Source organism: Allobosea vaviloviae (assembly GCF_001298265.1).
In the GTDB taxonomy this organism is placed as follows: domain Bacteria; phylum Pseudomonadota; class Alphaproteobacteria; order Rhizobiales; family Beijerinckiaceae; genus Allobosea; species Allobosea vaviloviae_B.
The window spans coordinates 114,888-171,122 of the sequence record NZ_LGSZ01000025.1; the positions used below are offsets into that span (position 1 = coordinate 114,888).

At 66.8% G+C, this 56,235-nt stretch carries 54 protein-coding genes, 1 tRNA gene and 1 pseudogene (2 of these 56 running past the window's edge); 33 read left to right on the forward strand and 23 right to left on the reverse strand.

The window, feature by feature from the left end:
• On the reverse strand, positions 1-218 hold the 5' portion of the coding sequence (locus AE618_RS05955) for a cytochrome b (RefSeq protein WP_054208126.1). Its footprint begins 397 nt before the window's first position; only the first 218 of its 615 coding nucleotides appear in the window; its start codon is at positions 216-218; its stop codon lies beyond the left edge, outside the window.
• Positions 215-778: a YceI family protein gene (locus AE618_RS05960; protein WP_054208127.1), complete on the reverse strand. Its 564-nt coding sequence runs from the start codon at positions 776-778 to the stop codon at positions 215-217. The genes AE618_RS05955 and AE618_RS05960 overlap by 4 nt, the downstream gene beginning before the upstream one ends.
• A 328-nt stretch (positions 779-1,106) precedes the next feature.
• On the opposite strand from AE618_RS05960, the gene AE618_RS05965 reads away from it, so the two are divergent.
• The gene (locus tag AE618_RS05965) at positions 1,107-1,613 is read left to right on the forward strand and encodes a hypothetical protein (protein ID WP_156330127.1); all 507 of its coding nucleotides are present in this window, start codon (positions 1,107-1,109) and stop codon (positions 1,611-1,613) included.
• Between the two features lie 20 nt (positions 1,614-1,633).
• Here AE618_RS05965 and tal read toward each other — a convergent pair whose 3' ends face one another.
• The gene (tal, locus tag AE618_RS05970; protein ID WP_054208129.1) at positions 1,634-2,590 is read right to left on the reverse strand and encodes a transaldolase; all 957 of its coding nucleotides are present in this window, start codon (positions 2,588-2,590) and stop codon (positions 1,634-1,636) included.
• A 234-nt stretch (positions 2,591-2,824) separates the two neighbouring features.
• On the opposite strand from tal, the pseudogene AE618_RS05975 reads away from it, so the two are divergent.
• From AE618_RS05975 to AE618_RS05985, 3 genes and pseudogenes are all read left to right on the forward strand, one after another.
• A pseudogene (locus AE618_RS05975) lies at positions 2,825-3,816 on the forward strand (ABC transporter substrate-binding protein).
• The gene (locus tag AE618_RS05980; RefSeq protein ID WP_248310769.1) at positions 3,813-5,558 is read left to right on the forward strand and encodes an ABC transporter permease; all 1,746 of its coding nucleotides are present in this window, start codon (positions 3,813-3,815) and stop codon (positions 5,556-5,558) included. Before AE618_RS05975 ends, AE618_RS05980 begins: the two are co-directional and overlap by 4 nt.
• Positions 5,559-5,715: 157 nt before the next feature.
• Complete coding sequence (locus tag AE618_RS05985; protein WP_054208130.1) at positions 5,716-7,014, forward strand: GGDEF domain-containing response regulator; 1,299 nt, start codon at positions 5,716-5,718, stop codon at positions 7,012-7,014.
• An 11-nt stretch (positions 7,015-7,025) separates the two neighbouring features.
• Here AE618_RS05985 and AE618_RS05990 read toward each other — a convergent pair whose 3' ends face one another.
• Positions 7,026-7,934 carry a LysR family transcriptional regulator gene (locus AE618_RS05990; protein WP_082365030.1) on the reverse strand — a complete coding sequence of 303 codons (909 nt, stop codon included), beginning with the start codon at positions 7,932-7,934 and terminating at the stop codon, positions 7,026-7,028.
• A 125-nt stretch (positions 7,935-8,059) separates the two neighbouring features.
• Between AE618_RS05990 and AE618_RS05995 the strand changes: the two genes are divergently transcribed.
• The 5 genes from AE618_RS05995 (at position 8,060) to nudC (ending at position 13,334) form a co-directional block, all read left to right on the forward strand.
• Complete coding sequence (locus tag AE618_RS05995) at positions 8,060-9,556, forward strand: CoA-acylating methylmalonate-semialdehyde dehydrogenase (RefSeq protein WP_054208132.1); 1,497 nt, start codon at positions 8,060-8,062, stop codon at positions 9,554-9,556.
• Positions 9,557-9,594: 38 nt separating this feature from the next.
• Positions 9,595-10,134: a hypothetical protein gene (locus AE618_RS06000; RefSeq protein ID WP_156330128.1), complete on the forward strand. Its 540-nt coding sequence runs from the start codon at positions 9,595-9,597 to the stop codon at positions 10,132-10,134.
• A 19-nt stretch (positions 10,135-10,153) separates the two neighbouring features.
• Positions 10,154-11,302, forward strand: a complete 1,149-nt coding sequence (locus AE618_RS06005) for an isobutyryl-CoA dehydrogenase (protein WP_432704491.1) — start codon at positions 10,154-10,156, stop codon at positions 11,300-11,302.
• A gap of 109 nt (positions 11,303-11,411) precedes the next feature.
• The gene (mmsB, locus tag AE618_RS06010) at positions 11,412-12,299 is read left to right on the forward strand and encodes a 3-hydroxyisobutyrate dehydrogenase (RefSeq protein ID WP_054208134.1); all 888 of its coding nucleotides are present in this window, start codon (positions 11,412-11,414) and stop codon (positions 12,297-12,299) included.
• Positions 12,300-12,377: 78 nt separating this feature from the next.
• The gene (gene nudC, locus AE618_RS06015) at positions 12,378-13,334 is read left to right on the forward strand and encodes an NAD(+) diphosphatase (RefSeq protein ID WP_054208135.1); all 957 of its coding nucleotides are present in this window, start codon (positions 12,378-12,380) and stop codon (positions 13,332-13,334) included.
• Here the strand turns inward: nudC and AE618_RS06020 are convergent.
• The 3 genes from AE618_RS06020 to AE618_RS06030 are packed head-to-tail and all read right to left on the reverse strand — an operon-like array spanning position 13,331 to position 15,640.
• Entirely contained in the window at positions 13,331-14,008 is a 678-nt protein-coding gene (locus tag AE618_RS06020; protein ID WP_248310770.1) for a VOC family protein, read from the reverse strand. The two genes, nudC and AE618_RS06020, sit on opposite strands and share 4 nt — an antisense overlap.
• A 15-nt stretch (positions 14,009-14,023) precedes the next feature.
• A complete protein-coding gene (locus AE618_RS06025; RefSeq protein ID WP_054208136.1) occupies positions 14,024-14,878 on the reverse strand; it encodes a prephenate dehydratase in 855 nt (284 codons plus the stop codon).
• A gap of 24 nt (positions 14,879-14,902) precedes the next feature.
• The gene (locus tag AE618_RS06030; protein WP_054208137.1) at positions 14,903-15,640 is read right to left on the reverse strand and encodes a 3-deoxy-manno-octulosonate cytidylyltransferase; all 738 of its coding nucleotides are present in this window, start codon (positions 15,638-15,640) and stop codon (positions 14,903-14,905) included.
• Between the two features lie 221 nt (positions 15,641-15,861).
• On the opposite strand from AE618_RS06030, the gene AE618_RS06035 reads away from it, so the two are divergent.
• From AE618_RS06035 to AE618_RS06075, 9 genes are all read left to right on the forward strand, one after another.
• Positions 15,862-16,401 carry a c-type cytochrome gene (locus AE618_RS06035; RefSeq protein ID WP_054208221.1) on the forward strand — a complete coding sequence of 180 codons (540 nt, stop codon included), beginning with the start codon at positions 15,862-15,864 and terminating at the stop codon, positions 16,399-16,401.
• Between the two features lie 214 nt (positions 16,402-16,615).
• Positions 16,616-18,484, forward strand: coding sequence for an extracellular solute-binding protein (locus tag AE618_RS06040; RefSeq protein ID WP_054208138.1), 1,869 nt, complete (start codon positions 16,616-16,618; stop codon positions 18,482-18,484).
• Positions 18,484-18,888, forward strand: coding sequence for a DUF4260 domain-containing protein (locus tag AE618_RS06045; protein WP_054208139.1), 405 nt, complete (start codon positions 18,484-18,486; stop codon positions 18,886-18,888). The genes AE618_RS06040 and AE618_RS06045 overlap by 1 nt, the downstream gene beginning before the upstream one ends.
• Positions 18,889-18,892: 4 nt before the next feature.
• Positions 18,893-19,978 (forward strand): microcin C ABC transporter permease YejB, encoded by a 1,086-nt coding sequence (locus tag AE618_RS06050; protein ID WP_054208140.1) that lies wholly within the window; start codon positions 18,893-18,895, stop codon positions 19,976-19,978.
• Between the two features lies 1 nt (position 19,979).
• Positions 19,980-21,155 carry an ABC transporter permease gene (locus tag AE618_RS06055; RefSeq protein ID WP_054208141.1) on the forward strand — a complete coding sequence of 392 codons (1,176 nt, stop codon included), beginning with the start codon at positions 19,980-19,982 and terminating at the stop codon, positions 21,153-21,155.
• 37 nt (positions 21,156-21,192) lie between these two features.
• Positions 21,193-21,432, forward strand: a complete 240-nt coding sequence (locus AE618_RS06060; protein ID WP_156330129.1) for a hypothetical protein — start codon at positions 21,193-21,195, stop codon at positions 21,430-21,432.
• Positions 21,420-21,959: a type II toxin-antitoxin system VapC family toxin gene (locus tag AE618_RS06065; RefSeq protein ID WP_054208143.1), complete on the forward strand. Its 540-nt coding sequence runs from the start codon at positions 21,420-21,422 to the stop codon at positions 21,957-21,959. Before AE618_RS06060 ends, AE618_RS06065 begins: the two co-directional genes overlap by 13 nt.
• Entirely contained in the window at positions 21,956-23,587 is a 1,632-nt protein-coding gene (locus AE618_RS06070; protein ID WP_054208144.1) for an ABC transporter ATP-binding protein, read from the forward strand. The genes AE618_RS06065 and AE618_RS06070 overlap by 4 nt, the downstream gene beginning before the upstream one ends.
• 2 nt (positions 23,588-23,589) lie before the next feature.
• Complete coding sequence (locus AE618_RS06075; RefSeq protein ID WP_054208145.1) at positions 23,590-24,807, forward strand: phosphopentomutase; 1,218 nt, start codon at positions 23,590-23,592, stop codon at positions 24,805-24,807.
• A 21-nt stretch (positions 24,808-24,828) separates the two neighbouring features.
• Here the strand turns inward: AE618_RS06075 and AE618_RS06080 are convergent, their stop codons facing one another.
• From AE618_RS06080 to AE618_RS28415, 8 genes are all read right to left on the reverse strand, one after another.
• Complete coding sequence (locus AE618_RS06080; protein WP_054208146.1) at positions 24,829-26,286, reverse strand: methyl-accepting chemotaxis protein; 1,458 nt, start codon at positions 26,284-26,286, stop codon at positions 24,829-24,831.
• Positions 26,283-26,705: a hypothetical protein gene (locus AE618_RS06085; protein ID WP_156330130.1), complete on the reverse strand. Its 423-nt coding sequence runs from the start codon at positions 26,703-26,705 to the stop codon at positions 26,283-26,285. Before AE618_RS06085 ends, AE618_RS06080 begins: the two co-directional genes overlap by 4 nt.
• Before the next feature lie 335 nt (positions 26,706-27,040).
• On the reverse strand, positions 27,041-27,445 hold the full coding sequence (locus tag AE618_RS06090) for a low molecular weight phosphatase family protein (protein WP_054208222.1): 405 nt from the start codon (positions 27,443-27,445) through the stop codon (positions 27,041-27,043).
• Between the two features lie 49 nt (positions 27,446-27,494).
• Positions 27,495-27,983, reverse strand: coding sequence for a UPF0262 family protein (locus AE618_RS06095; protein ID WP_054208148.1), 489 nt, complete (start codon positions 27,981-27,983; stop codon positions 27,495-27,497).
• Positions 27,984-28,038: 55 nt separating this feature from the next.
• Positions 28,039-29,328, reverse strand: coding sequence for a histidinol dehydrogenase (gene hisD / locus AE618_RS06100; RefSeq protein WP_054208149.1), 1,290 nt, complete (start codon positions 29,326-29,328; stop codon positions 28,039-28,041).
• A gap of 37 nt (positions 29,329-29,365) precedes the next feature.
• Positions 29,366-29,812 carry a DUF2948 family protein gene (locus tag AE618_RS06105; protein WP_054208150.1) on the reverse strand — a complete coding sequence of 149 codons (447 nt, stop codon included), beginning with the start codon at positions 29,810-29,812 and terminating at the stop codon, positions 29,366-29,368.
• Positions 29,813-29,844: 32 nt separating this feature from the next.
• A complete protein-coding gene (gene murA, locus AE618_RS06110) occupies positions 29,845-31,134 on the reverse strand; it encodes a UDP-N-acetylglucosamine 1-carboxyvinyltransferase (RefSeq protein WP_054208151.1) in 1,290 nt (429 codons plus the stop codon).
• Between the two features lie 55 nt (positions 31,135-31,189).
• Positions 31,190-31,354: a hypothetical protein gene (locus AE618_RS28415; RefSeq protein WP_197280684.1), complete on the reverse strand. Its 165-nt coding sequence runs from the start codon at positions 31,352-31,354 to the stop codon at positions 31,190-31,192.
• Between the two features lie 341 nt (positions 31,355-31,695).
• Here AE618_RS28415 and AE618_RS06115 point away from each other — a divergent pair, with 341 nt between their 5' ends.
• The 4 genes from AE618_RS06115 (at position 31,696) to AE618_RS06130 (ending at position 38,308) form a co-directional block, all read left to right on the forward strand.
• Complete coding sequence (locus tag AE618_RS06115) at positions 31,696-32,652, forward strand: enoyl-CoA hydratase-related protein (RefSeq protein ID WP_054208152.1); 957 nt, start codon at positions 31,696-31,698, stop codon at positions 32,650-32,652.
• A 136-nt stretch (positions 32,653-32,788) separates the two neighbouring features.
• Positions 32,789-35,116, forward strand: coding sequence for a putative bifunctional diguanylate cyclase/phosphodiesterase (locus tag AE618_RS06120; protein ID WP_054208153.1), 2,328 nt, complete (start codon positions 32,789-32,791; stop codon positions 35,114-35,116).
• A gap of 259 nt (positions 35,117-35,375) precedes the next feature.
• Complete coding sequence (locus tag AE618_RS06125) at positions 35,376-36,836, forward strand: dihydrolipoyl dehydrogenase family protein (protein ID WP_248310771.1); 1,461 nt, start codon at positions 35,376-35,378, stop codon at positions 36,834-36,836.
• An 11-nt stretch (positions 36,837-36,847) separates the two neighbouring features.
• Positions 36,848-38,308 carry a sensor histidine kinase gene (locus AE618_RS06130; protein WP_054208155.1) on the forward strand — a complete coding sequence of 487 codons (1,461 nt, stop codon included), beginning with the start codon at positions 36,848-36,850 and terminating at the stop codon, positions 38,306-38,308.
• Positions 38,309-38,314: 6 nt separating this feature from the next.
• Here the strand turns inward: AE618_RS06130 and AE618_RS06135 are convergent, their stop codons facing one another.
• Complete coding sequence (locus AE618_RS06135; protein ID WP_054208223.1) at positions 38,315-38,944, reverse strand: S24 family peptidase; 630 nt, start codon at positions 38,942-38,944, stop codon at positions 38,315-38,317.
• Positions 38,945-39,109: 165 nt separating this feature from the next.
• Between AE618_RS06135 and AE618_RS06140 the strand changes: the two genes are divergently transcribed.
• From AE618_RS06140 to AE618_RS06155, 4 genes are all read left to right on the forward strand, one after another.
• A complete protein-coding gene (locus AE618_RS06140; protein WP_054208156.1) occupies positions 39,110-39,454 on the forward strand; it encodes a DUF952 domain-containing protein in 345 nt (114 codons plus the stop codon).
• The gene (locus AE618_RS06145; RefSeq protein WP_054208157.1) at positions 39,451-40,539 is read left to right on the forward strand and encodes a quinone-dependent dihydroorotate dehydrogenase; all 1,089 of its coding nucleotides are present in this window, start codon (positions 39,451-39,453) and stop codon (positions 40,537-40,539) included. Before AE618_RS06140 ends, AE618_RS06145 begins: the two co-directional genes overlap by 4 nt.
• Before the next feature lie 147 nt (positions 40,540-40,686).
• The gene (locus AE618_RS06150) at positions 40,687-41,691 is read left to right on the forward strand and encodes a cache domain-containing protein (protein ID WP_054208158.1); all 1,005 of its coding nucleotides are present in this window, start codon (positions 40,687-40,689) and stop codon (positions 41,689-41,691) included.
• Positions 41,691-42,758, forward strand: coding sequence for a neurotransmitter-gated ion-channel ligand-binding protein (locus tag AE618_RS06155; protein WP_054208159.1), 1,068 nt, complete (start codon positions 41,691-41,693; stop codon positions 42,756-42,758). Before AE618_RS06150 ends, AE618_RS06155 begins: the two co-directional genes overlap by 1 nt.
• Before the next feature lie 31 nt (positions 42,759-42,789).
• Here AE618_RS06155 and AE618_RS06160 read toward each other — a convergent pair whose 3' ends face one another.
• The 3 genes from AE618_RS06160 to AE618_RS06170 all read right to left on the reverse strand — a co-directional run bounded on the left by AE618_RS06160 (position 42,790) and on the right by AE618_RS06170 (position 45,633).
• Entirely contained in the window at positions 42,790-43,062 is a 273-nt protein-coding gene (locus tag AE618_RS06160) for a DUF6460 domain-containing protein (RefSeq protein ID WP_054208160.1), read from the reverse strand.
• Positions 43,063-43,150: 88 nt separating this feature from the next.
• A complete protein-coding gene (locus AE618_RS06165) occupies positions 43,151-43,831 on the reverse strand; it encodes a response regulator (RefSeq protein ID WP_054208161.1) in 681 nt (226 codons plus the stop codon).
• 164 nt (positions 43,832-43,995) lie between these two features.
• A complete protein-coding gene (locus AE618_RS06170; protein WP_054208162.1) occupies positions 43,996-45,633 on the reverse strand; it encodes a cisplatin damage response ATP-dependent DNA ligase in 1,638 nt (545 codons plus the stop codon).
• A gap of 122 nt (positions 45,634-45,755) precedes the next feature.
• Between AE618_RS06170 and AE618_RS06175 the strand changes: the two genes are divergently transcribed.
• Positions 45,756-46,523: an SGNH/GDSL hydrolase family protein gene (locus AE618_RS06175; protein ID WP_156330132.1), complete on the forward strand. Its 768-nt coding sequence runs from the start codon at positions 45,756-45,758 to the stop codon at positions 46,521-46,523.
• 7 nt (positions 46,524-46,530) lie between these two features.
• On the opposite strand, the gene AE618_RS06180 is transcribed toward AE618_RS06175, so the two are convergent.
• Positions 46,531-47,622, reverse strand: coding sequence for a ligase-associated DNA damage response exonuclease (locus tag AE618_RS06180; RefSeq protein WP_248310772.1), 1,092 nt, complete (start codon positions 47,620-47,622; stop codon positions 46,531-46,533).
• 23 nt (positions 47,623-47,645) lie between these two features.
• On the opposite strand from AE618_RS06180, the gene AE618_RS06185 reads away from it, so the two are divergent.
• The 6 genes from AE618_RS06185 to AE618_RS06210 all read left to right on the forward strand — a co-directional run bounded on the left by AE618_RS06185 (position 47,646) and on the right by AE618_RS06210 (position 53,565).
• Positions 47,646-48,605, forward strand: coding sequence for a class I SAM-dependent DNA methyltransferase (locus tag AE618_RS06185; RefSeq protein ID WP_054208165.1), 960 nt, complete (start codon positions 47,646-47,648; stop codon positions 48,603-48,605).
• 218 nt (positions 48,606-48,823) lie between these two features.
• Entirely contained in the window at positions 48,824-49,357 is a 534-nt protein-coding gene (locus AE618_RS06190; protein WP_054208224.1) for a hypothetical protein, read from the forward strand.
• Entirely contained in the window at positions 49,338-49,973 is a 636-nt protein-coding gene (locus AE618_RS06195) for a ferric reductase-like transmembrane domain-containing protein (protein ID WP_054208166.1), read from the forward strand. The genes AE618_RS06190 and AE618_RS06195 overlap by 20 nt, the downstream gene beginning before the upstream one ends.
• A 122-nt stretch (positions 49,974-50,095) precedes the next feature.
• Positions 50,096-52,594 (forward strand): ligase-associated DNA damage response DEXH box helicase, encoded by a 2,499-nt coding sequence (locus tag AE618_RS06200; protein ID WP_054208167.1) that lies wholly within the window; start codon positions 50,096-50,098, stop codon positions 52,592-52,594.
• 5 nt (positions 52,595-52,599) lie between these two features.
• The gene (pdeM, locus tag AE618_RS06205; protein ID WP_054208225.1) at positions 52,600-53,301 is read left to right on the forward strand and encodes a ligase-associated DNA damage response endonuclease PdeM; all 702 of its coding nucleotides are present in this window, start codon (positions 52,600-52,602) and stop codon (positions 53,299-53,301) included.
• 189 nt (positions 53,302-53,490) lie between these two features.
• Positions 53,491-53,565 (forward strand) — tRNA-Thr (locus tag AE618_RS06210).
• A gap of 340 nt (positions 53,566-53,905) precedes the next feature.
• Here AE618_RS06210 and AE618_RS06215 read toward each other — a convergent pair.
• The 3 genes in view from AE618_RS06215 to AE618_RS06225 are tightly spaced (at most 57 nt apart) and all read right to left on the reverse strand, a layout consistent with a single transcriptional unit that may run on beyond the window.
• Complete coding sequence (locus tag AE618_RS06215) at positions 53,906-54,691, reverse strand: ABC transporter ATP-binding protein (RefSeq protein ID WP_054208168.1); 786 nt, start codon at positions 54,689-54,691, stop codon at positions 53,906-53,908.
• A 7-nt stretch (positions 54,692-54,698) separates the two neighbouring features.
• A complete protein-coding gene (locus AE618_RS06220; RefSeq protein ID WP_197280685.1) occupies positions 54,699-55,691 on the reverse strand; it encodes an ABC transporter substrate-binding protein in 993 nt (330 codons plus the stop codon).
• A 57-nt stretch (positions 55,692-55,748) separates the two neighbouring features.
• Positions 55,749-56,235, reverse strand: the 3' portion of a protein-coding gene (locus tag AE618_RS06225; protein WP_054208170.1) for an ABC transporter permease. Its footprint extends 338 nt past the window's final position; the window shows 487 of its 825 coding nt (coding positions 339-825); its start codon lies off the right edge, out of view — the gene reads right to left on this strand; its stop codon occupies positions 55,749-55,751.

Genomic DNA, 56,235 nt, shown 5'->3' on the forward strand with positions numbered 1-56,235 from the left:
ACCAGGCGCAGGACGAGGCGCAACACGACAAATGCCGCGATCGTCAGGCCGACCGATTTGTGCAGTTGATAGAGTTCGAAACGCGTAAGTAGATCGCGCGTTTCATCGGTCATTGGCCAAGCGACCCAGAACTGGAACAGAATAAGCAGCAGCGTCATCCAGTGCAGGACAACGCTGGCTGGATGCCAGCGCACCCGTCGGCCAGCGCCCTTGCTCATCGCGACAGCCGTCCCTTGATCACGACCTCGACCTGATCGTCGACGATGTTGACGTCGCGGCCGATCTCGAAAGCCGGCCGAAGGAACGAGCCGCTCGCATGGAAGGGGAGCGCCTCGCCGCGCCGGGCCTTGTCGATGTCGCCGTCCACGACAGCCGTTACCGTGAACGGCTGCGAGATCGAACGGATGGTTAGGCGGCCGCGAACTTCCAGGCTCCGCTCGCCGGTGCGCGTGACACTTTCCGAGGCGAAGCTCGCTGTTGGGTAGCGGGCCGAGTCCAGCATGGTCGCGCCGGTGATGAAACCGTCCATGAGCGAGGAGCCGGCCTTGATCGAACCTGTGTCGAGGGTGACCTTGATACGGCTCTTCGCCGGATCATCGAAATCGAGTGCAAGCGTGCCCTCATAACGCTCGAAACGCCCGGTTGCGACGACAGCTCCGAACCGATGGCTGACAAAGCTGATGTCGGTCGCCCCGCGATCAAATCGCCAGCTCGTCTGGGCAATAGCAGGCCAATTAAAAAACAGCGCGGCGACGACAAGGGCGGGCAGCTTGGCCATGGCGGTGTCCGGGAAGGCTTGCGGGGCCCACAGTCTATGGCGCCGTTCGGGGAAAGAGCGTGGCAAGCAGCGCCTGAACACGCAAAGGTGAAGCTGAGCGCGAAGGCCAGCTCAGGCTCGAGACGGTCATCCATTTCCTGCTCGCCCTGAAGGCGATCAGGCTGGTGACATCGTCTGGACGAGCCACGTGGAGGTATGCTCACACAGGTAAAGTTGCTTCTATGAATCGCATAAAAAATCTTAACCGCGTCGGTGAACCTGTGCTGAACCTTTTGCGACCATCAGTCGTTGAGCTGACGGCAAGTCGGTGAGCAGGGGATGGACGGCAATGGCTGCGCGGCGCGTAATGATGTTCGGGATGATCACCGTCATGGCGGTCGCCAGTGCGCCCGGAGCCCAGGCCGCCAACCTGTTCGAGGAACTGGGGCGCGCCATCTTCGGCGGCGGGCCCCGCCTGCGGGCAACGCCGATCTACGAATATGATGAGCCGATCCAGCAGCGTGCGCCCCGTCCGCGCGCGCCCGAGGCGTCGAGCAAGCCGAAGCCCCCTGTCGTCCAGCTCGATCCAGCCACCGATCCGAGCTGGTATCTGAAGGATCCGACCTTGCGGCGCGGCGACATCGTCGTCACCGCCACCGGCGTCATGGTCTATCAGGGGAATCGTGGCAGCGACGACAACCGCCGCTCCGATTTCGCGTCCCTTGGCGGCAAAGACACCAAGGGCTGGAAGAGCCAGCTGGAGACGGCTGCTGCCGGAGGGCGCAGCTTCTTCGATCCGGCTTCGGCCCCGCCGAAGCCCACCGTCACCGTGCAGGCCGAAGCGGCCAAGCCCTGACGGGCGGCTCCGCGCTCGCGTCAGACGAGCTTCGCCGCCACGAGCTTGCGCAGGCCGCGCAGGTCCTTGACGAAGCCGCGAATGCCCTCGGCGAGCTTTTCGGTGCCCATGGCATCCTCGTTCATCGCGAAGCGGAAGGCCTTCTCGTCGAGCGTCAGCTTCGCGGGCGCCTCGCCCGGCGCATCGGGCGACAGCTTGCGCGGCAGGTCGCCGGTCGCGGCGGCGAGCTCGTCGAGCAAAGCGGGCCCGATGGTCAGCCGGTCGCAGCCAGCCAGAGCCTCGATCTCGCCGGTGTTGCGGAAGGAGGCGCCCATCACCACCGTCTTGATGCCGAACGCCTTGTAGTAGGCATAGATGCTCTTCACAGAGACGACGCCCGGATCGGTCTCGGCGGTGTAGGGGCCGCCTCCGGCCTTGACGTGCCAGTCGAGGATCCGACCGACGAAGGGCGAGATCAGGAAGGCGCCCGCATCGGCGCAGGCGACGGCCTGCGGCAGGGAAAACAGCAGCGTCAGGTTGCAGTCGATGCCTTCGCCCTGCAGCACCTTGGCGGCCTGGATGCCCTCCCAGGTCGAGGCGATCTTGACCAGGATGCGGTCCTTCTCGATGCCCCGCTCCTTGTAGGCCGCGATGATCGCGCGCGCCTTGTCGATCGTCGCCTGCGTATCGAAAGAGAGATCGGCATCGACTTCGGTCGAGACCCGGCCGGGCACGATCTTGGTCAGTTCGGCGCCGAAGGTGACGGCGAGCCGGTCGCAGATCGCATGCACGGCCTTGTCGCCGCCGCCCGCCTTCTTGCCCCAGGCGACAGCCTCATCGACGAGCGCGGCATAGGCCGGGTTCTCGACGGCTTTCAGAATCAGCGTCGGGTTGGTGGTGCAGTCGACGGGCTTGAGCCGGCGGACCGCTTCGATGTCGCCGGTATCGGCGACGACCGTGGTCATCTTGCGGAGCTGGTCGAGCTTGGAGGCGGTCATGGCTGTCCTGTCGCAACGGATGCATGGATTCGAGCGGAACGTGGGGCGCGCGCCCGGCAGGGTCAAGCCGTCGGGCAGCTGGGCCGTCCTGCGTCAATGCCTCAACGTCCCGCCATTTTCATGGCAGCCGAACCTCTTCAGCCTCATGACGCCGCCTTCATGGATATGTCATATGCGGGGACTACCGCCAGCGCCAAGCCCGCTCGGGCACGCGCACAGGAGAGTTTCATGCCGATCAAGACGTCGATCGCCATCATCACGGCGGCTGTTGTCGCCGGTACGCTGGCCGCCCCGCAGGCATGGGCCCAGGCCGTCGAAGGCAAGCTGGTGCTCTACACCAGCCAGCCCAACACCGACGCCCAGCAGACCATCGACGCCTTCAAGGCGAAATATCCCAAGGTCGACATCAGCTTCGTGCGCGATGGCACACCACGGGTCATGGCCAAGCTGCGCGCCGAGATCGAGGCCGGTGCGCCGCAGGCGGACCTGCTGCTGATCGCCGACGCTGTGACGATGGAAGGGCTGAAGAAGGAAGACCGGCTGCTGGCGCATGCCAAGGCCGACATCTCCGCCTATCCCGCCGGCGTCCACGACCCCGCCAAGTTCTGGTTCGCGACCAAGCTGATCACCACCGGCATCGTCTACAACACCAAGGCGCCGATGAAGCCGACGAGCTGGCTCGATCTCACCAAGCCGGAAGCCAAGAACCTGCTGGCGATGCCGAGCCCGCTCAATTCCGGCGCGGCGATGATCCACACCATCACCCTGACCAGCAACCTGCCGACGGGCTGGAGCTTCTACGAGGCGCTGCAGAAAAACGGCGCACTCGCGGCCGGCGCCAATGGCGACATCCTGCGCCAGGTCGCCACCGGCGAGAAGCTCTACGGCATGATCGTGGACTTCATGCCGATCCGCGAGAAGGCCAAGGGCGCGCCGGTCGAGTTCGTCTTCCCGAGCGAGGGTGTTTCGGCCGTCAGCGAACCCGTCGCCATCCTCAAGAGCAGCAAGAACCCGGAAGCCGCCAAGGCCTTCGTCGACTTCCTGATCTCGAAGGACGGCCAGGCGCTGGCACTCAAGCAGGGCTATGTCGCAGCCCATCCCGACGTCGCCCTGCCGGCCGGCTCTATCCCGACCGCGCCGCGATCAAGCTGATGCCGTTCGACGCCGCCAAGGCGCTGGCCGACGAGGCGGCTTCGCGCAAGCGCTTCAGCGCGATCTTCGAGTGACGCTGGCTGCCCATACGGGCTGGCAGGAAACCAGGCCTCGCCCATCCTGGCGGGGTCTGAGCCTGCCGACAGGCTTCGGCCTGCCGGTTCTGGTCACCGCCTGCGCGATCGTGCTGGGCGGCCTGCCCTTCCTGCGGCTGGCGGCGGCGGCCTTCGCGCCCGGCTGGCAGTTTTCGCCGGATGCGGCGCTGGCCGAAATCGGCAGCCGCGCCGCCATCACCGCGACGCTGCACACTCTCGAGACCGCCGGCCTCTCGGCCCTCGGCGCGCTTTTGATCGGCGGCACGGCTGCGATCATGCTCGGCGTCACCGATGTCCGCGGCAAGCGGCCGATCGCGTTTGCGCTGGTCTTCTCGATGATGATCGCGCCGCAGGTTGCGGCGCTGGCCTTCCTGAGCCTGTTCGCGCCGCATTCGCCGATCCTGTCATTGTTCGGCCTGTCGCCGGAGCCCGGCACGCCGAACCCGCTGCTGGGGCGCGGCGGCATCGCGCTGGTGATGGCGCTGCATCATGCGCCGCTGGTCGCGATCACGCTGTGGACCGGCCTGCGCAGCGTGCCGCAATCCCTGATCGAGGCCGCGCAAATGGAAGGCGCCGGTCCCGGCACCATCGCCGCGCGCATCCTGCTGCCGGTGCTGCGGCCGCAGATCATCGCCGCAGCGTTGCTCGCCTTCGTCGCGGGCATCGGCAATTTCGGCATTCCGGCGCTGCTCGGCCTGCCGGTGAACTACCTGACGCTGCCGACACTGATCTACCGGCGCCTGTCGAGCTTCGGCCCGGCCGGCCTGCCCGATGCCGCCGCGCTATCGGTGCTGGTGGCGCTGGTGGCGGGGCTCGGCATCATCGCCGGCATGCTGGCGACGCGGCGCGGCGGCGGCAAGGTCGAGATCGAGAGGCCGCTGCAGCCGTTCTGGCAGCTCGGCCGGGCGCGCCCCCTCGTCACAGGCGGGCTGTGGATGCTGCTGGCGATCAAGCTCGGGCTGCCCTTCCTCGCTTTGCTCGGCGAGGCGCTGACACCGGCGCTCGGCGTCGCGCTGACCTGGCAGAATCTGACGCTCGACAAATTCGCCGAGGTGCTGCTGCGGCAGGACGTGACGGTGCGGGCCTTCCGCAACTCCTTCCTGTTCGCCGGCAGCGCCGCTCTGATCCTGGCCCTGGTCTCGATCGCCTTCGCCTATGCGCTCGAGCGGCGCATGGGCAAGCTGCGGCGCGTCGTCGAGGTCGTCATCGAATTGCCCTATGCCCTGCCCGGCGTGGTGCTGGCCATCGCCTGCATCCTGATGTTCCTGAAGCCGCTGCCAGTCGTCGGCGTCAGCATCTACGCCACCCCCTTCATCATCCTCTTCGCTTATCTCGCGCGCTTTCTGCCGCTGGCGCTGAAAGCGCCGGTGGCGGCGATGGCGCAGATCGAGGCGCATCACGAGGAGGCGGCGCGGCTCGACGGCGTGACCCTCTGGCAGATGCTGCGCTTCATCGTGGCGCCGATCCTGGCGCCGGCCGCGACCGTCAGCGCGCTGATGGTCTTCCTCGTCGCCTTCAACGAGCTGACGGTCTCGGCACTGCTCTGGTCCTCGGGCACCGAGACGCTCGGCGTCGTACTGTTCTCGCTCAAGGAAGCCGGGCTTGCGGGCGAGGCGGCGGCCGTCGCCATCAGCGCATCGGCCGTCATCCTCTGCGCCATGCTGACGCTCGACCTGCTGGCCAAGCGCTTGCCGCAGAACGTGCTGCCCTGGCGGATCTGACGAGCCGCAAATGCTCACATGGCGGCGCGGTCCGCCGCGTTCCACAAGATACCATTAACGCCTCGTGGGTAGATCGATGTGATGCGACGGACTGGCGGGGTGCCTACGCGCCGGCTGAAGCGTCTTTTGGCGCGGACGCGCCTTTCAGGACGGACCCATGACCCAACGTTCAGCGGAATATCAGCCGCTCTTCCGTCCGCAGGATAAACGCCGCGTTCTCGTCGTCGAGGATTCCAAGACCTTTTCGATCGCGCTGCGCCAGATGATCGAGGCCGAAACCGGCCTCAAGGTCACGAGTTGCGGCTGCCTGAAGGACCTCAGCACGGCGATCCTGCGAGACCAGGAAGGCTATGCGATCGCCGTCGTCGATCTCAACCTGCCTGATGCGCCCAATGGCGAGGCGCTGGACTGGACCGTCAGTCACGGCATCCCGACCATCGTCTTCACCGGCACCTTCGATGCGGCGACGCGCACACGCATCATGGAGCGCGAGGTCTTCGATTACGTCCTGAAAGATTCCGAATTTGCGCTCGGCAACCTGGTCGGCTCCGTCAAGCGGGCTCTGACCAACAAGGAAACCCGCATCCTTGTCGTCGACGACATGACCACGACCCGCCGGCTGCTCGGCCAGATGCTGACAAGCCAGCAATACAGCGTGGTCGAAGTCGGTTCCGGCGCCGATGCGCTGATGATGCTGGAACAGGATCAGGAAATCCGGCTCGTCGTTTCCGACTACAACATGCCTGACATGGACGGCTACGAGCTCGCTCGCCGCATCCGCCGCCGCTACCCAGCCGAGCAGGTGCGCGTCATCGGCATCTCCTCATCGACAGACCGCACGACCTCCGCAGGCTTCTTAAAGGCAGGCGCGCACGACTTCATCTCGCGCCCTTTCGTGCTGGAGGAGCTGCAATGCCGTATCGCCTCGAATGCCGAGACTCTGCTGCGCATGCGTCTGCTGAACGATCTCGCCTGGCGCGACTACCTGACCGGCCTGTTCAACAGACGCTATTTCTTCGAACGCGGCCCAAAAATGGTCGCCGAGGCGCGGCGGGCCAGCCAGCCGACCTGCGTCGCCATCCTCGACATCGATCATTTCAAGCTTTTGAACGACGAGCATGGGCATGATGTCGGCGATGATGCGCTGCGCATCTTCGCCGACCATCTCGGCACGTCGTTTGAGGGGCACCCCCATCTCCTCGCACGGCTCGGGGGCGAGGAATTCGCGCTGCTGCTGCCGGGCATGAGCGAGAGCGCGGCTGCTATGCTGATCGAAGAGGTTCGGATCGGGATTGCCGGCCTCGGCATGCCGGTCCGCCACGTGAATCTGGGCCTGACAGTGTCGATCGGCCTGGCCGTGATGTCGGCGACCGACAGCCTCGACCTGGCACTTCGCAAGGCCGACCGCGCGCTCTACGCAGCCAAGCAGGCCGGCCGCAACCGCCTCAACGCTTGAGCCAGGCTTCGCTATGCTGCGCCCTCGCCCATCAGCAGGGCACGGCTCGCCTTGGCCTCGCGCACGACGAAATCGACGATGGCGCGGACGCGGGCGACATCCTTCAGGTCGGCATGCACCAGTAGCCAGAACGAGCGTGTGATCGAGACCGTATCGGGCAGGACCGGCACGAGGCGCGGTTCGCCCTGCGCCATGAAATGGTGGATCACGCCAATGCCGGCGCCGCCGACGACGGCATTCATCTGTGCCAGCACGCTCGAACTCTGCACTTGCGCGCGCAGACCCTTGGCGACCTCGTCGAGATAATCGAGCTCGGGCGTGAAGATCAGGTCGTCGATATAGCCGACGATGCGGTGTGAGAAGAGGTCTTCAGGCTTCGTCACCTCAGGCATCGAATCGAGATACGCCTGCGTCGCATAGAGGCCGAGACGGTAGTCGGAGAGCTTGCGCGCGACGACCTTGCCCTCCTTGGGTGGGGCGAGCGTGATCGCGACATCGGCCTCGCGCTTCGACAATGAGAGCAGGCGCGGCATGGCGATGAGCTGGATTTCGAGCCCGGGAAAGGCGCTCGCCAATCCGGCAAGACGCGGCGCGAGGAAGATGGCGCCGAAACCGTCCGGCGCTCCGATCCTGACCGTGCCGGCCAGAGCCATGTCGGCACCGCCGATGTCGCTCTGGATCGCCAGAGCGTCGGTCTCCATGCTTTCCGCCCGGGCAAGCAGCCGCTCGCCATGGGCCGTCAACGTATAGCCCTGCGGGCGGCGCTCGAAGAGCTTGGCCTTGAGCGCTTCCTCCAGCGACGTGATGCGGCGCGAGACGGTGGCATGGTCGGCACCGAGGCGGCGTGCGGCCGCCGTCAGCCGGCCCGAGCGGGCGACCGCCAGGAAGAAGCGTAGATCATCCCAGTCGAACCGCTCCACCGCCGCCCTCCCCGATATATGTTTTTTCGCACGACAATGGATCCAAGGTCGCTATAGCCGTGCGCAAACGAGAATGGTAGGGGTGGTTCAGTTTCGGGACATCACAATTCGTAGGGGAGGACGCGATGCGTCAGGTTGGGCATTTCATCGGCGGCAAGCATGTCGCGGGAACCTCGGGCCGCACCGCCGACATCTACCAGCCGATGGACGGCACGATCATCGGCAAGGTCGCGCTGGCCTCTCCGGCTGAGTTGCGCGCCGCCGTCGAGAACGCCGCCGAGGCCCAGCTGAAATGGGCCGCCGTCAATCCGCAGCGCCGCGCCCGCGTGCTGATGAAGTTCCTCGATCTGATCGCGCAGAACAATGACGAGCTGGCTGAGCTGCTCGCCCGCGAGCACGGTAAGACGATTCCCGACGCAAAGGGCGACATCCAGCGCGGCGTCGAGGTCGTCGAATTCTCGCTCGGCGTTCCCAACCTGATGAAGGGCGAGTTCACCGACGGCGCCGGCCCCGGCATCGACATCTATTCGCTGCGCCAGCCGCTCGGCGTCGTCGCCGGCATCACCCCGTTCAACTTCCCGGCGATGATCCCGCTCTGGAAGCTCGGCCCCGCGATCGCCTGCGGCAACGCCTTCATCCTGAAGCCCTCCGAGCGCGACCCGGGCGTGCCGATGCGCCTCGCCGAGCTCTTCATCGAGGCGGGCGGCCCTCCCGGCATCCTCAACGTCGTCAACGGCGACAAGGAGGCTGTCGACGCGATCCTCGACGATCCCGACATCAAGGCGATCGGCTTCGTCGGTTCGACGCCGATCGCGGAGTACATCTACGCGCGCGGTTGCGCCAATGGTAAACGCGTGCAGTGCTTCGGCGGCGCCAAGAACCACATGGTGATCATGCCCGACGCCGACATAGACCAGGCCGTCGATGCGCTGATCGGCGCCGGCTACGGCTCGGCCGGCGAGCGCTGCATGGCGATCTCGGTCGCGGTTCCCGTCGGCAAGGCCACCGCCGACGAACTGGTGAAGCGCCTGATCCCGCGCGTCGAGGCTCTGAAGATCGGCCCCTCGACCGACATGGCCGCCGATTACGGCCCGGTCGTCACCAAGGCGGCTGAGGAGAAGATTCGCGCCTATATCGATATCGGCCTCGCCGAGGGCGCGACGCTCGCGGTCGACGGGCGCGACTTCAAGATGCAGGGCTACGAGAACGGCTTTTATGTCGGCGGCTGCCTGTTCGACAACGTCACCAAGGACATGCGCATCTACAAGGAGGAGATCTTCGGGCCGGTCCTCTCCGTCGTTCGTGCCGAGTCCTATGACGAGGCGCTGAAGCTGACCAACGACCATGAATACGGCAACGGCACCGCGATCTTCACCCGCGATGGCGATGCGGCGCGCGACTTCGCCTCGAAGGTCCAGGTCGGCATGGTCGGCATCAACGTGCCGATCCCCGTGCCGCTGGCCTACTACACCTTCGGCGGCTGGAAGCGCTCCTCCTTCGGTGTCCTCAACCAGCACGGGCCGGACTCGATCCGCTTCTACACCAAGACCAAGACGGTGACGGCACGCTGGCCGAGCGGTATCAAGGATGGCGCGAGCTTTGTCATCCCGACGATGAACTGAGGTCCGCCACATCGGGGCCTGGATCGGCGGAGGAGAGCATGGGGCGACGATTGCGCATCATCGCATCCTTGCTCGTGCTCTTCTGCGGCGCGGCCCAGGCGGCCGCGCTGGAGCCGGCCGCGCCTCAGCAAGCCGTGTCTGTCGGCGACGCGCTCTGCGAGGCCGAACCGGCAGAAGGCACGGTGCTGGACGAAGACCAGCAGCGCCAATGCCGGGCACTTCGGCAGGCCAGGATCGAGGAGACACGCCGGCGCAATCGGGAGCGGGTCCGGCAGGTGATCGAGGAGAACCGGCAACGGCGCGCGCTCGAGGCAAGCCTGCCGCCGCCGCCACCTCCGCCGGTGACCGTCGAGACCTTCATGGAAGCCGGCAGCCTCTTCTATGGCGACGTGGTGGTGACGGATCGCGGACCAAGGGTCTTCATCGGGAAGCCACTCGAGGCCGCCACGCTGGAAGATTTCGTCGCGATCGATTCGCCGCGCTCACCGCACAGGGCACGCGCGACGCAATTCGACGGGGCTTTCCCCGAACGCAAGACGGCGCGGCCGCCCCCGCCGCGCCAACAGCGTCAACCTTGAAAGGGCGCCAGTCTTGAGTCTGTTTTCCCTGAGCGAGGACCAGATCGCGATCCGCGACATGGCCCAGGATTTCGCCGCCGAGACGCTCGCGCCCAACGCCATGCGCTGGGATGAGGAGAAGCATTTCCCTGTCGAGGAAATGCGCGCGGCCGCAGCGCTGGGCATGGGCGGCATCTACATCGCCGAGGACGTCGGCGGCTCCGGCCTGAGCCGGCTCGATGCGGCTGTCATCTTCGAGGCGCTCTCGACCGGTTGCCCGACGGTGGCGGCCTATATCTCGATCCACAACATGTGCGCCTGGATGATCGACCGCTATGGCGACGAGGCGCAGCGTCAGGCCTTCCTGCCGAAGCTCTGCACCATGGAGCATCTGGCGAGCTACTGCCTGACCGAGCCCGGCGCCGGCTCGGACGCCGCCGCCCTCAAGACGAAGGCTGTGCGCGACGGCGACCATTATGTCCTCGACGGGCAGAAGCAGTTCATCTCGGGTGCCGGCGTCTCCGACGTCTATGTCGTGATGGTGCGCACCGGCGAGCCCGGGCCTGCGGGGATTTCGACCCTCGTCGTCGAGAAGGGCACGCCCGGCCTGTCGTTCGGCGCCAACGAGAAGAAGATGGGCTGGAACGCCCAGCCGACGGCGGCGGTGATCTTCGAGAATTGCCGCGTGCCTGTCGCCAACCGGCTGGGACCCGAGGGCATCGGCTTCAAGATCGCCATGGCCGGGCTCGATGGCGGGCGGCTCAACATCGGCGCCTGCTCGCTCGGCGGGGCGCAGGGCGCGCTCGACAAATCGATCGCCTATGCCGGGGAGCGCAAGGCCTTCGGCGCGCGGATCGCGGATTTCCAGGCGCTGCAGTTCAAGCTGGCGGACATGGCCACCGAGCTGGAGGCGGCGCGCAGCCTGTTGTGGCGCGCGGCGGCGTCGCTTGATGCCAAGACGCCCGATGCGACGAAGCTCTGCGCCATGGCCAAGCGCGTCGCGACCGACACCGGATTCGCGGTCGCCAACGACGCACTCCAGATCCATGGCGGTTATGGCTATCTCGCCGATTACGGCATCGAGAAGATCGTCCGCGATCTCCGCGTCCACCAGATCCTCGAGGGGACCAACGAGGTGATGCGGATGATCGTGGCGCGCGGGCTGGTCGGCCGGGCGAAGGGAAACTGAGATTCGGCGTCATTCTCGGGCGGAGCGAAGCGCAGACCCGAGAATCTCTGGCAGGAGATGGTCGGCTCAAGGCCGACCATGACGTCGCAACCAACAGGAGGACAGGACCATGACCACAATCGCCTTTATCGGCCTCGGCAATATGGGCGGCCCGATGGCCGGCAACCTCGTCAAGGCGGGACATGAGGTCCGCGCTTTCGATCTCGTGCAGGCCTCCAAGGATGCGGCGGCCGAGCTCGGCGTCGGCATCGCCGGCTCGGGCAAGGAGGCCGTGGCGGATGCCGATATCATCGTGACCATGCTGCCGGCCGGCAAGCATGTGCTCTCGGTCTGGGCTGACATTCTGCCTGCGGTGAAAAAGGGTGCGCTGCTGATCGATTCCTCGACCATCGACGTCGAGAGCGCGCGCAAGGCGCATGCGCTGGCCGGGCAGCATGGGTGCCTGTCGCTCGACGCGCCCGTCTCCGGCGGCACCGGCGGGGCCAAGGGCGGCACGCTGACCTTCATGGTCGGCGGCTCCGACGAGGCCTTCGCGCTCGGCGAACCGGTGCTCAAGGCGATGGGCCGGCGCATCGTGCATTGCGGCGCGGCTGGAAACGGCCAGGCGGCCAAGATCTGCAACAACATGATCCTGGGCATCTCGATGATCGGCGTGTCGGAGGCCTTCGTACTGGCCGAGAAACTCGGCTTGTCGCACCAGGCGCTGTTCGACGTCGCCTCGACATCGTCGGGGCAGTGCTGGTCGCTGACGACCTATTGCCCGGTGCCGGGCCCGGTGCCGACATCGCCTGCCAATAACGAGTACAAGCCGGGCTTCGCCTCGGCGCTGATGCTGAAGGATCTGAAGCTCTCGCAGGAGGCGGCGCAGACCGCCGGCGCCTCGACGCCGCTTGGCGCGGCCGCGACGCAGCTCTATGGGCTCCACAATGCCTGGGGCGAGGGTGGCGCTGACTTCTCGGCCATCGTCCATCTGCTCCGCGGGCGCGATGCTTCGTAGGCGCCTCGCCCCGTGAAGCGGAGCTGCCTCGCGAAGTGCGCTTGCATGACGGCGCAAAGCGGGTTTAGGACGGTTGCCATGAACGACGCCTCCCGCCCTCGCGAACGCTCGGCCCTCACGGGCTTTTCCGTCAACAGGCTCGACCGCCGCGAGGATCTGCGCAACAAGCCGGATGCGGTCTCGGCGCTGCGTCATCGGTCGGATACGCGGGTCGCGGTGGTCGCTGGGGAAACGCCGATCCTGAAGCGGCTCGACGGCGAGGCGTTGTCGGTCTGGTTCAGCCATGGCGAGACCCAGCTTCTCGGCGACGGGCTGGAGGAGGTCTTCCTCGGCCTTGCTCCCGACGGCGCCCCGCGCTTTGCCCGGCTGCTCGACCGCGCGCAGATCGAGCCCTTGCGGGAGCGGCCGGAATTGTTCGTCACCGATCTGCGCTCGGTGGCCCTGAAGCGCCTCGTGCCGGAAGACGAACTCGGGCCGCTCGGCCAGGGCAAGGCGCTGCTCGACTGGCACGCGCGCCATCGCTTTTGCGCCCAATGCGGCGCTCCGACCACGTCCGGCGCCGCAGGCACGAAGCGCGAATGCAGCGCCTGCGGCGCCCAGCATTTCCCGCGCACCGACCCGGTCGTGATCATGCTGGTGACGCGCGGCGAGACCTGCCTGCTGGCGCGGCAGGCCCGTTTCGCGCCCGGCATGTATTCCTGCATCGCCGGCTTCATCGAGCCCGGCGAGACCTTCGAGGATGCGGTGCGCCGCGAGAGCTGGGAGGAGGCCGGCCTGCGCGTCGGCACCGTTCGCTACATCGCCTCGCAGCCCTGGCCGTTTCCCTCCTCGCTGATGATCGGCTGCATCGCGGAAGCGCTGAACGACGAGATCGTGCTCGACATGACCGAGCTCGAGGCCGGGCGCTGGTTCACCCGCGACGAAGCGCTGGCGATGCTCGAAGGCACCCATCCCGAGGGCTTCACCAGCCCGCAGCATCTTGCGATCGCCAACACGCTGCTCAAGGCCTGGGCGGTCGAGGGCGAGCGGGTCTAGCTCAACTCTTTCATGCCTGCCGGCGTTTCGATCCGCGCCAGATAGCGCGTGTTTGCGCCCGGCAAGATCTCGGGCGGGCGATCGATGGACAGTTCATCGTAGAGCTTCGCGATCCTGTCCGGCTCCGGATGGGCGAGGACCAGCGACAGCAATCTCGCGCCGAGGTCGGCCATCGTCGCCATCGCGCGCGGCTTACCGCGCCGGTCGATGAGCGAGGGCATCGCCCCGCTGAGAGGCAGCGAACCGTCTTCGGGGATCGCGAAATCGAAGGACGAGTCGATCGGCGGCAGCGCGACCTTGCAGCCGAAGATGGCTTCGCGGCCGGCCAGCACCGCATCGATGCCGTCGACCCGCGCGACCGAGCCGCGCAGGCGGCGCCCATCGTCCCAGGCCCGCCTGACGCCCGCCTGATCGTCCAGGCCGAACCAGCGCGCACGGCCAGGGTGGCGACCATCGGGGTCGAGTGCGACGATCTCCAGATAGACGGAGCCACCGAGCTGCAGCAGGTGGTTGTGGGTGCCCATGTAGCCGTGGCGCTGCCCGAAGGGGACATCGAGGTCCAGGCAGGCCCGGACATGCGCGACGCCCTCGGCCAGCGAGGGCGCGATCACCGTGAGATGGTCGAGCCTCAGCCAGGGCCGCTTCGGCACGAAGGCAGGGATCGCCTCGGCCACGACCGCTGCCCTGCCTTACTCCGCCGCCTCGGCGAAGCTGTCGCGGAACGGATTGGCGGGATAGACGCCGAGGATCCTGACCTCCTTCGAGAAGAAGGCGAGTTCGTCGAGCGCGCGGCGCAGCGCCGGATCGTCAGGGTGCCCCTCGACATCGGCGTAGAACATCGTCGCCGAGAAATGCCCGTCGACCATGTAGCTTTCGAGCTTGGTCATGTTGACGCCGTTGGTGGCGAAGCCGCCCATCGCCTTGTAGAGCGCCGCCGGCAGGTTGCGGACCTGGAAGATCAGCGTCGTCACCGTCTTGGAGGCTCCCTGGCGAACGAATTCCGGGTATTTCGACAGGATCACGAAGCGCGTGGTGTTGTGCTTCTCGTCCTCGATGTCCTCCATCAGGATGTCGAGCCCGTAGACCTCGGCTGCGATGCGGGGCGCGATCGCGGCGCGGCTGAGATCGGCGGCCTCGGAGACCTGCCGCGCGGAGCCTGCGGTATCGGCGGCGACCTCGGCCTTCAGCCCGAGCTTGCGGATGATCTTGCGGCATTGGCCGAGCGCATGGATGTGGCTCTGCACGGTCTTCACCGTCGCCAGCGTCGCGCCCTTCACCGCCATCAGATGGAAGCGGATCGGCAGGAAATGCTCGCCGATGATGTGCAGCCCTGAGCGCGGCAGCAGATGGTGGATGTCGGCGACGCGGCCGGCGATCGAGTTGTCGATCGGGATCATGCCGTAGCGGGCCGTGCCGTCCGAGACCGCGGCCAGCGCATCCTCGAAGGTGGCGCAGGGCAGGAGCTCGCAATCGGGGAAAACCGCGAGAGCGGCCTGCGACGAGAAGGCGCCGGGCTCGCCCTGATAGGACACGATGACGGACATGAGGCTTCAGGCTCCGGCGCGGGCTTACTGGCGAGCTTGGAGGATCGCGCGGGCGCGATCCAGATCGGGCGGCGTATCGACGCCACGGGGGACATGATCGATGATCATCGCGTCGATGCGCATGCCGTCCTCGATCGCCCGCAACTGCTCGAGGCTCTCGCGCTTCTCCAGAGGCGACTGCGGCAGGCTGACGAAACGGTTCAGCGCGGCGCGGCGGTAGGCGTAGATTCCGACATGGTGGTAGAGCGGCCCATCCCCATAGGGGGCGGTCGCGCGCGTGAAATAGAGCGCGCGCAGCCGGGCCGGGGTGACATGGCTGCCGACGAGCTTGACCACGCTCGGCGCGGCCTTCTCTTCCTCGTCCGTGATCAGGCCCACCAGCGTCGCGATCGAGACCTCCGAATCGGCGAGCGGGATCATCGAGGCCGCGATGGCGGCGGGCTCCAGCGTCGGAAAATCACCCTGAACGTTGACGATGACGTCGTGCCGACCCTGCGGGTCGAGGATGTCGGCGGCCTCCTTGATGCGGTCGGAGCCGGAAGGGTGATCGTCGCGCGTCATCACCGCCCGCCCACCCACGGCCTCGATGGCGGCACAGATGTCGGGCGAATCCGTCGCCACCGCGACAGGCCCGATATCGGCCGCGACCGCGCGCCGCCAGACCCGCACGATCATCGGCTCGCCATGGATGTCGGCAAGCGGTTTGCCGGGCAGGCGCGTCGCCTTCAGGCGCGCCGGAATCAGGATCATCGGGTCGGACATCGGAATCGGCGAACTCTTTGGTCGGTGCAGGCAGCGGGGGGCCTGCGCAGGTTGCCGCTGCAAGCGTCAAAAGGTCTCAAAGCGGAGGGTGCTTATACGAGTTGCAATGAAGCGCGCAAAGCGGTTAAGCAACGCTCGGGTGTCGGTGCTTCCAGGCTCCGGCCAATGCGATGTCTTGCCTCCTGCGCCATGGGCGCATGACGGCCGAGGGTTCGGATACGATGGATATCGAAACCAACAAGATCGCCGGCGCGGCTCTCTCCACGCTGCTCGTGGTGATGGGCCTCAACATGGTCGCCGGCATCGCCTTCGCCCCGCACAAGCCGGCGGTTCCGGGCTTCGATCTGCCGAGCGCCGAGCCGGCCTCAGCCGCAGGCGCGGCGGCTCCCGCGGCCGACGAGCCGATCGTGGTGCGTCTCGCCAAGGCCGACCCGGCCAAGGGCGAAAAGGCCGTCGGCGCCTGCAAGGCCTGCCACACCTTCGAGAAGGGCGGCGCCAACAAGATCGGCCCGCATCTCTACGACGTCTACGCCCGCCCGAAGGCCAGCGTCGACGGCTTCGCCTATTCCGCGGCCCTCAAGGGCAAGGCGGGCGAGAAATGGGAGGCCGAACAGCTCGACGGCTTCCTGAAGAACCCGAAGGCCTATCTGCCGGGCACGATCATGGCGTTCGCGGGCATCAGCCGCCCCGACACGCGGGCCGACGTCGTCGCCTATCTCAATACGCTGGCCGAGGCGCCCAAGCCCCTGCCGAAGCCCTGAGCGGGCCCTCCCGTCAGCGCAGACGCATTCGAAGCCGGGCCCTTTCGCCCGGCTTTTGCTTTGCCGAGGGCTGCCGTTCATCGCCGTTTCGCTTGCACCTGCCATGGTGTTGCCGCCACGATGTCGTCGAGTGGCATGGTTGCGCGCGTCGATCCGGCGGGCGACATGACACGAGGCGATTCGCCTGAACCGGCCGACCAGGAGACGCGACACGATGACGACCCGCCTCACCCGCCGCAGAGTTCTGGAAGCTGCCGCGCTGGCGGCTGCGGGAGCGGCGCTGCCGGGCATGGGCGGACGCGCCTTCGCGCAGGCCGCGGAGGCTCACGGCCTCTCGACCTTTGGCGAGCTCGGTCTGCCCCAGGATTTTCCGCATTTTCCCTATGTCAACCCGAAGGCCCCCAAGGGCGGCACGCTGACCGTGCAAATCAAGCAGGCGAGCGGCAACCAGAGCTTCGACACCTTCAATACGCTCAACACCTTCGTCCTGCAGGGCGACGGCGCTGCCGGCATGGACGCCTGCTTCGACAGCCTGATGGCCGGGTCGGGCGACGAGCCGGGCACCGTCTATGGATTGCTGGCCAAGAGCGTCGCGGTGTCGCCGGACAAGCTGACCTATCGTTTCCGGCTGCGGCCCGAGGCGCGCTTCCATGACGGCAGCCGGGTGACGGCTGCCGACGTCGCCTTCAGCATGAACCTGCTCAAGAGCAAGGGCCACCCGTCCTACCGCCTGATCCTCGGCGAATTGGTCTCCGCCACGGCAGAGGGGCGGGACATCCTCGTCGCGCAACTATCACCCAAGCGCAGCCGCGACCTGCACCTCGTCGTCGCCGGCCTGCCGGTGTTCTCGGAGGCGTACTGGTCCACCCGGAATTTCGAGGCCTCGACGCTGGAACCGCCCCTGGGCTCGGGAGCCTACAAGGTCGGCCGCTTCGAGCAGGGGCGCTTCATCGAATTCGAGCGCGTCGCGAACTACTGGGCCAAGGATCTGCCGGTGAACATCGGCGTCAACAATTTCGACCGCGTGCGCTGGGAGTATTTCCGCGACCGTCAGGTCGCGTTCGAGGCGTTCAAGAGCGGCGTCGTCACCTTCCAGCAGGAGTTCACTTCGCGCATCTGGGCGACCGGCTACGACTTCCCGGCGATCCACGACGGAAAGGTCAAGAAGGAGTCGTTGCCGAAGACCGACCCGGTCGGCTCGCAGGGGTGGGTCTACAATCTGCGGCGGGAGAAATTCGCTGATCCACGCATTCGCGAGGCTCTCGGGCTCTGCTTCGACTTCGAGTGGACGCGCAAGACCATCATGTTCGGCTTCTACGAGCGGATGACCTCCTATTTCGAGAACTCGGATTCCAAGGCCGTCGGCAAGCCATCGCCAGAGGAACTCGCCCTGCTCGAGCCTTTCCGCGGCAAGGTGCCCGACGAGGTGTTCGGCGAGCCCTTCCTGCCGCCGGTCTCCGACGGTTCGGGCAGCGATCGCGCCCTGCTGCGCCGCGCCGACGAGATGCTGCGCGCCGCCGGCTGCAAGCGGGACGGCAACATCCTGAGGCTGCCGAGCGGCCAGCCCTTCGAGATCGAGTTCCTGGACTCGCAGGGCGCGTTGCAGCCCCACACCCAGCCCTTCCAGGCCAATCTGAAGCGGCTGGGCATCAACGCCACCTCGCGCATCGTCGACGGCGCCCAGTACCAGCGCAGGCTCGACGAGTTCGACTTCGACATCATCAGCCGCGCGCTCGGCGGCAGCGCCATCCCCAGCGATTCGCTGCGCATCGTCTACGGGTCGCAGGCTGCGAAGACGCGCGGCTCGCGCAATGTGGGCGGCATCAGCGATCCCGCCATCGACGCGATGATCGAGGCCATCGGCCAGGCCGACAGCTACGCCAAGGTGGTCGTCGCCGCGAAATGCCTCGACCGGCTGTTGCGCGCCGGACGCTACTGGATTCCGATGTGGTGGAACGACGAGGAATGGATCGCGCATTGGGACATGTTCGACCGGCCACAGACGAAGCCCAAATTCGGCTCGGGCGCGCCCTCGATCTGGTGGTACGACGCCGCTAAGGCGAAGCGGATCGGGAAGGCGTGATGACCGCACCCTTGTCCGTCGGTTCCGTTCAAGGCGCGCCGCGCCTGCTGCTGCGGGTGGAGGCGCTCATGCTGGGTCTGCTCAGCATCTGGCTGTTCCACAGGTCGGGGGCTTCGTGGTGGCTCTTCGGCAGCTTGATTCTGGCGCCTGACCTAACGATGCTGGGCTATCTCGCCGGTCCACGTTTCGGCGCAGCATGCTACAACGCCGGCCATACGCTGCTATGGTCCGGCCTTCTCGTGATCATCGGCTGGGGCACTCAAGCCCCCCTTGCCGTCGCCCTCGCCTTGATCTGGGCCGCTCATATCGGCATCGACAGGGCGATTGGCTATGGCCTGAAATATCCTGGCGCGTTCAATCACACGCATCTGGGATCGATCGGCCGGCCCGGAAAGGTCCAGTGAGCGCATGCTGAGCTATATCGCGCGGCGCCTCGCGCTCATGGTTCCGACGCTGTTCGGCATCCTGCTGATCTCCTTCGTCATCGTGCAGTTCGCGCCCGGCGGGCCGGTCGAGCGCGTGATCTCGCAGCTGCAGAACCCCAACAGCGGCGCGTCCGACCGGGTCGGCGGCGGCTCCGGCGGCGATGCCGGCACGCAATCCGCCGATTCCTCCTATCGCGGTGCGCAAGGTCTCGACCCCGCCTTCATCAAGGAGCTCGAAAAGCAGTTCGGTTTCGACAAGCCGGCGCCTGAGCGCTTCTGGAAGATGCTGGGCGACTATGTCCGCTTCGACTTCGGGCGCAGCTATTTCCGCGATGCGCCGGTTCTGCAGCTGATCAAGGAGAAGCTGCCGGTCTCGATCTCGCTGGGCCTGTGGATGACGCTGCTGTCCTACGCGATCTCGATACCGCTCGGCATCCGCAAGGCGGTGAAGGACGGCTCGCGCTTCGACACCTGGACCAGCGCGGTCGTCATCGTCGGCTACGCGATCCCGGGCTTCCTCTTCGCGATCCTGCTGATCGTGCTGTTCGCCGGCGGCTCGTTCTGGCAGGTCTTCCCGCTGCGGGGGCTCTATTCCGATAATTTCTCGGAGCTCTCCTTCTTCGGAAAGATCGCCGATTATCTCTGGCACATCGCCCTGCCGGTCACCGCGATGGCGCTGGGAGCGTTTGCGACCTCGACGCTGCTGACCAAAAACTCGTTCCTCGACGAGATCAGGAAGCAATATGTCCTGACCGCGCGGATGAAGGGCCTGTCCGAGCGCGGCGTGCTCTATGGGCACGTCTTTCGCAACGCGATGCTGATCGTGATCGCAGGCTTCCCCGGCGCCTTCGTGCATGCGCTCTTCGCAGGCTCGCTTCTGATCGAGACGATCTTCTCGCTCGACGGGCTCGGGCTGTTGTCCTTCGAGGCGATCGTCAACCGCGACTACCCGGTCGTCTTCGCCAATCTCTACATCTTCTCGCTGATCGGCCTCGTCGTGCACCTCATCACCGACCTCACCTATACCTGGGTCGATCCCCGCATCGATTTCGAGACGCGGGAGACCTGAGATGAGCGACACGCTGATCGACGCGCCACCGCACGCCCTGCGCGGCGAGACGCCCCTGGCCCCACCCGAGGTGAACCAGGGCTGGCTCAAGCTCTCGCCGATCAACCGGCGGCGCCTGAACAACTTCAAGGCCAACAGGCGGGGCTGGTGGTCGCTCTGGATCTTCCTGATCCTGTTCGTGCTCTCGCTCTTTGCGGAGTTCCTGGCGAACGACCGGCCTCTCCTCGTGCGCTACAAGGGGGAGTGGCTGTTTCCGGTCGCGGTGAACTATCCGGAAGAGAAGTTCGGCGGCTTCCTCGCCACGACCGATTATCGCGACCCGGTCATCGCCAAGGAGATCGGCGCCAACGGCTTCGCGATCTGGCCGCCGATCCGCTACAGCTTCCGCACCCACAACCTCGACCTGCCGGTGCCGGCGCCCGCCCCGCCGACCTGGATGCTGCGGGACGAGCAGTGCAAGGGCATCGCCGAGCGGACCGGCGGCTCGGGCTGCCGCGACCTCGAATGGAACTGGCTCGGCACCGACGACCAGGGCCGCGACGTGGTCGCGCGGCTGATCTACGGTTTCCGCATCTCTATCCTGTTCGGGCTGATCCTGTGCGGGATATCCTCGGTGATCGGCATCGCGGCCGGGGCGATCCAGGGCTATTTCGGCGGCTGGACCGACCTGATCTTCCAGCGCGTCATCGAGATCTGGACCTCGATCCCGGCGCTCTACCTGCTGATCATCGTCGCGGCGATCATCACGCCGAGCTTCTTCGTACTGCTCGGCATCCTCCTGCTGTTCTCCTGGGTCGCGCTGGTGGGCGTGGTGCGGGCGGAGTTCCTGCGGGCGCGCAACTTCGAATATGTCCGCGCCGCGCGCGCGCTCGGGCTTTCCAACCGCGCGATCATGATCAAGCACCTGCTGCCCAACGCGATGGTGGCGACGCTGACCTTCCTGCCCTTCATCCTGAACGGCTCGATCACCACCCTGACCTCGCTCGACTTTCTCGGCTTCGGCCTGCCACCCGGCTCGCCCTCGCTGGGAGAGCTTCTGGCGCAGGGCAAGTCGAACCTGCAGGCGCCCTGGCTCGGCCTGTCGGGCTTCATCGTGATCGCACTGATGCTGTCGCTGCTGATCTTCATCGGCGAGGCGGTCCGCGACGCGTTCGACCCGCGGAAGACGTTCGCGTGAGGGATGTGGTATGATCGGGGCAGTCAGGAGCGAGGCGATGAACAAGATCGTGAGGGAGCACTATCCAGTCGAGAAGCTGCCAGAGGATTTGCGCGCGGAGCTTGGGCTGACTCAGACAGTCACAGTCACGATCGAACCGGAGATTCGCTCACGTCAGAACGATCTGTTGGTGCGGCAAGCCATTGAGCAACTCAGAGCTCATCGAGCCCGATTGCCGGTTGCGCCCTCAGATTCAGTTGAACGCGTGAGCAGGCTGCGGGACGAATGGGACAGGTGAAGGCCCGCCATCTCATTTACCTCGATGCATGTGCAATCATCGAAATTCTTGAAAAACGGACAGCCGAAGCCAGCGCGCTCAATGCCTTGCTAAGCGTTGCTGCCGGAAATCCAACCCATCTGCTGACCAGCGAACTCACTCTTACCGAAGTGCTGGTCGAACCGATACGGGGACTTATGGACGTTACGCCGTGGCAAGAGGGTGCCCCGTTCAGCCGCGATCATCACGATTGGTATCTCTCCAACCTGACCGAAGACAGCGTCCTGATCCGGACGGTACCCGTTGTTAGGTCCGTCTTGACGAGAGCCGCTCTCATGAGAGCCCGCGTAAAATCTCTGCGCGCGCCCGATGCCATTCACACCGCCACAGCTTACGAATCCGGCTGCACTCATTTCGTTACCGGCGACGAGCGTTTGGTAAAGTCCATTGAAAGAGACCCTGCCTGGCAACAAGCTCTCAACAAGTTTGATTTCGTGCCGCTTGAGGCAACTGCGATAGAAGCTCTAATACGGCAGTTCGACTCTTGACCCGCTCCCCCCTTCTCTCCGTCCAGGATCTCTCCGTCGCCTTCCACCAGGGCGGACGCGAGACGCTGGCCGTCGACCGTGTCTCCTTCGACCTCGCTAAGGGCGAGACGCTCGCCATCGTCGGCGAGTCGGGCTCGGGCAAGTCGGTCTCGGCGCTGTCGATCCTCAAGCTCTTGAACTATCCGTCCGCCTCGCACCCGTCCGGCAAGGTGCTGTTCAACGGGCAGGATCTGATCGCCGCCGACGAGGACGCGATGCGCAAGGTGCGCGGCAACGACATCACCATGGTGTTCCAGGAGCCGATGACCTCGCTCAACCCGCTGCACACGATCGCGCGGCAGATCGGCGAGATCCTCGAACTGCACAAGGGCTTGCGGGGCGAGGCTGCGCGGGCACGCACGCTCGAACTGCTGGCGCTGGTCGGCATCCGTGACGCGGAGAGCCGGCTCGATGCCTATCCGCACCAGCTCTCCGGTGGCCAGCGCCAGCGCGTGATGATCGCGATGGCACTCGCCAACGAGCCGGACTTGCTGATCGCCGACGAGCCGACCACGGCGCTCGACGTCACCGTGCAGGCGCAGATCCTCGCGCTGCTGAAGGAGTTGCAGGGCCGGCTCGGCATGGCGATGCTGTTCATCACCCATGATCTCGGCATCGTCAGGCGCATCGCCGACCGGGTCTGCGTGATGCTGAAGGGCAAGATCGTCGAGCAAGGGCCGGTAGCCGAGATCTTCGGCCATCCGCAGCACGAATATACCAGGCGCCTGCTCGCCGCCGAGCCGAAAGGCCGCCCCGCGCCCATCGCGGCGGATGCCGCGACCCTGCTCGAGGCCGGGCCGATCAAGGTCTGGTTCCCGATCAAGACGGGCTTCCTGCGCAAGACGACCGGTCATGTGAAGGCGGTCGACGGCATCGCGGTGACCGTTCGGGAGGGCGAGACGCTCGGCGTCGTCGGGGAATCCGGCTCGGGCAAGACGACGCTGGGTCTCGCCATCCTCAGGCTGATCTCGTCGGAGGGGCCGATCGCCTTTCTCGGCGACCGTATCGATGGGCTGACGAGTTCGCAGGTCCGGCCGAAGCGAAAAGACCTCCAGGTCGTGTTCCAAGACCCCTACGGCTCACTGTCGCCGCGCATGTCGGTGGCTGAGATCGTCGCGGAAGGTCTGACGGTCCAGGCGAAGCAACAGAGCTACGCGCAACGCCGCGAGGTGGTGGCGCAGGCGTTGAGCGACGTCGGGCTCGATCCGTCCGCCATGGACCGCTATCCGCACGAATTCTCAGGCGGCCAGCGCCAGCGCATCGCCATCGCGCGCGCCATGGCGCTCGATCCGAAGTTCATCGTGCTGGACGAGCCGACCTCGGCGCTGGACATGTCGGTTCAGGTCCAGATCGTCGAATTGCTGCGCGATCTGCAGGCGCGTCGCAGGCTCGGCTATCTCTTCATCAGCCACGACCTCAAGGTCGTCAGGGCGATGGCGCATCGCGTGCTGGTGATGCAGAACGGCAAAGTCGTCGAGGAGGGGCCGGCCGAGACGATCTTCTCGCAGCCGCGCGAGCCCTACACGCAGGCGCTGCTAGCGGCGGCCCTCAACCTCGAGCCGGCAGGAAGCGCCGCCGTGAGGGATTGAGCATGGCGCGCGCAATCCTGATCGTGCTCGATTCCGTCGGCTGCGGCGGGGCGCAAGACGCGCATCTCTATGGCGACACCGGCTCCGACACGCTCGGCCATATCGCGCAGGCCTGTTTCGAGGGCCGCGGCGACCGCCCGGGCCTGCGCATCGGGCCCCTAGCCCTGCCGAACCTCGTCCGGCTCGGACTCGCCCACGCCTACGAGGCTTCGACGGGCCGGCCGCTGGCAGGCGCCGTGAAGCCCGCCGCGCCCGGGGGACGGGCGGGCTACGGCGTCGAGATCAGCCAGGGCAAGGATACGCCGTCCGGCCATTGGGAGATCGCGGGCTGCCCCGTGCCGTTCAAATGGGGTTACTTTACCGCGTTGGAGAATTCCTTCCCGCCGGACCTCGTCGCCGGGATCATCCGCGAAGGCGCCCTGCCCGGCATCCTCGGCAACAGGCACGCCTCGGGTACCGCGATCATCGACGATCTTGCCGAGGAGCATATCCGCACCGGCAAGCCGATCTGCTACACCTCGGTCGATTCCGTTCTGCAGATCGCCGCGCATGAGGAGCATTTCGGGCTCGAGCGGCTGTATGCGCTCTGCCGCAAGGTGCGGGTTCTGGTCGATCCCTTGAGGATCGGGCGCGTCATCGCGCGGCCCTTCGTCGGAACGGCCGAGACCGGCTTTACCCGCACTGGCAACCGCAAGGATTTCGCTATCCCGCCGCCCGACGAGACGATCCTGGACCGGCTCCCCGCGCGCGGACGCACGGTGATCACCGTCGGCAAGATCGGCGACATCTTCGCTCATCGCTCGACTGGCGACGAGATCAAGCCCTTCGGCAATGCGGCGATGTTCGACGCGGCGCTCGCGGCCTGGGAACGCCTGCCCGATGGCGGCTTCTGCTTCGTCAACCTCGTCGATTTCGACACGGAGTACGGACATCGCCGCGACGTGCCCGGCTATGCGGCGGCGCTGGAAGCGTTCGATGCGATGCTGCCGCGCCTGGAGGCCGCACTGCGGCCGGGCGATCTCGCGGTGATCACCGCCGACCACGGCAACGATCCGACCTGGCCCGGCACCGACCATACCCGCGAGCATGTGCCGATCCTGGCCTTCGGCCCAGGCATTGCGCCCGCGCCGCTCGGCCGGCGCGAGAGCTTCGCCGACATCGCAGCCACGCTCGGCGACTGGCTCGGCGTCGGCAAGGTCGGGCCGGGCAAGGCCTGGTAAGCAAGGCCGCCAGCCAGCCGTTCAGGCTGCCGCGACGCGCTCGCAGAAGGCCGCGACCTCCTCACGGATGCCCCGGGCCTGGGCAGCGAGGGCATTGGCGGAGTCCTGGACGTTGCGGGCGGCATCGTGGGCGCCTTGGGTCATGGCCTCGAAGCTCTCGACGATGTCGGCGCTGCGCCTGGCCCCCTCGAAGGACATCCGGACCTGATGGGCGATCTCCGAGGTCGCCTGCTCCTGCTGCTGGACCGAGAGCGAGATCGAATCGGCGACGCGCTCGACATCGCCGATCGCCACAACGATATCGCGGATCGCCTTCAGCGAGCGCTGGGATGCGTCCTGCATGGCCCCGATCTGGATCGAGACCTCGTCGGTCGCCTTCGCCGTCTCGGCCGACAGAATCTTGACCTCGCTCGCCACGACGGCGAAGCCGCGACCCATCTCGCCAGCGCGTGCCGCCTCAATCGTCGCGTTGAGTGCGAGCAGGCTGGTCTGTGCAGCGATGCCACGGATCAACTCGACCACCGCCCCAACATTTTCGCTGTTGCGGGCCAGATGCTCGATCTCCTCGCTGGCCTTGCGCGCCAGTTCAGACGCTTCCGTCGAGCCTGCGGCCGACCGTGACATGCTGCGGCCAATCTCACCGATCGACACGGCCAGTTCATCGCTGGCGGCCGAGAGGTGATCGATTCCGAGCATCGTTTCGGATGTGGCATCCGAAACGAGCACAGTCTGTTGCCGGGCCTGGTCGGAGGTGCCGATCAGGGCAACGGCACCGCCCTGCATGGTGTCGGCAGATCGGTCGAGAACGGCCATCTCCTGCTCCATCCGGCCCCGGAACGCGGCGACGAGTTCGCGCAAGGACTCAGCGCGCCGACCGATCTCCTCGCCGAGGCGTTTTTCGCTCTCGCCCGCAAGACGTTCCCGCTCGGCAATCTCGCGCGCCAAGGCGAGGCTTTCCTGGTTCAGCAGGAACATGCGTTCCATGATCACGGCGATGGTGGCGAGGAAGGCCGTCTCCATCACGACGATGACGGCATGCAGCATGACACGCATCAGGCTGCCGCCCTGATAGAAGACGGCCGAAGGCAGGACATATTGCAGGACGAGATGGTGGGCAGCCGTCAGGGCCGCACCCAGCACGATTGGCCGCCAGTCGCAGAAGCCGGCGAGCAGCGCCAACACTGCGAAATAATACATGTGCATGTCCGGCTGCCAGGGGTGACCGGCCAGACTGAACACCATGATCGAGACCTGGCCGATCAGCGCAAGCGCCATGAACAGACGGGTGATCGGAGCCGCGCCGCGGCTGCTGTAGAACAGGAGAGCAGCGGCAGCCAGGACGAACGCCAATGCGACCGACAGGGCTCCGTTCTCGTCGCGCAGCCAGAAGACCAGAGCCAGCACCGGAACATGCAGGAAAGCCAGACCCAGCAGGACGCAGGCGACGCGCTGCCGAATGATGTCGAGGGTCCAGGTCATGCTGCCGGATCCGTCACGCGCGCGTCGAGGCAGCCGTCCAGACCAGCGAGCGCCACGACCAGGATAGCGCCGTCCGGTCTATGGGTCGGAGCAGCCTGCCCATCGGTCGCCACGATGACGATGAAGCCTGAACGGCCGGAGCGCAGCACCAGATGACCGGCGGCGATGCTGCGGCCCACAGCCTCATCACCGCTGATCCAAGGTGGGAAGACGATGGCGGCAGGCGTACGCCGACCCGACGACGCACCAGGCAGAGCCGCCACCGCGACAAAGATGCTGGCGACGAACAGGATGCACACCGCCGCGCGTTCGCGGGCGGACAGTGCCTGATCCCGGCAAATGGGGATCACGGTTCTCGATGTCATTGGGTGTCCGAAGGTTGAACGACCGCCCGCAAGCCCCCCAGCAGACGAACCCAACTGCATGGCTCCGGGTTAACGCTTTCCTTAACGTGAACCGTCGCGCTCGATGGCGGCCGATATCTTGAGCCTGCGCGCGCAGGTCGCATCTGCCGTCGAGCAACCCTGGATTGCGCGTCGGCGACGCAGGCGAGAATGATGCCTGTCGATCTGCCCCCGGCGAAAGTCGCGGCTGGCGAAACAATGGCGAGTGGCGCCAGGGTCGTCGGCCGGGGCTTATCTGCATCTTGGATGCCTGCCGCCTCAACCATCACTTGCAGGGCGGTAGAGCCTGGTTCCAGGCGAATTGTGCCGCGACATTCCGTCGCACAGCTTCCGGTTCTCGGATGAGCTCCTCAGGAGGCGAGCCTGTCCTTGATGCGCCGCATCAATCCGTCTCGCACCTCGCGATAAGCCTCCATCATCTGCTCCCGCGAACCCTGGACAGCGGTGGGGTCGACGGTGGGCCAATATTCGACAGCGGCCGCGACGGTGCGGGTCAGGTCGAGCGCCTTGTGATGGGCCTCCGGCGAGAGCGAGACGATGAGGTCGAAGTTGAGCCCCTCCCACTCCTCCAGATCCTCGATCGACTTCGGCTTGTGCTTGTGGGCGTCGATGCCGATCTCGTCGAGCACGGCGAGCGCGAAGCCGTCGACCTCGCCACGCCGCGCGCCGGCCGACTGGACATAGACCGATCTGCCGAAGAAGTGCTTCGCCATGGCCTCTGCCATCGGCGAACGCACTGCGTTGTGAGCGCACATGAACAGCACGCTCTGGACCTTGCTGCGCGAGGCTGGCGGCTCCAAGCGCTCAGCCCTTCCAGTGCAGCGCGTAGATCAGGGTGAAGAGTCGCCTGGCCGTGTCGAAATCGATCTCGACCTTGCTGGCGAGACGCTCGACGAGGATGCCGGCCGCCTCATCGTGCAGGCCGCGTCGGCCCATGTCGATCGCCTCGATCTGCGAGGGCGTCGAGGTGCGGATGGCGGCATAATAGCTCTCGCAGACCATCGCATAGTCCTTGACGATGCGTCGGAACGGCGTGAGCGACAGGTGGTGGGTGATGACAGGTTCGCCATCCGCCTCCCGGATCTCGAAGACCAGCCGGCGCTCGATCATGGCGAGGTGGGCGAGATAGGGCCCGCCCTCATGACCCGGCAGCGCAAAATGGTTGCGTTCGATCAGGTCGTAGATCGCGACCGCGCGCTCATGCTCCTGGTCGGCGGAGCCGCCGCCGAGCGAAGACGGGTCGAGCGTGACGCCGACCAGGCACTGCTTCGTGGTTTGATCGGCTTGGGGCATCACACCTCCGGTCCCGCGTCGCGGCAAAGGTGCCGCGCTCAGCCCGCGGCTGCGCTCAGTTCAACCTGATCGTCACGGATCGGCCATGCGCCTGCAAGCCCTCGGCTTGCGCGAGCCGGGTCGCGGCCGGCGCCAGCGCGCGAAGTGCGTCGGGGCTGCATTTCAGCAGGGATGTCCGCTTCATGAAATCGAGTACGCCCAGACCCGAGGAGAAGCGCGCCGAGCGCGCCGTCGGCAGGACATGGTTGGGGCCGCCGACATAATCGCCGATCGCCTCGGGCGTATGGCCGCCGATGAAGATCGCGCCGGCATTGCGGATCATCGAAGCCAGGCGGTCGGGATCGGCCGTCATGATCTCGAGATGCTCGGGCGCCAGCCGGTCGACCAGCGGTATGGCGGCCTCCAGATCGGACACCAGCAGGATCGCGCCATAATCGGCCCAGCTCTTCGCCGCGATCTCGGCACGGGGCAGCGTCTGCAACTGCGCCTGCACCGCCTTCTCGACCTCGGCGGCCAGCGCCGCATCGTTGGTCATCAGGATCGACTGCGCGGAGACGTCGTGCTCGGCCTGGGCCAGCAGGTCGGCGGCGATCCAGTCGGGATTGGCGGTGCCGTCGGCGATGACCAGCACCTCCGAGGGACCGGCGATCATGTCGATGCCGACCTGGCCGAAGACACGGCGTTTGGCGGCGGCCACGTAAGCGTTGCCGGGGCCGACGATCTTGGCCACCGGCGCGATGCTGGCGGTGCCATAGGCGAGCGCTGCCACGGCCTGCGCGCCGCCGATGCGGTAGATCTCATCGACGCCGGCTAGCCGTGCCGCCGCGAGTACGAGCGGATTGGTTTCGCCGCGCGGAGTCGGCGCGACCATCACCACGCGATCGACGCCGGCGACCTTCGCCGGCACCGCGTTCATCAGCACCGAGGAGGGGTAGCTCGCCGTGCCGCCGGGGACATAGAGCCCGACGGCTTCAATGGCGCTCCAGCGCCAGCCGCTCTCGACGCCGGCGGCGTCCATGAACCACGCGTCCTGCGGCTTCTGGCGCAGATGATAGGCCTCGATGCGCGCGCGCGCCGTCTCCAGCGCCGCGAGTTGCTCCGGCGGGCAGGCCGCCACCGCAGCGTCGATCTCGTCGGCCTGGACACGCAGCGTCTGCGGCGTCAGCGCGAGCGCGTCGAAGCGCTGCGTATAGTCGATGACGGCCGCGTCGCCACGCTCGCGCACATCGGCGATGATGTCGGCGACGACGCGATCGACCTCTTCGGAGACCTCGCGCTTGGCCGAAAGCAGGTCACGGAAGTCGCGCTCGAAAGCGGCGCTGCTGTCGTCGAGCCTGATTGGCATCGCTATCCCCGAAAATCTCTCTGTCGCAGGAAAGGGCTCAGGGGCCGTCGGGATGACCGGGCGTCGCCACGGCTTCCCAGACCGGGCCGAGATCCTTCATCTGGGCCTCGATGCATTCGATCTGGAGCACGATCGCAGCACCGTCGGAGAAATGCAGCGTGACGGCGCCGGCCGGCACCTCACCCTCGGCAAAGGTGATCGCCAGCAGGCTCAGCACCTGGTCGGGCATGGCCTTGTCGATCCTGGTGCTGCGAACGGCGAGCACGCGGTCGAAATGCAGGGCGGTCAGCCGGCGGCGGCGCTGGCCGAGAGCCTCACCCTCCCAGTCGAAGCGGCGGGCTGCGAGAGCGAAGCGCTTCTGCGCCGGCAGCCAGACGATGTCGGCCACCTTCAGAACCGCATCCTGCAGATGCGCCGACACGACCGCCAGATCATCGGTGTCCAGCGCGAGGAGCTTCAACGGGTCTGCGGCATCGTCCGACATGGGGGGTGTTCTGGCGGTGCCGCCGGGATACGTCAACCGGTGATGCGCTCGACGAGGCCGCCACAGCGCGTCAGCTTGGCTTCCAGGGCCTCGAAACCGCGGTCGAGATGGTAGACGCGGTTGATCATGGTCTCGCCTTCCGCCGCGAGGCCGCCGATGACGAGCGAGACCGAGGCACGCAGATCGGTCGCCATCACCGGCGCGCCCGTGAGCTTGGCGACACCCTCGACATGGGCGGCATCGCCTTCCAGCCTGATCTTCGCGCCGAGACGCGCCAGCTCCTGCACATGCATGAAGCGGTTCTCGAAGATGGTTTCGCGGATGCGCGAGGTGCCCTTGGCCTTCGTCATGAGCGCCATGAACTGGGCCTGGAGATCGGTCGGGAAGCCGGGGAACGGGTCGGTATCGACATCGACGGATTCGAGCCGTTGACCATTGCGGCGCACGCGGATGCCCTCATTGGTCGAGGTCACCTCGGCGCCGGCCTTGACCAGCACGTCGAGCGCCGACTGCAGCAGGTCGGCACGAGCCCCTTCCAGCAGCACGTCGCCGCCGGTCATCGCCACCGCCATGGCGTAGGTGCCGGTCTCGATGCGGTCGGGCAGGACGGTATGATGCGCGCCGCCGAGGCGGGCGACGCCGGTGACGACGATCCGGCTCGTGCCGGCGCCCTCGATCTTGGCACCCATCTTGATCAGGCAGGCGGCGAGATCGACGACCTCGGGCTCGCGCGCCGCATTCTCGATCACCGTCGTGCCCTGCGCCAGCACCGCGCCCATCAGCGCAGTATGGGTGCCGCCGACCGTCACCTTCGGGAAGACGATCTCGGCGCCCTTGAGGCCCCTGGGCGCGCGGGCGAGCGCATAGCCATTCTCGATCTCGATCTCGGCGCCGAGCTTCTCCAACGCCATCAGCAGAAGGTCGACAGGGCGCGTGCCGATGGCGCAGCCGCCGGGCAGCGAGACCTTGGCCTCGCCCATCCGGGCGAGGATCGGCGCGATCACCCAGAAGCTGGCGCGCATGGTCGAGACAAGCTCATAGGGAGCGCAGGTATCGACGATCTGGCGGGCGGTCAGGGAGATCGTCTGGCCGGTCTCGGCCGACTGGCCGATGCGCTTGCCGGCGACGGTCCTGTCGACGCCCTGGTTGGAGAGGATGCGCGAGAGCGCGCTGACATCGGAGAGGCGCGGCACATTGGCCAGCGTCAGGGTCTCGTCGGTGAGCAGGCTCGCGATCATCAGCGGCAGTGCCGCATTCTTCGCGCCCGAGATCGGAATCGCGCCATTGAGGCGCTGGCCGCCGGTGATGCGGATCTTGTCCATCGTCAGGTCCTGCTAAGCCGCCAGGCTGACAGCCGGCGGCGCATGGGAAACTCGGTCAGGACCGGTTGAGGTCGGCCTGGGTTTGCGGTGCCGGCTCCTGCGCGGGCGCCTCGTCCGCGCGGCGAGCCCGGGCCTGTGCCTTGCGGCGCTTCAGGTTTTCCCGAAGGGCGGCGGCAAGGCGCGCCCTCTTCTCGTCGTCTGCGGATGTCTGGTGGTTCACGGCATCAACTCGGTACCGGGGTTCAACGCTCGGATCGCGGCGAAATCGCGGCGCATGGTTAGCCGCATGCATTGATTTGGACAAGCACGGCGCGGCAGGCCGCCTCGATCGGCGATGTGCGGCAAGCGGATTGCGGCCTGGCGGAGGCACGCGGCTTGCGTGCGACCATGGCCTCGCGCGCCCGTCGTTCCATCGCGATACGACCAGACGATCGGCACATGACGTTAGGGAATAAAGCTTAACGAAATTAACCATTTCCACGGGATTGCGTTTACAATTTGTTAACTTCGCATACCTTGCCGACATCGCTCTCGATGCACGGCAATTTGGGGGTCTGCGGCATGTTTCATTCATTTGCTTCCGTCATGGATGTCGCGGCACCGGCGGTGCTGGACCGCTGCGACGTCATCGATGCGATCCGCCACAAGGCGGGCTTCCTGCCCGAGACGCAGCTGTCCTACGAGCCGGAGATCAAGACCCTCTGGGTGACGATCCGTCCGGAGCTGAAGCCGGTCTTCACGCTGCAGCTGCTCGACAGCCTGGTGAAAATCCAGAACGCGATCGCAGCGCTCTGGGGCGCTCCCGAACAGTATCATCGCGCGCCGGTGCGCTTCCTCGCGTTTCGGGGAACCGGCCCGTTCTTCACGCTCGGCGGCGATCTCGATTTCTATCTCGACTGCCTCGCCAAGAACGATCGCGCGGCGCTCGCCGAATATGCCCGGCTGTCCAGCGCCGGAGCGGTGATGAACGCCAGCGGCCTGAACGGGCTCGTCGTGACGCTGTCGACGATCCACGCCAAGGCGATCGGCGGCGGCATCGATGCGCCGCGCTCATGCAACGTCATGATCGCCGAGGAGCAGGCGTCGTTCGTCTATCCGGAAATCAAGTTCAACCATTTTCCGATCACGGCGGTCGCGATCCTGTCGCGCCGCATGGGTCCGCGCGCCGCCGAGGAGATGCTCCTGTCAGGCGAGGAGATGAGCGCGCAGGAATTCCTCGCGGCGGGCGGGCTCGAAGCCGTCGTGCCGACGGGGACCGGCGAGGCCTGGATCCGCAAATATGCCAGCGACTCGCTGCCCGTCCATGCAGCCAAGACCGCACTGTTCTCGGCCTTCAACCGCCGCGCGGGCGATCTGAAGGAGGAACTCGAACATCTCGGCCAGATCTGGACCGATTGCATGCTGCGGCTCAATCCCAGTGCGATCTCGAAATTGCAGCGGATCGCACAAACGCAGGACAGGATGCTCGCGCGGGTCTACCAGCGGTCCGTCCCCACCATTCAGCGGCTGGGGGCCTGAGCCGGGACGAGGCGCTTCCGACGCGAGGAAAACGCCACCAAACACGAAACATTTACCTCTGCGCCCTTAAATCCTGGAATCGACAGGACACGGGTGCGGCGAGCAGGCGCCCCGGCACCCCCTGGGGCAGGATTTCATGGCGGGCGCGCTCAAGCGACTGTGGAACGCCAGAGCGCAGGATCCGGCGGAGGGTTTCGACCTGCCCGGTTATGCGCTGCTGGTCAGTTCGCTGTTCTCGTCGCCGGCTTCGATCATTCCCGGCGGCGTGGCTGGTATCCTGACGCCGTTCCTGTGCTGGATTTCGACAGGCCTCGATCTTTTCCTGCATCTGACGCTGATGGTCACCGTCATCGTGCTCCTGCGGCTGGCGAATTTCATCGCCTATCATCGGTGCGACCATTCCAGCGAAGGCTATGCCGCGACGCGTCGCTGGGACCGGGACTATTTCCTGGGCGCGACCGCCTTCAGCGCGGTGCTCGGCTACAGCTGCTACGCCGCGCTCACGCATACGGACGATGCGGCCGCCCACATCACCTCGGTCGCCTCGACGATCGCGATCGCATCAGGCTATGTCTCGCGCAATGCCGGCCGGCCGAAATTCGTCGCGGTGCAGTTGCTGACCTTCTGCATTCCGATGGCGATCGGGCTGATCCAGGCCCACAACGTCTATTATCACTACATCGGCTATTTCGCCTTCCTGTTCGTGGCGGCCAACATCGCCATCACGAACTCGATCCATCGCAACCTTCTGGCCCTCAGCGACGCGACCAAGCAGTCGAAGGCGCTGGCGTCGGCCCTGCACTCCCAGAACCTGACGCTCGACGCCGCCCTGAACACCATGATCCATGGGCTGGCGATGTTCGACCGCGACCTCAAGCTCGCCGTCAGCAACGCACCTCACCAAGCACTTTACGGACTGCCCGAGACGCTGGCTCTGCCGGGTACGCCGATCACCGCGATCGGGCGTTTCCTGGTCGAGCGACAGGTCGTCCGTGCGGAGCAGCTGCGAGACCTCAGGGAGGCGCTGGTCGAGATCCAGAGGACCCAGCAAACCACCAGCCGCGAAATCCAGACCCAGGCCGGCCGCATTCTCGTCGTCACCTTCGCGCCCGCGGCCGAAGGCGGCGTGCTGATGTCGACGGAGGACGCCACCAGCCGCAAGGCCACGGAGGCCCGCATCGAGCAGATGGCGCGCTTCGACGAGCTGACCGGGCTCGCCAACCGATTCGAGTACAACAGCAACATCGCCGAGGCCTTCGGCCGGATGGAGCGGACCGGCGAGCCCTTCGCGCTGCTCTATGTCGATCTCGACGGCTTCAAGCAGATCAACGACAATCTCGGTCACGATCTCGGCGACCGCGTGCTGGTGGAGACGGCCAACCGCCTGCGCGGCGCCGTCCGCGGCAGCGATCTGCTCGCCCGCTTTGGCGGCGACGAGTTCCTGCTGATCCTGCCGGCGGCCAACCACGCCACCGTCACCATCATTGCGCAGCGCATGATCGACGCGATGTCCAAGGCCTTCAGGCTCGACAACAAGACGGTCTACGTCACAGCCAGCATCGGCATCGCCATGGCGCCACATGACGGCGCGATGCCGGCAGACCTGCTGCGCCATGCCGACACGGCGCTCTACAAGGCCAAGGCAGCCGGCCGCAACACGCTGATGTTCTTCAACCCGGCCATGGCCGAGGAGATGCTCGAGCGCCACGAGATCGAGGTTGATCTGCGCAAGGCCTGCGAGGACGGCACGCTGGAGCTGTACTACCAGCCGATCCTGGATCTGCGGACCGGAGAGATCGTCTCGCGCGAGGCGCTGATGCGCTGGCAGCACCCGACGCGGGGCATGGTGTCAGCCGGCCTGTTCATCCCCGTCGCGGAGCAATCCGGGCTGATCGCTGCGATCGGCGACTGGGCGATCCGCCAGGCCTGCAAGGATGCCGCCTCCTGGGAAAGTCATGTCGGCGTCTCCGTCAACGTCTCGCCGCTGCAGTTCCGCGAGCCGCGCCGTATCGTCGAGACGGTGAAGGATGCGCTGATCGCATCGGGCCTCAACTCACGCAGGCTGACGCTCGAGGTCACCGAATCGCTGCTGATCGAGGACAACAAGACGACGCTCGGCGTGATCGACGAGTTGCGGACGCTTGGCGTGACCTTCGCCCTGGACGATTTCGGCACGGGTTATTCCTCGCTGGCCTATCTTTCGACCTACCCCTTCGCGCAAGTGAAGATCGACCAGAGCTTCACCCGCACCGTCCATTCCAGCGAAGCCTCGAAAGCGATCATCGAAGCGGTCTGCCAGCTCGCGCGCCGCCTCTCGATGAATGTCGTGGTCGAGGGCATCGAGACCGAGCAGCAGCGCATCGCCGTGCAGCTCCTGGGTGCGCAACGGGCCCAGGGCTATCTCTTCGGCAGGCCGGAGCCGCTGGCGAATTTCCTGCCGCGGAAAGACCGCAACGTCGCCTGAGAGGCGGCGCGGCAGCCAAGGCCGGTCGGCCGGCGCGGAATGCTCCGCATCGAGCCAGCGCTTCCAATCCATGTTACGGCTGATACGGCCTTGATTCCGCTCATCGGGCAGCGCATCTGCGTCCTTGGAATTCCTCCGCGTCCTTGCAATCCGTCAGCAGCCTGGGAGCCAGCATGATCCTGCCCGACAGCCGGCTCCCTTGCCGGTCCGGCCCGTCGAACCTTTCGGACCTTCTCTCATGGACGCGGGGAGGAACGGCGTGAGCGAGGGCGCGGCATCAGCCGGCACGCCTCCGGCTCTGACCCCGGATCTCTGCGTGATCGGGGCCGGCACGGCGGGGCTTGCCGTCGCGACGGCTGCGGCCGCCTTCGGGGTCTCGGTCGTGATCGTCGAACGCGACCGCATGGGCGGCCATGCCGGCGGCAGCGCCGTGATGGCGCTCGCGGCTGCCGCTGCCCGGGCGCAGGCCGTTCGCGAGGCGCGACGCTTCGGCGTCGTGACAGGCGAGCCGCAGGTCAACGACGCGCAACTCCACGACCATGTCCAGCGCGTGCTCGCGGCTGCAGCGCCCAACACCTCGGCGCAACGCATGACGGCGCTGGGCGCCGTGGTGATCGCGGGCGAAGCCCGTTTCGTCAGCCGCAGCACCGTCGCGGTCGGCGCGCAGACGATCAAGGCGCGCCGCTTCGTGATCGCGACCGGCGCACGTACCGTCGCTCCGCCGATCCCGGGGCTGGAGACCGTCCCCTTCCTGACCGATGCCAGTCTGGCGAGCGCGACACGCCGGCCCGAGCGCCTCATCGTGCTCGGCGGCAGCGCGACCGGCGTCGCGGTCGCACAGGCGATGGCGCGCCTTGGCAGCCAGGTCACGCTCGTCGAATCCACGAGCCTGCTCGCGGGCGACGACCCCGAGGCGGTCGCGATCCTGCGCCGGGCGCTGCTGCGCGAGGGGGTGGTCCTGCATGAGCAGGCGCAACTGCTGCGGGCGCAATCGGTCCGTGGCGGCTTGCGGCTCGCCATCGCCGGGCTCGATGGCGGCGCCGAGCACATCATCGGGGGCACGCATCTCCTGCTCGCGACCAGCCGGACGCCGGCAATCGAAACGCTCGACCTCGAGCTGGCCGGCGTCGTCAGCGATGCAGGGGGCGTCCGCGTCGATCGGCAGTTGCGCAGCACGAATCGTCGCGTCTATGCCATCGGCGACTGCGTAAGCGGCTCGGTCGGCGGTGTCGGCGGCGGGCCGATCGCCGAGGAGCACGCCCGTCTGGTCTTGCGCCATGCGCTGTTTCGCCAGCGCGGCCGGTTCGACGCGACGGCCGTCCCCCGTGTCACGCAGACCCAGCCGGAGCTTGCCAGCCTCGGCCTGTCCGAGGAGCAGGCGCGCGCGCAGGCCGGAGCCATCCGCGTGCTGCGCTGGCCCTATGCCGAAAGTGAGCGCGCCCAGGCCGAGCGCGAGACCGAGGGGTTCGTCAAGCTCGTCACCGACGCAAAGGGCCGCGTGCTCGGCGTCACGATCGTCGGGGCACGGGCGGGCGATCTGATCGCGACCTGGGCGCTGGCGCTGAAGACGGGCACGAGCGCCACGGCCATGGCGGAGCTGATGATGCCGTATCCGACCCTGTCCGACGTCTCGAAGCGGGCGGCGACCTCGTTCCTCATGCCGCTGGCTGCAAAACCCGCCTTGCGCCGCCTCATCGGCTTCCTGCGCCGTTTCGGGTAGGATCGAAGCCGATGCAGCACCACACGCCCAACAGGAACCAGCTTTCCATCAGCCTGCCGCGCGGCCTGACGCGGCTCGGGCTCTCAGCCAAGCTGCTCGTCCTGACGGTTCTGTTCGTGATGCTGGCGGAAGTGCTGATCTATCTGCCGTCAGTCGCCAATTTCCGGCGCAACTGGCTCAACGACAGGCTGGCGGCGGCACAGATCGCCGTGCTCGTGCTGGAGGGCGCCCCGCAGGACGGCCTGCCCGAGGGCAGCGAGAATCGCCTGCTGATGGGCGTCGGCGCCCGCGCCATTGCGGCGCGCGTCGGAGGCGCCCGCCGCCTGCTCACCCTCGATTCGATGCCCCCTGCTGCCGTGTCGCGCACTGTCGATCTGCGCAGTCTCGGCTGGGTCGACGCGATCGGCGAGGCGCTGGACACGCTGGTGCTGCCGCCTGCGAAAATGCCGATCCGGGTCATCGGCGAGGCGGTCGGCGGCGCCGACTTCGTCGAACTCGTCATCGACGAAGCGCCGCTGCAGCGCGCGATGCTGAAATTCTCGACCAATCTGCTGCTGCTCTCGCTGCTGATCTCGGGGCTGACGGCGGTCGCGGTCTATATCGCGCTCAACTGGATGATCGTGGATCCCATCCGCCAGCTCGCCGCCAATGTCATGGAATTCGAGGCCGATCCGGAGAACCCGCACCGGATCATCGAGCCGACGCAGCGGGCAGACGAGATCGGCGAGGCCCAGCGCGCGCTCGCCCGCATGCAGATGACGCTCGCGGGCGAACTGCGCACCAAGAAGCACCTCGCCGAACTCGGCCTCGCGGTCAGCAAGATCAACCACGATCTGCGCAACATGCTGGCGGCGGCGCAATTGATGTCGGATCGGCTCGTCGACACCCGCGACGCCAAGATCAAGCGTTTCGCGCCGCGGCTGATCGCGACGCTCGGCCGCGCCATCGACTTCTGCCAGGCGACTCTGGCCTATGGCCGCGCGGCGGAGGCGACGCCGGTGCTGAAGGACGTCGGCTTGCGCCAACTCGTGGCGGAGCAGGCCGACATGCTCGGCCTCGCCGAGGCGGCCATGGTCACGTTCAGCAACGAGGTTCCCGCCGATCTGATCGCGCCTTGCGATCCCGACCAGATGGCCCGCGTCCTGCTCAACCTGATGCGCAATTCGGTGCAGGCGCTGACCCAGGCCGGGGCTGAGGAAGGCGGCCGGCCGACGCTGAGGGTCAAGGCCGAGCGCGACAACGGCTCGATCATCCTGCGCGTGGCCGATAACGGCCCCGGCGTGCCGGAGCGGGCGCGGGCAAACCTGTTCCAGGCCTTTCGCGGCTCCGTGACGCCCGGAGGAACCGGGCTCGGCCTTGCCGTTGCAGCCGAACTGGTGCGGCTGCACGGCGGCACGATCGCGCTCGAGCCCTCGGACACCGGCGCTGTCTTCATGGTGACGCTACCGGGACGTCGGCAGGCGGCGGCCTGATGCGGCCTACTGGCTCGCCCAGATCACGCGGGCCATGAAGGCGATCTCGGAGAGATTCAGGCTGCGGTCGGCATGGGCGGGATTGAGCGAGGCAAGCTCGATGGTCTTTGCGGTCTGACGCTTGAGCTGCTTGGCCAAGACCTCGCCCTCGACGGTCTTGACCACGACGCGGTCGCCACGGCGCACGGTCGCGGTCGGCGAGACGATGATGGTGTCGCCGTCGCGATAGAGCGGCAGCATCGAATCGCCGGAAATCTCGAGCGCATAGGCCTTCTCGTCGGCCACGCCGGGAAAGGCGACCTCCTCCCAGCCGGTGCCGACAGGGAAGCCGCCATCGTCGAAGAACCCGCCCGAGCCCGCCTGGGCGAAGCCGATCAAGGGAATCGTGCGGGCAGGCGCCGCGCCGCGCCGCATCACAACGCTCATGAACTCGTCGAGGGATGCACCCGTCGCCTGAAGGATCTTGGCGATCGATTCGGTCGAGGGCCAGCGCTCGCGCCCGTCCGGCCCGATCCGCTTCGAGCGGTTGAAGGTGGTAGCGTCGAGCCCGGCCTTGCGCGCCAGCCCCGAGGCGGTGAAACCATAGCGCTGGGCGAGCGCGTCGATGGCGCTCCAGATCTGGTCGTGGGACAGCACCGCGGAGGCCTCGCGAAGGATGTTGCCGGTAGGCGGGGACAAAGATAGGAAATATCCCCTATCAGATAAGATTTCAATCTGATTTCCGCCGTGATGCGGATAAAATTTGCCGAAGCGTCCTCACAGTCGCTATGCCCTCCGCAGGCTTCACCTGCGAGGTTTTGCGTGCCCCTCATCTACAAGATCTGCCCCGAGACCCTGTGGCGCGATGCCGAGGCCGCCGGGCGCTTTGCCGGCGCCGCGATCGATCTCACCGACGGCTACATCCACCTCTCGACGGGTGCACAGCTGCGGGAGACCGTGGCCAAGCACTTCGCCGGCCAGCGGGGGCTGCTGCTGATCGCGGTCGACGACGCGGCACTGGGCGAGGCGCTGCGCTACGAGCCCTCGCGCGGCGGCGCGCTGTTCCCGCATCTCTATGCGGCGCTCGATCCAAAGGCCGTGCGCTGGGTGGCGCCTCTGCCGCAGGACGCAGATGGGCGGCACATCGTTCCGGAGGACATTGCGTGATCGGCTCCCTGTTCAATCTCGCCCGGCCGCTGATCCACCGGATGGATGCCGAGACCGCGCATCGTCTGACGGTGGCGGCTCTCGCCGCCGCCCCGTCCCTGCGGCCGGCTGCCGATGATCCGGTGCTCGCCACCGAGGCCTTCGGACTGTCGTTCTCCAATCCCGTCGGGCTCGCGGCGGGTTTCGACAAGCATGCCGAAGCGGTCGATGGCGCGCTCGGTCTCGGCTTCGGCTTCGTCGAGGTCGGCGGCGTCACCCCCCTGCCCCAGCCCGGCAACCCGAAGCCGCGTGTCTTCCGCCTGATCGAGGATGCGGCGGTGATCAACCGTTACGGCCTCAACAGCGACGGCATGGAGGTGGTGGCGCAGCGTCTGGCGGCACGGCGCGCGCGCGGCGGCATCGTCGGCGTCAATCTCGGCGCCAACAAGGAATCGGCCGACCGCGCCGCCGATTACGCCGTGCTGACGCGCAGGCTCCCTCCGGTCACCGACTTCCTGACGGTCAACGTCTCCTCACCCAACACGCCGGGCCTGCGCGACCTGCAGGCGGAATCGGCTCTCGACGACCTGATCGCCAGGGCGATCGAGGCCCGAGACGAGGCCGCGAACGGCGGACGCCGCACCCCGATGCTGCTCAAGATCGCCCCCGATCTGACCCTGCCGGAGCTCGACGGCATGGTCGCGGTGGCGCGCCGGCGCGGCATCGACGGCATGATCGTCTCCAATACGACGATCGCGCGTGCGGAGACCCTGCGCAGCCCGGCCAAGAACGAGACCGGCGGGCTCTCGGGCAAGCCGCTTTTCACCGCCTCGACGCGGCTGCTCGCCGAGACCTTCCTGCGGGTCGAGCGCCAGTTTCCGCTGATCGGCGTCGGCGGCATCGATTCGGCCGCGACTGCTTTCGCCAAGATCCGCGCCGGCGCCGATCTCGTGCAGTTCTACTCGGCGATGGTGTTCCAGGGGCCGGGGCTGGTGAAGGCGGTCAAGGCGGGCTTGGCCGCCGAGGCGCGCAAGGCCGGGCTGTCGAAGCTCGCTGCGATGGTCGGGCGCGATGCGGCCGCGATCGCGCGGGGAGAAGCCATCTGAGCCATCCGCTGCTCCTGCGAAGGCGCCGGCCAAGGCGCGCGCTCGAAGCCCTTGTTCGAAGCCCTTGCCCCAGCGTCGCCGCTGTCCTATCCGCCAGCGTGAACCTAACAGTTTGTGTCAACGCACGCTGTCGTCGATCGACATAGCGTGCAGGTCGCGCAAGCGATCGAAGAGGGCCTTGCTTTGCTGCGTATCGACTGGAAGAAGCTTGTCTCGGGCGCATTCCCGCCCGCCTTGCTGATCGCAGCCATTCTCGGCGCCATGCTCTGGCACCAGCATGACAGTCTGGAAAAGGTGGCGGAGCGCGACCGGGGAACGCAGATGCGTCTCGTCGGCTCGCTGCTCGGGTCCAGCTTCGACCAGGCGGCGAAGTTTTCGCTCTCGCTGGCGGAATCCTTCGCCCGCAATCCGCAGATCCGCGAGGCGGCGGCGGCCGGCGACCGGGCAAGGCTCGAAGCCCTCGCCGAGGACGCCTATCAATACCTGAACCGTCAGGCCAGCGTGCAGATCTTCGGCTTCCACTCGCCGGACCTGCGCTACCTGCTGCGCATGCATCGCCCCGACCAGTATGGCGACGACATCTCTTCGTTCCGCGCCATGGTCGTCGCCGCCAATCGCCTGCGCCGGGCACAGACGGGGGTCGAGATCGGGGTCGCCGGGATCGGTATTCGCGGCGTAGCGCCCGTCGAGCAAGCGGGAGAGCTGGTCGGCACCTGGGAAGCGGGGCTCGACATCCGCCCCCTGCTCGACCTCGTCAAGACCTCCACCAATACCGAGATTGCCGTGGTGGCGGCGCATTCGCTGAGCGGTGTTCCGCTCGATCCGAAACTGCCCGCGGTCGGCGACCTCACCATCATGGCGTCGACCAACGATTCCTTGTTCTCCAGTTTCCTGCGCGCCTATCCGACGAAGCCTCTTCGCGATATCGAGATTGCCACGCGCAGGTTCGACGGCCGGGCCTATGGCGTCATGGCGCAACCGCTCGTCGACTTCTCCGGCCGTCTCATCGGCCTGACGCTCGTGCTGAAGGAAGAACCGAACGCCGACTGGCGCCGTCTCATGACCGAGCTGTGGGTCATCGCACTGTGCGGGGGCATCATCGCCTTCGTCGGCTTCCTCGTCCTGGCCCGCAAGCGCCGGCAGGCGGCGTGATGTACCGCCTCGCGCTGCTTCTCATGCTGATGATCGGGCTCGGTTCCGGCGCGCATGCCGAGGAGCCCGCCGCCGGCAGCCCAACCACGCTGCCGACGGGTGTGGAGCTGCCGGTGAGAGTGCGCGTCGCGATGCGCGTCCTCAACGTGCTCGAGATCAAGGAGGTCGCCGGTCAGGGGCGACTGCATGTCGAACTGACCCAGCGCTGGCACGACCCGCGGGTCGCTTTCGATGGCATTGCCCGAGGGCTCTCTCGACAGGACCGTGTCGGCGACGAGGCCGACGAGCATCTCAAGACGATCTGGACGCCTGGCCTCTCGCTCGACAACCAGATCGGCGACAAGGATTCGCGTACCGTCGCATTGTCGGTGCATGCCAATGGCGACGTCATGCTGATCGAACGGTTCGAAAGCGATTTCCGCTTTCGCATGAACATGGACGCCTTTCCCTTCGACCAGCAGAGCCTGACGCTATCGCTGTCCCTGCCGCGCTATGCGCAGCAGGACGCGGTCATCCTCACGACCGAAGCCGACCGCCAGTTCTCCGGCGTCGACAGCAACCTCTCCGTGGTGGACTGGCGGCCAGCGGGTCTGCGCTTCTCGAACGACCTCGTGATGGGATGGAATGCCCGCTCCTACTCCCGATTGAACGCGACCGTCACGATCGCACGCGATGCCGAACGCTACCTGCTGCGGGTGTTCATACCGATCATGGCCGTCCTGGCGGTCTCGCTGTTCGTGCTCTGGTCGCCGGGGCTGAAGGAGCAGGACAAGGGCGGGCTGATCTTCTCGTCGCTTCTGGCACTGGCCGCGATCAGCTTCACCTTCGAATCGAGCTTTCCGGGCTCGATCTCGCTCAACACGCCCATCGCCCAGATGATCTCGCTCGGCTATCTCTATCTCATCGCGGTGCTGATGTTCGAGATCATGCTATCGGTCGCGATCGCCAATTCTCAATGGCGCTGGAGCGCACACGCGGCCGACCTGCGCCTGCATCTGCGCTGGGCGCTACCGGCAATCATGCTGATCATCTGCGTGGGGGCCGCCATCCGGGCCCTGCCCGGCTGACGGCGACGCTAAGCAGGGGCAACCCGACGGATCAGCGCCGTGCGGCGAAGAGCCTTGCCAGCAGCCAGACCGGCACCACGAGCAGCGCGCCCGCGATCACCCATTGGCCGACTTCGCGCACCGCGCCGAAGCCCATATCGCCGAGCGAGCGCACGAAGCGGGCCGCCGTCTCGTAGAGCGCGCGCGGCGACAGGCCGAGAAAGGCCATGGCCGCGCCGACCAGCAGCGAGATGAAGAGCAGCCGCACGAGCACGGCGAGCGGCGAGCCGCCGAGAAAACGTTCGATACTGCTGCCGTTGGCCATGAGCGATCTATCCCCGATATGCATTCATCAGTGCCCCGCGCGCTTGAACCAGGGCTGAACGGCCGGTCGAGCGACGAGGCCTTCCGCCTCACAAGGTGGCGGAGGCTCCGGTCGTGGCCCAGGCCGTGCCGGCGATCTTGGCCGCGGCGATGACGGCCTGCGTCCTGCTATCGACGTCGAGCTTGGTCAGGATGGCCGAGACATGGGCCTTCACCGTGGCCTCGGAGACACCGAGTTCATAGGCGATCTGCTTGTTCAGAAGACCTTCCGACAGCATCATCAGCACGCGGACCTGCTGCGGCGTCAACGTCGAGAGATTGCGGACCATGGTCGCGGTCTCGGCATCGACGGGCGCGTTCAGATCGATGCCAGGCGGCGTCCAGACTGTGCCTTCGAGCACGGCGCGGATCGCCTCGCCCATCTGCTCGACATCGGCGGTCTTGGGCAGGAAGCCGAGTGCGCCGAACTCGATGCAGCGACGGATCACGCTCGGCTCGTCATTGGCGGAGACGACGATGACCGGCACCTCGGGATGATCGGCGCGCAGAAAGAGCAGCCCCGAGAAGCCCTGCACGCCGGGCATAGTCAGGTCGAGCAGGACGAGATCGGCGTCGCCGCCGGTGTCGAGCGCCTCGGTCAGTGCCTCCAGCGAGCCGACCTCGCTGACATCGGCGCCTTCGAGCGCCGTGGACACGGCCTGCCTGAGCGCGCCCCGGAAGAGCGGATGGTCGTCCGCGATCACGATCCGTGTCGAAGGTTGCCGTTTCATTGGAACCGATCTCCGGTATCTGCCAGCATCCCGCAGCCAGCATCCTGCCCCAAGCGGGGCCTTGATCTCAAGCGCGATGGCAATGATCCATCGCCGCGCGCCCGGAAGGCTGTGAACCATCCCGCGCCGAGGAGCAATTCCGACGAATGGCGAAACCGGACCTTTCAGCCCGTCGAGGGCAGCAGCGCCTCCAGCGCCTCGATGCGGTCGGCCTCTCCAGGCGGCTTGTCCCAGCGGATGCGGCTGATGCGGGGGAAACGCATGGCGAGGCCCGATTTGTGCCGCGTCGAGCGCTGCAACCCCTCGAAAGCGACCTCGAAGACCAACCCGCTTTCAACCGTGTGCGTGACCTCGCGCACCGGCCCGAAGCGATTTTGCGTGTGCTTGCGGACATAGCAGTCGAGCTCGATCAGTTCCTCGTCGGTGAAGCCGAAATAGGCTTTGCCGACCGGGACCAGTTCGTCCGTCCCTTCCTCGCCAACGCGCCAGACGCCGAAGGTGAAGTCCGAATAGAAGGAGGAGCGCTTGCCGTGGCCGCGCTGGGCATACATCAGCACGCAATCGACGAGCCTCGCCTCGCGCTTCCATTTCCACCAATGGCCCTTGGGACGGCCCGGCAGATAGGGCGATTCGAGCCGCTTGATCATGCAGCCCTCGACGGCCTCGGCATCCGCCCCAGCACCGGCCGCAGCCGGGTCCGCCCGGGCTGAGGCAAGCTCCTCCCAGGTCGAAAACGCAATCGGCGGCGAGAGATCGACGATCGGGCTCCCCAGCCTCGCGACGAAAGCCTCGAGGCGCTTGCGGCGCTCCGACAGCGGCAGTTCGCGCAGATCCACCTCGCCATCGACGAGGAGGTCATAGGCGCGGATATGGGCGGGGTACTCGACGAGCATCTTCGCGGTCACGCTCTTGCGGTTGAGCCGCTGCTGGAGCGTGTTGAAGCTCTGCACCGTCTCCTCGCGGCGCACGAGCAATTCGCCGTCGATCGCCCCGTCCAGCACCAGCGCCTCGACGACATCGGGGAATGCGGCGGCGATGTCCTCGCCCGTCCGGGAGAACAGGCGGGTGACGCGCGTGCCGTCCGGCCGCGTGCCGCTGACGGCCTGGACGCGAATTCCGTCCCATTTCCACTCAGCCTGGACATCCTTCGGGTTGATCTTGTCGAAATCGCCCTCCTCGATGGGATGCGACAGCATCACCGGCCGGAACGGAGCGGGGTCTGTCGCCTCCGGCCTTGGCCCCTTCCCCTCCAGCCAGGCGAAGAGCGTGGCGTAGGGCGGCTCCAGCCCGTGCCAGACCTGCTCGACCTCGTCGGCGGGAATGCCGCCGAGGCTGGCGGCCGCAGTCTTGGCGAGGCGCGCCGAGACGCCGATGCGAAGGCTGCCGGTGATGAGCTTCAGCAGCGCCCAGCGACCGTTCTCATCGAGCGCATCGAGCCAGGAGGCCACAAGGCGCGGCAATTCGGCCTTGCCGGCGTTGCGCAGGCCTTCGACGACGTCGGGCAGATGCGGGATGTCGTTGGCGCCATGCTTGACCGGCCACATCAGCGCGACCGTCTCCGAGAGATCGCCGACATAGTCGTAGGACAGCGCAAACAACACCGGGTCGGTGCGCTCGGCGATCAGCGCGCGGATCAGCCCCGCCTTGGCATTGGCAAAGACCAGTCCGCCGGTCATCGCCGCCAGCGCGAGGCCGCGGTCGGGATCGGGCGTCGTGCGCAGATAATCGGCGATCAGCGCAATCTTTGCATTGCGGCGCGGCTCATAGGCGAGGCGGTCGAGCAGCCAGGCGAACCGGTTCACGAGGCGCGCCCCTGGCGCAGAGACCCGTGTTCGAGAACGCGACGGTCGATGCAACGCTTCATTCAGTTTCCATTCATGAACGGAGCGGCAGGCTGCTCGTCGCTGAGGGGGAACTGCTGCCGATGCGTGTTGCCATCCAGGCCTTGGGTCTCGCCGTCGTGCTGACGGCCGCGCTTGCGGGCGCCGCCCAAGCCGGACCGTTCACCTGCCGCGAAACCCAGATCGTCCGGGCGACCGACAAGCTTGCAGCGCTTTCGCCGCGCATCGCGGCGGGAGGCAAAATCGAGATCCTCGCCATCGGCTCCTCCTCGACGGAAGGCATCGGCGCCTCGGCCAAGGACAAGACCTATCCGGCGCGTCTGCAAGCCCTGCTCGGTGCCGCCTGGCCGCGCGTGCAGATCAATATCACCAATGCCGGCATCGGCGGGGAAATCGCGCCCCAGACGCTTGCCCGGCTGAAGCAGGCCGTGACCGGGAAGCGCTACGACCTCGTGATCTGGCAAGTGGGCACCAACGACGCCGTCACCGGCGGCGACCTCGCCGCCTTCAAGGCGATGGTCGAGGACGGTGTCTCGATCGTCAAGACGGCGGGGACGAGCCTTGCCTTGCTCGATCCGCAGTTCTTTCCGGGCATCCGCGAGCCGGCCCGCTACCGCAGCTATGTCGATGCGATCGGTGAGGTCGCGAAGGGCCAGAACGTGCCGGTGTTCACGCGCTACGACACGATGCGGGAATGGCACGGCACAGATGCGCAGGCCTTCACGGCGGCGCTTGCCCCCGACAGCTTCCATATGAGCGACGCCGGCTATGACTGCCTCGCCCGCGACATGGCGACGGGTCTCGTCTCGCTGACGACGGCGGGGCGCCCTGTGATGGCGCAGAGCAAGTAGCTCGGGCCTAGAAAGCGGCGGCATCTGCCCCCTCCAATCCCGGTTCCGTTCCTGTCGGTTCCGCCTCGCCCTCGTCGCCATAGCCGACCAGATGCAGCGGCTTGGCCTTGAGGCCGACCGTGCCGCACCAATGCACCAGCGCCTCGGCCTCCCCATGCGTGACCCAGATCTCGCCGGCGCCGGTTTCGCGGATCGTCGCCTGGAGATCGTCCCAGTCGGCATGGTCGGAGACGATCAGCGGCAGCTCGACGCCCTTCTGCCGGGCCCGCGCCCTGATCCGCATCCAGCCCGAGGCGAAGCTCGTCACCGGATCGGGAAATTTGCGGGCCCAGAGGTCCTGGATCGCGCTTGGCGGGCAAATCACGATCTCGCCGCCAAGGCTCTTGCGCTCGGCCGCGACGACCTTGCGAATATCGCCCAGCACGGCGCCTTCCGACAAATAGAACTCCGTCAGCTTCTCCATCGCGCCATGGACATGGATCGGCCGCTCGTAGCCGGCCTCGCGGATCAGGGCCATGACGCGCTGCGCCTTCCCCAGCGAATAGGCGCCGACGATATGGGTCCGCTCGGGAAAGACCCGCACCGATTCCAGCAGTTTTGCGACCTCGGCATGGGCACGCGGATGGCGGAACACCGGCAGGCCGAAGGTCGCCTCGGTGATGAAGATGTCGCATCGTACCGGCTCGAAACCGGCGCAGGTCGGATCGCGCTCGCGCTTGTAGTCGCCGGAGACGACGATGCGCAGGCCCCCGGATTCGACGATGATCTGGGCCGAGCCGAGGACGTGCCCGGCCGGAACGAAGGTGAAATCGACCGGGCCGATCCGCACCGTCTCGCCCGGCACCGCCTGCTGCCGCTCGCCCGTGAAGCCCTCGCCATAGCGCAGCGCCATGATCGCCAGCGTCTCGCGCGTCGCCAGCACGGCGCCATGGCCGGCGCGGGCATGGTCGGAATGGCCATGGGTGATCAGCGCCCGGTCCACCGGCCGGACCGGGTCGATATAGATGTCGGCCGGCGGGCACCACAAACCGGCCGGCGTCGGAATCAGCAGTTCGGATGGGCGCATTGTCTTGAGCGGGCGCGGTCTGGCCAGTGTCATACTCCTCAGATAGACCGGCAGCCATGATCGAAAAGGGCTCCACCGCGCATTCCGCCAGTTCCGGCGACCCGACGCTCGACCGACGCTATGCCTGGGCGGAAGCCGCGCTGAAGGAGGGCGATGCGCAGGCCTGCGTCGAGATCCTCGACCAGACGCTTGCCGAGGCCTATGGCTTCACTGCCGCCTGGCACCTTTACGGGCTGGCGCAGGAGGCTCTCGGCCACAATGAGGAGGCCGCGACCGCCTGGCGATCCTGCCTCATGCTCGATCCCAACGATCATTTCGGGGCGCGGCTCGACCTCGCGCGGATCGGCGCGATGGCAGCCGAGGACGCCACCTCCGAGAATTTCTCCGGCACGCTGTTCGACGCCTATGCCGAACGCTTCGACAGCCATCTGACCCAAGCCCTGCACTACAACGCCCCCGCTTTGTTGCGGGCCGCGCTGGCCCGCATCCGCGACAACGCCGGCCTGCCCTTCCGGTTCGACGCCGTGTTCGATCTCGGCTGCGGCACCGGGCTGATGGGCGAGGCGATCCGCGCCGAGACCGGCTTCCTCGCCGGCTGCGATCTCTCGCCGCGCATGATCGAGCGGGCGCGGGTTAAGACCCGCGTGGACGGCGAGCCGCTTTACGACAAGCTGGCGGTGGCGGGGCTGACCGCCTTCCTGTCGAGCCGGCCAGACGCCAGCGCCGATCTCGTCGTGGCGGCGGATGTCTTCGTCTATCTCGGCGAGCTTGGCCCCAGCTTCGCCCAGAGCGCGCGTGTGCTGAAACGCGGCGGGCTGTTTGCCTTCACGGTGCAGAGCCATGATGGCGAGGGGGTCGTCGTCGGAGCGGATCGGCGGTTCGCGCATGGCGAGGGCTGGCTGCGTCAGAGGCTTCGGGAAGCGGGGCTTCGACCGGTACTGCTGGAGCCCGCCAGTACGCGGCAGGATCGTGGCGTGGCCGTCCCGGGGCTGCTGGTGGTGGCGGAGCGGGGCTGAGGACGCGTCCGTTGGTCAGGACGCGGGCGACACCTTCGGCAACCGCCTAACGGGAAGGTGATCGGCGGTCATGCCGACATCACGGCCCCGTTGGTGGACATCGAGGGCGCAATGGCTAGCTTATAGCCTGAGAATCCGGCTCGAGACCTGCCCTCAGGACGCGCATGACAAGCCAGTCCAGGGCCGCCGACATCACATCCATCGCGAAGGAAGAGACAATGACCGCCAAGATCATCGTCACGGATCGCAGAGTGCTTCTCACTGGAGCGCTGGCCATCGGCGCTGCGGGATTGCTGCCCCGTTCGGTAACGCCGGCCACCGCGCAGTCCTCCGCCAGCAATGGCTTTGCCCCGACCGAGACCATGGCTGGCGGCTCCAATAATTATGTCGCCAACGCGCCGCTGGTCCAAAATCTCGGGACCGGCTTCGTCGCGTCGGGCGTGGTCCGCAGGGCCGGCGACGGTAAGCCGCTGTCGAATATCCGGGTCCAGATCTGGGCCGCTACCGAGCGGGGCGGCGAGCGCGTGCCGAGCAACCGGGGAAGCGTCATGACCGGGCCGGATGGCAGCTATCGCCTCGACATCTCGCCGATCGTTCCCCAGTTCGGGCAGCCGCATATCCATATCGCCTATGACGATCCGGGCTTTGCAACGCTGTTCCTCCGCCCCGTGCTGAACAGCCGTCACGACAAGGCTCTCACGGCCGATTTCGTCCTCGCGCCTGCGGCAGGCAATGAGCCGCGACGGAGCTGACCGCCGCCGCATCGCAGCCTGGATCCTTGTCGCCGCCATTGCCTGCGTTCCGGTTCTTGCTGCCGCTGCAAGTCCGTTGCAACGTGGCCGGGAGCTGTTGTGGATCATCGGCGGCATGGCCGGCGTGCTGGCGCTCAGCCTGCTCTTCCTGCAACCGCTGCTGATGGCGGCGACGCCGCCTCTCATGCAGGTCCGAGCCGGTGTGACGTGGCATCGCCGGGGCGGCATCGCGATCGTCGCCATGGTCGCGGTGCATATCGGCGCGCTGTATCTTTACAGCCCCGAGGACATCACCGACGCCCTGCTGCTCGTCGCGCCGACGCCGTTTTCGCTCTATGGCGTAATCAGCCTGTGGTGCCTGGTGCTGACGGCTGCGCTTGCGGCGACTCGGCGCGTGCTCAAGATCGGCTATCGGCCCTGGCGCATCCTGCACAGCGTCCTGGCGGTCGCCGTGGTTGGCGCCAGCGCCATCCATGCCATCCAGATCGAAGGCGCGATGGAAGAGTACTCGAAGCTGGCGATCTGCATCGCCGCCTTGCTCGTCACCACCGTCGCCGCCGTCGAGGTCAATGTTCTGGCCCCGATGCGCCGCCGCACGGCCTTGCGTAAGGCATAGAGCGTGGCGTGCGCGGCAACCGCGTCACGCACCACGGCAGCGCTGCAATCATGGGGCAGACCGAGCCAGGCTCCAGCCATTCCCCTTTCGTTCTCTCGCCATGCGCTCTATCTCTGGACAGCATGGCTGTGCCCTCCCCGCTCCCGCCCGCCTTCGAGAACTGGTTCGCAAGCCGAGGCTGGAGCGCGCGGCCTCATCAGCTCGCCTTGCTCGACGCGGCCCGCGCCGGACGCTCGACCTTGCTGGTCGCTCCGACCGGTGCCGGCAAGACGCTCGCCGGCTTCCTGCCCTCGCTGGTCGAGCTCTCCGGGCGCCAGGCCGTGCCCGAAGCCAAGCGCGAGGGACTGCACACGCTCTACATCTCGCCGCTCAAGGCGCTCGCCGTCGACATCGCCCGCAATCTCGACGCGCCGATCCGCGAGATGGGCCTGGCCGTCACCGTCGAGACCCGCACCGGAGATACCTCGGCGGCCAAGCGCACGCGCCAGATCGCCCGCCCGCCCGACATCCTCCTGACCACGCCGGAACAGCTTGCGCTGCTGGTCTCGCATCGCGATGCCGCGCGCTTCTTTTCGAGCCTGCGCCGCATCGTGCTCGACGAGTTGCATGCGCTGGTGACCTCCAAGCGCGGTGACCTGCTCTCGCTCGATCTCGCACGCCTGCGCAGCCTGGCGCCACAGGTCAGCGCGGTCGGGCTGTCAGCGACGGTGCGCGAGCCGGCCGATCTGCAGCGCTTCCTCGGCGGGTCGGACACGCCGGCGGGCCTCGTCACCGTCACCGGCGGGGCCGCGGCCCGCATCGGCATCCTGCAGACGCAGACCCGTTTGCCGCTGGCGGGGCATACCACCGGCCATGCGATGGGCGCGATCTATGAGGCCATCAAGGCGCACAAGCTGACGCTGGTTTTCGTCAACACGCGCATGCAGGCGGAATTTGCCTTCCAGGCGCTGTGGACCATCAACGACGACAGCCTGCCGATCGCGCTGCATCACGGTTCGCTCGATGTGGCGCAGCGCCGCAAGGTCGAGGCGGCGATGGCCGACGGCCGGCTCAAGGCGGTGGTCTGCACCGCGACGCTCGATCTCGGCATCGACTGGGGCGACGTCGATCTCGTCGTCAATATCGGCGCGCCCAAGGGTGCGAGTCGCCTGATGCAGCGCATCGGCCGCTCAAACCACCGCATGGACGAGCCCTCCCAGGCGCTGCTGGTGCCCTCCAACCGCTTCGAGCTGCTGGAGTGCCGGGCTGCGCTCGATGCCGTGGCCGAGGCCGCGCAGGACACGGCGGATGCCCGCATCGGGGCGCTCGACGTGCTGGCCCAGCATGTGCTCGGCGTCGCCTGCTCGGACGGGTTCGACGCCGGCGCGCTCTATGACGAGGTCTGCACCGCCTCGCCCTATGCCGGCCTGGAGCGGGCCGATTTCGACGCCGTGGTGAACTTCGTCGCGACGGGCGGCTATGCGCTGAAAAGCTATGAGCGTTTCGCCAAGCTGCGGCAGGACAAGGCCGGGCATTGGCGCGCCAGCAACGCCAGGATCATCCAGCAATACCGGATGAATGTCGGCACCATCGTCGAATCGACCATGCTCAAGGTCCGGCTCGGGCGTGCGCGGGCCGGAAAGCCCGGCCAGCCCTCCCAGGTGACGCGCGGCGGGCGCGTTCTCGGCGAGGTCGAGGAGTATTTCGCGGAGACGATGACGCCCGGCGACACCTTCATCTTCGCCGGCGAGGTGCTGCGCTTCGAAGGCATCACTGGCAACGAGGCGGTCTGCTCGCGCGCGCCGCCCGGCACCGACCCGAAGATTCCCTCCTATGCCGGCGGCAAGTTCCCGCTCTCGACCTTCCTGGCGGCGCGCGTGCGGGCGATGCTGGCGAGCCCGAAGGATTGGGACAGCCTGCCCGAGGAGGTCTCGTCCTGGCTGCATGCGCAGCGCCTGAAATCGCGCCTGCCCCAGCCCGGCGAATTGCTGGTCGAGACCTTTCCGCGCGGCGGGCGCTTCTACCTCGTCGCCTACCCCTTCGAGGGCCGGCTTGCCCATCAGACACTCGGCATGCTGCTGACCCGGCGGCTGGAGCGGGCGAAGATGCGGCCGCTCGGCTTCGTCTGCAATGATTACGGCATGGCCTGTTGGGGGCTCGGCGACATGTCGGCGGCGATCGCGGGCGGGCGCTTGAGTCTCGACGACCTGTTTGCTCAGGACATGCTCGGCGACGATCTCGAGGAGTGGCTGGCGGAATCGGCGCTGATGAAGCGCACCTTCCGGCAATGCGCGGTGATCGCGGGGCTGATCGAGCGGCGCTTTCCCGGCCAGGAGAAGAACGGGCGGCAGGTCACGATGTCCACCGACCTGGTCTATGACGTGCTGCGCCGGCACGAGCCCGACCATGTGCTGCTCAAGGCCGCGCGTGCCGATGCGGCGACGGGCCTGCTCGACATTCGCCGGCTGGGTGAGATGCTGACACGAATCAGCGGCCGAATCATTCATCAGCCGCTCGACCATGTTTCGCCGCTCGGCGTCTCCGTCATGCTCGAGATCGGGCGCGAGGCTGTCTATGGCGAGGCGGCGGACGAAATCCTGGCGGAGGCGGAAGCGATGCTGATCGAGGAGGCGATGGCGTGAACGCGATGGCGGCAGCGGCAGGTGGGACGGCAAGCCCGGCCTTCATGCTGGGGCGGCTCGCGGTCGTGCCCGATCTCTCCGGCGCGCTCTGGCTGCCCGAGGAACGCACGCTGGTCGTCGCCGACCTGCATCTGGAGAAGGGCTCGGCCTATGCGGCGCGCGGCATCTTCCTGCCGCCCTATGATTCGACTGCCACGCTGGCGGCGCTGACGGCGGCGATCCTGCGCCACGCCCCGCTGCGCGTCATCGCGCTCGGCGACAGCTTCCATGATCGCGAGGCGGAGGTGCGCATCAGCGCCGACAACCTCGCCGCGCTGTGCCTGCTGCAAACAGGCCGCGACTGGATCTGGGTGACCGGCAACCATGATCCGCAGATCAGCCGCGCCATGGGCGGCGAGAGCGCCGACACGATCGCCCTGTCCGGCGTCACGCTGCGCCACGAGCCGGACGCAAGCGAGGCCGGCTTCGAGATCGCCGGCCATCTCCATCCGGCGGCGAAGGTGCGGATGCGTGGGCGGGCTCTGCGGCGGCGCTGCTTTGCGCTGTCGTCGCGGCGCTGCGTCATGCCGGCCATGGGGGCCTATGCCGGCGGCCTGAACCTGCGCGACATCGCCTTCCGGCCGCTGCTGGACGAGAGCTTCAGCGCGCATCTGCTGGGGGATACCCGGTTGTTCCGCATCGACCCACGGCTGCTGCTGCCGGATTGAGCCCGGCTGGCCACGCCATGGCACCGCCGCAGCTGCGACATGGCCGCCATCCCCATCTGTCTGACGCGCGGTCCATGAGATGGGTTGCGTCCGCGAAGGGCTTGTGGCATCAGGACGCCGCTTCGGAAACGACGCCACGCTGACTTTCGCCTCGCGGCGACCGACAACCGCCGTGGACGCTCAATTCCTGCTGCGGTAGCTCAGTGGTAGAGCACACCATTGGTAATGGTGAGGTCGAGAGTTCAATCCTCTCTCGCAGCACCAGCCCATCTCCTTGATGTGGCTGAGAGTCTTGACGGAGCAGGGCTTCTGTCCATTCTGACGCGGCACCGTGCGCGGCGCATCAGACGGACGTCTGATGCTGCGGAAGCCATGCTCATTCATGCGTCGGGACGGCGGATTCTCCGCGCATCTGGTCTTTGCCAGGCGCGTCGCCCATCGAAGTTGGTCGAAGCGAGATAGAAACCGCGCTCGGATTTGGCCTGCGGGATGTCAGCGCGACGCGCGGATGGCTACGTCGGTTCCGGCCCGTCCAACGCTCAAAGCGGCCTCAGACCGCGTGCCCGACGCCATCAGGGCCACGCGCCGACAGGCCGCGACAGCGTCAGTACTTGATCACGCCAAACCTCCGGAACGCGTCATGGATGCGGTCGGAATGGGTATTGAAGCTTGGATAATCGCCGAGATGGGCCGGGCGCGGACGCGGCAGTTCGATCGCGATCTCGTCGACGACGCGGCCCGGCGTCGGCGACATCACCAGCACGCGGTCGGAGAGGCCGATCGCCTCCTCGATCGAATGGGTGATGAAGACCACCGTCTTGCCGGTCTCCAGCCAGAGCATTTCGAGGTCGTGGCGGATCTGGGTGCGGGTGATGGCGTCGAGCGCGCCGAAGGGCTCGTCCATCATCAGCACGCTGGGGTCGTGGATCAGCGCGCGCGCGATCGAGACGCGCTGGCGCATGCCGCCCGAGAGCTGCTTGGGATAGCGGTCGGCGGCGTGGCTGATGCCGAGCTTGGCGAACAGCTCGAGCGCGCGCGCCCTCGCCGGCTCGAGCGGCAGGTGCCGGATTTCCGCCTGCAGCAGGACGTTCTCCAGCGCCGTCCTGAACTCGAGCAGGAGATGGTCCTGGAAGACGATGCCGATGTCGGTCAACGGCGAGGTCAGCGCCTTGCCGTCGACCAGAAGCTCGCCGGCAGTGACGGGGATGAGGCCGGCGGCCATGAGCATGAAGGTGCTCTTCCCGCAGCCCGAGGGGCCGATCAGGCTGACGAACTCGCCGCTCCTGATGTCGAGGTTCAGACCATCGACGGCGGTGAAGCCGCCGAAGGTCTTGACGATGCCGCGCCCCGTAATGGACGCGGCCGTGCCGGTGCCGGCAGCGACGATCATGCCGTCCTCACGAGCAGGCCAGGGCCGAGGCCGGCAGCAATTCCGTGCTGTAGTAGTCGGTGATCGGCTTGTCCTTGGGCAGGCCGAGATACTGGGTCAGGAGATCGTAGCTGACCGCCCAGTTCTTCTCCGGCACCTTGCCGAGCGTCGTCGCTCCCGGAGCGCAGAGCAGCTTGTTGACGACGTCGAACTGGGCCAGCACCTGCGCCTTCTTCACCGCCGGGAATTGCGCCACGACGGCATCGGCCGCGGCGTCGGGGTTCTTCCGCGCCGCATCCCAGCCCTGCAGGCTCGCCTCGACGAATTTCCTGAACAGGTCCGCATCGGCCTTGATCCGGTCGTCGCGGGCGATGACCGAAAGGCCGACGGTGGGCACGCCGACGTCTCGGTAGAAGATGTCGGTCACCTTGAAGCCGCGCTCGCGGATCTGGATCGAGTGGAAATCGGCGCCGCCGAGGATGGCGTCGACCTTCTTCTCCAGCAGCGCGCCGACGAAGGCGGCCGGGTCGATGGCGATGACGTCGACCTTGCTCTTGTCGATCTTGTTGCTGGCGAGGATGGCCTCCAGCAGGATCGTCTGGGCGGTGCCGGGCTGCACCGCGACCTTCTTGCCGGCAAGATCCTTCGGCGAGGCGATGCCGCTCTCGGCCAGCGAGATGATGGCGAAGCCGTTGGTCTGCAGCACCGGCGCCACGATCTTCACCGGCGCGCCCTTGCTGCGCAATTGCATGGCGGCCGGCGCATCGGCGAAGCCGACATCGGCCTGGCCGGTAGCGACCATCTGGGCAGTGGTGCCGGAGCCCTTGCCCTCCTCGATCGTCAGGTTGATGCCTGCCTTCTCGTAGAGCCCCATCTGCTTGGCCATCATGAAACCAGCATTGGGGGCCGCGGCGAGGAAATTCAGCGTCAGTTTCATCGGCTTGCCGCCGGCCTGTGCCAAGGCCGAGGTCGCGCTCAGCGCCAGCATGGCAACGGTCGAGATCAGGGTGCGTCTGTTCATGGTCTTCATCCTCCCAGATGTCCCGGTTGAGCCCGGTCGATGATTATGGAGTTGCTCTCAGCTCTTGCGCTGCCAGGGCATCAGCAGCACCTCGAGCCCGTCGACGAGGTAGCTGAACAGGATGCCGACGACGCTGAGCGCGACGAGGCAGGCGAAGATCAGGGGCATGTCGAGGAAGCTCGTGCCGCGCAGCAGCAGGTAACCCAGCCCCGAATTGGCGCCGACGAATTCGCCGACGATCGCGCCCGTCGCCGCGAAGACGGCCGACACCTTCAGCCCCGAGAAGATGTAGTTCAGCGCCGCGGGGACGCGCACCTTGCGGAAGGTCTGCCAGGGTGTCGCACCCATCGAGCGGGTGAGGTAGAGCACGCGCTCGTCGAGCGCCCGGAAGCCGGTCATGCTGGCGACCAGGGTCGGGAAGAAGCAGAGCAGGAAGGTCAGCAGGACCTTCGGAAACAGCCCGAAGCCGAACCAGACCACGAAGAGCGGCGCGATGGCGATCTTGGGCACGAGCTGGAAGAAGACGATCACCGGATAGACCGCC

What these genes read in the sequence shown, in the direction of transcription:
- AE618_RS05960 (WP_054208127.1), bottom strand. Translation starts at nt 778, where the DNA reads ATGGCCAAGCTGCCCGCCCTTGTCGTCGCCGCGCTGTTTTTTAATTGG.
- AE618_RS05965 (WP_156330127.1), top strand. Translation starts at nt 1,107, where the DNA reads ATGGCTGCGCGGCGCGTAATGATGTTCGGGATGATCACCGTCATGGCG.
- tal (WP_054208129.1), bottom strand. Translation starts at nt 2,590, where the DNA reads ATGACCGCCTCCAAGCTCGACCAGCTCCGCAAGATGACCACGGTCGTC.
- AE618_RS05985 (WP_054208130.1), top strand. Translation starts at nt 5,716, where the DNA reads ATGACCCAACGTTCAGCGGAATATCAGCCGCTCTTCCGTCCGCAGGAT.
- AE618_RS05995 (WP_054208132.1), top strand. Translation starts at nt 8,060, where the DNA reads ATGCGTCAGGTTGGGCATTTCATCGGCGGCAAGCATGTCGCGGGAACC.
- AE618_RS06000 (WP_156330128.1), top strand. Translation starts at nt 9,595, where the DNA reads ATGGGGCGACGATTGCGCATCATCGCATCCTTGCTCGTGCTCTTCTGC.
- mmsB (WP_054208134.1), top strand. Translation starts at nt 11,412, where the DNA reads ATGACCACAATCGCCTTTATCGGCCTCGGCAATATGGGCGGCCCGATG.
- nudC (WP_054208135.1), top strand. Translation starts at nt 12,378, where the DNA reads ATGAACGACGCCTCCCGCCCTCGCGAACGCTCGGCCCTCACGGGCTTT.
- AE618_RS06025 (WP_054208136.1), bottom strand. Translation starts at nt 14,878, where the DNA reads ATGTCCGTCATCGTGTCCTATCAGGGCGAGCCCGGCGCCTTCTCGTCG.
- AE618_RS06030 (WP_054208137.1), bottom strand. Translation starts at nt 15,640, where the DNA reads ATGTCCGACCCGATGATCCTGATTCCGGCGCGCCTGAAGGCGACGCGC.
- AE618_RS06035 (WP_054208221.1), top strand. Translation starts at nt 15,862, where the DNA reads ATGGATATCGAAACCAACAAGATCGCCGGCGCGGCTCTCTCCACGCTG.
- AE618_RS06040 (WP_054208138.1), top strand. Translation starts at nt 16,616, where the DNA reads ATGACGACCCGCCTCACCCGCCGCAGAGTTCTGGAAGCTGCCGCGCTG.
- AE618_RS06045 (WP_054208139.1), top strand. Translation starts at nt 18,484, where the DNA reads ATGACCGCACCCTTGTCCGTCGGTTCCGTTCAAGGCGCGCCGCGCCTG.
- AE618_RS06050 (WP_054208140.1), top strand. Translation starts at nt 18,893, where the DNA reads ATGCTGAGCTATATCGCGCGGCGCCTCGCGCTCATGGTTCCGACGCTG.
- AE618_RS06055 (WP_054208141.1), top strand. Translation starts at nt 19,980, where the DNA reads ATGAGCGACACGCTGATCGACGCGCCACCGCACGCCCTGCGCGGCGAG.
- AE618_RS06060 (WP_156330129.1), top strand. Translation starts at nt 21,193, where the DNA reads ATGAACAAGATCGTGAGGGAGCACTATCCAGTCGAGAAGCTGCCAGAG.
- AE618_RS06065 (WP_054208143.1), top strand. Translation starts at nt 21,420, where the DNA reads ATGGGACAGGTGAAGGCCCGCCATCTCATTTACCTCGATGCATGTGCA.
- AE618_RS06075 (WP_054208145.1), top strand. Translation starts at nt 23,590, where the DNA reads ATGGCGCGCGCAATCCTGATCGTGCTCGATTCCGTCGGCTGCGGCGGG.
- AE618_RS06080 (WP_054208146.1), bottom strand. Translation starts at nt 26,286, where the DNA reads ATGACCTGGACCCTCGACATCATTCGGCAGCGCGTCGCCTGCGTCCTG.
- AE618_RS06090 (WP_054208222.1), bottom strand. Translation starts at nt 27,445, where the DNA reads ATGTGCGCTCACAACGCAGTGCGTTCGCCGATGGCAGAGGCCATGGCG.
- AE618_RS06095 (WP_054208148.1), bottom strand. Translation starts at nt 27,983, where the DNA reads ATGCCCCAAGCCGATCAAACCACGAAGCAGTGCCTGGTCGGCGTCACG.
- hisD (WP_054208149.1), bottom strand. Translation starts at nt 29,328, where the DNA reads ATGCCAATCAGGCTCGACGACAGCAGCGCCGCTTTCGAGCGCGACTTC.
- AE618_RS06105 (WP_054208150.1), bottom strand. Translation starts at nt 29,812, where the DNA reads ATGTCGGACGATGCCGCAGACCCGTTGAAGCTCCTCGCGCTGGACACC.
- murA (WP_054208151.1), bottom strand. Translation starts at nt 31,134, where the DNA reads ATGGACAAGATCCGCATCACCGGCGGCCAGCGCCTCAATGGCGCGATT.
- AE618_RS06115 (WP_054208152.1), top strand. Translation starts at nt 31,696, where the DNA reads ATGTTTCATTCATTTGCTTCCGTCATGGATGTCGCGGCACCGGCGGTG.
- AE618_RS06120 (WP_054208153.1), top strand. Translation starts at nt 32,789, where the DNA reads ATGGCGGGCGCGCTCAAGCGACTGTGGAACGCCAGAGCGCAGGATCCG.
- AE618_RS06130 (WP_054208155.1), top strand. Translation starts at nt 36,848, where the DNA reads ATGCAGCACCACACGCCCAACAGGAACCAGCTTTCCATCAGCCTGCCG.
- AE618_RS06155 (WP_054208159.1), top strand. Translation starts at nt 41,691, where the DNA reads ATGTACCGCCTCGCGCTGCTTCTCATGCTGATGATCGGGCTCGGTTCC.
- AE618_RS06160 (WP_054208160.1), bottom strand. Translation starts at nt 43,062, where the DNA reads ATGGCCAACGGCAGCAGTATCGAACGTTTTCTCGGCGGCTCGCCGCTC.
- AE618_RS06165 (WP_054208161.1), bottom strand. Translation starts at nt 43,831, where the DNA reads ATGAAACGGCAACCTTCGACACGGATCGTGATCGCGGACGACCATCCG.
- AE618_RS06175 (WP_156330132.1), top strand. Translation starts at nt 45,756, where the DNA reads ATGCGTGTTGCCATCCAGGCCTTGGGTCTCGCCGTCGTGCTGACGGCC.
- AE618_RS06180 (WP_248310772.1), bottom strand. Translation starts at nt 47,622, where the DNA reads ATGACACTGGCCAGACCGCGCCCGCTCAAGACAATGCGCCCATCCGAA.
- AE618_RS06185 (WP_054208165.1), top strand. Translation starts at nt 47,646, where the DNA reads ATGATCGAAAAGGGCTCCACCGCGCATTCCGCCAGTTCCGGCGACCCG.
- AE618_RS06190 (WP_054208224.1), top strand. Translation starts at nt 48,824, where the DNA reads ATGACCGCCAAGATCATCGTCACGGATCGCAGAGTGCTTCTCACTGGA.
- AE618_RS06195 (WP_054208166.1), top strand. Translation starts at nt 49,338, where the DNA reads ATGAGCCGCGACGGAGCTGACCGCCGCCGCATCGCAGCCTGGATCCTT.
- AE618_RS06200 (WP_054208167.1), top strand. Translation starts at nt 50,096, where the DNA reads ATGGCTGTGCCCTCCCCGCTCCCGCCCGCCTTCGAGAACTGGTTCGCA.
- pdeM (WP_054208225.1), top strand. Translation starts at nt 52,600, where the DNA reads ATGGCGGCAGCGGCAGGTGGGACGGCAAGCCCGGCCTTCATGCTGGGG.
- AE618_RS06215 (WP_054208168.1), bottom strand. Translation starts at nt 54,691, where the DNA reads ATGATCGTCGCTGCCGGCACCGGCACGGCCGCGTCCATTACGGGGCGC.
- AE618_RS06220 (WP_197280685.1), bottom strand. Translation starts at nt 55,691, where the DNA reads ATGAACAGACGCACCCTGATCTCGACCGTTGCCATGCTGGCGCTGAGC.